Source organism: Solirubrobacter ginsenosidimutans (assembly GCF_027587205.1).
The window spans coordinates 115,344-173,014 of sequence record NZ_JAPDOD010000009.1 but is presented as its reverse complement, the minus strand read 5'-3'; the positions used below and the strand labels follow the sequence as shown (position 1 = coordinate 173,014).

Here is a 57,671-nt window from a genome sequence, read left to right as displayed (position 1 = left end):
CTCGGCCCAGCGCGTCCTGTTCCTGGCCGACGGCCGGCTGGTCGACGAGCTCGTCGCACCGACCGCCGAGCTGGTCGCCGAGACCCTCACCGACCTGGCGGAGCGGGTGCGCGCATGCCCCGTCTGAGACATCGCCGGGCGGCGCTCTTCGCGACGCTGATGGCCGTCGCGCTCGGCGCGCTGATGGCCTCGGCGTGCGCGGGCGTGTTCGAGACCGCGCTGCGCCTGGACGCACCGCCGGTGCGTCTGGCGGGTGCGGACGCGGTGGTCGCGCCCCCGGAGCACGCGACGCTCGCCGCCGGCGAAGGCCGCCCGGCGCAAGAGGTCGCGCTGGTGGAGCGCGGGCACCTGCCGACGGGGACCCTGGAGGCGGTCCGCGCTGTGCCGGGCGTGGCCCGCGCCGAGCTCATCCCCGACCTCGGCGTGATCGCGGTGACGACGAGCGACCCGGCGCCACTGAAGGCCGCCGTAGCGCGCGCCGGAGACGGCGCGGCGGGCGGCGGCGCGGCGGGCGGCGGCGCGGCGGGCGGCGACGGAGTGGCCGCCGCATCTCGGCCGGGCGCCTCTCTCGCCGGTGTCACCGTCCTCATCGGCGATGCTCGCGGCCGGGCCGAGGCGGTCGGGGTCGCCGGGAGCCGGATCAAGCTCGTGCTGTTGTCCAGCATCTTCGGTGGGCTCGCGCTGATCGTGATGGCGATCCTGCTGGCGTCGATCGTCGGGCTCGCGGTCGAGCAGCGGCAGCGCGAGCTGGCGTTGCTGCGCACGATCGGGGCGACGCCGAAGCAGGTGCGCACGGTCGTCGTCCGCGCGACCATGCGCCCGGCCTACCTCGCCGCACTCGCGGGTGCCGCCGTCGGGCCGCTGTTCGCCCGCGCCCTCTTCGCCCGCATCCAGGACGGCGGCGTGGTGCCGGAGGTTCTCGTGCTGCGCCAGGGGCCGCAGGAGATCGTCGTCGGCGCGCTCGCCGCGCTGCTGATCACCCGCGCCGCGGCGGCGCTCGCCGCCCGCAAGGCCGCCCGCGCCTCGCTGTCCGCGACGCTCGGCGAGGCCGAGACCCTGCCGGGGACGATCGCCCCCGTCCGGCTCGCGCTCGCCGCCCTCCTCACGGCCGGAGCCGTGTCGTGCGGCGCCGTCACGCTGTTCATGTCACCCGCGAACGCGGCCGCGACCGGCGGTGGCACCGCGCTCGCAGGCGCACTCGCGTGCGCGCTGGTCGCGCCGCGCCTGATCGAGCGGCTCGCCGGCCGCCTGCGCCCGAAGCGCTTCTCCGGCCAGCTGGCCGTCCTCAACGTCCGCGCCCGCGCCCACCGCAACGCGGCACTCGTCACGCCCGTGATCCTCGTCGCCTCGATCGCGCTCGCCAACGTCTACCAGCAAACGACGCAGGCGAACGCGCTCACCTCGGCCCGCGACCGCGATGTCACATCAGGCGCAGCGGTCACGACCAGCGCGGGCTGGATCGAGCAGCCCGTCGACCGCTCGCACCGGATCGACCCGTGGACGCTGCTCGGCGCCGACCCGCAGGCGCTCAAGGCCAGGGCCAAGCACGGGTCGCTGCAGGACCTGACCGGCAACACGGTCGCGCTGCCACAGGGCCTCGACAGCCGGGTCGGCGACACGATCGGAATGGTCCTCGGCGACGGCGCCCACGTGCGCCTGAAGGTCGTCGCGATCCTCGACGGCTCGAGCCGCAACCGCTCGATCATCCTGCCCGCCGCGCTGCTGCGCGCCCACACGGCCGGACCCGCCCGCCCCGACCCGCCCGAGGTCGACGTGTGGATCACGTTCGCCGTCGTCGGCGTGATCGTCGCCTATGCGGCGCTCTCGCTGATCAACTCGCTCGTCGCGGCACTCACCGGCCGGCGCCGCGAGCTCGCGCTGCTGCACCTGGCCGGTGCCACCACCCGCCAGATCCGGCGGATGCTGGAGGCCGAGGCGCTGATCGTCGGTGGCATCGGCGCTGTGGTCGGCACCGCGGTGGCGATCGCGGGGCTGATCCCGCTCGCCGTCGCCACCGCCGGCTCACCGCTCCCGTCCGGCCCGGTGTGGGTGTTCGTCGCGGTGCTCGCGACGATCGCCGCGCTGGTCCTGCTCCCGACCCTCGTCGTGACCCGCACGACGCTCCGAATCCAGAAGGTGACCGATGTCGAGATGGCATGACGTGCTCCGGATCGCGACCCTCGTGTGGGCCGCGGTGACCCTGATCCACTTCACGATCTGGGCGCTTGCCTGCATTATCAGCGGCGGCCTCCAAAGCCCGTGGTGGCTGTGGATCGGCCTCCCGCCCGGCATGGTGCTGGGCGCCGCGTGGTGGGCCGGCTACCGCGCTTCCTGAACGAGCAGCGCGACCTGGACGCGGTTGTCGACGCCGAGCTTGGCGAGCAGCTGAGAGGCGTGGGACTTCACGGTCCCGAGGCTGATGTGCAGCTCGCTCGCGATCTCGGCGTTGGAGGCGCCGCGGCCGATCGCGTTCGCCACATCGAGCTCGCGCGGCGAGAGCTCGGCCAACCGCGCCCGCGCCGCGACCCGCCGCTCGCCCGCCTCGCCGTCACCCGCGACGATCGCGATCAGCTGGCGGGCGACGCTGGGGGAGAGCATGCCCTCGCCCGCGTGGACGTGCAGGATCGCCTCGACGATCTCCGAGGGCGAGCTGTCCTTGAGCAGGAAGCCGACCGCGCCCGCCTCCAGGCCGCGCACGACGAGCTCGTCGGCGTCGAACGTCGTCAGCACGATCACCGCCGGCGGGTGTGGCTGCGCGCGGACGAGCCGCGTCGCCGCGATGCCGTCCAGGCGCGCCATGCGGATGTCCATGAGCACCACGTCGGGGCGGTGCAGATCCACGGCGGCGAGGACCTCGTCGCCGTCGCCGGCCTCGGCGACGACGTCGATCCGGGGCTCCGGCGCGAGCATCAGCTTCAGCCCGCTGCGCAGGAGCGGGTCGTCGTCGACGAGCAGGACGCGGACGGTCACCACGGCAGAGTGGCACGCAGGACGAACGCGCCATCGGCTCCGGGCCCGTAGTGCAGCGAGCCGCCGGCCAGCGAGACCCGCTCGGCGATGCCCACCAGCCCGGTCCCGGCCCCGGGCAGCACGCGCGCCCCCGCGGTGCCGTAGCTGACGAGCTCGACCACCAGCGGCGGCCCGCCGCCGATCGTCAGCGAGACGCGCTCCTCGCCCGCGTGCTTGCGCGCGTTGGTCAGCCCTTCCTGGACCGTCCGGTAGGCGGTGCGACCGACGGCCTCGGGCACCGAGCCGTCCACCGCGGAGCGGAACTCGACCGCGAGCCCGGCCGAGCGCGACTCCTCGACGAGCGCGGGGATCTCCGCCAGCGTCGGCTGCGGCGGCTCGACGCCGTCGAGCTCCTCGCGCCGCAGCAGCCCGATCACCTGTCGCAGCTCCTCCAAGGCGGCGTGCGCGCTGGTCCGGATCACGCCCGCAGCCTCCGCGTACTCGGGTGGCATGGCAGCGCCGGCGTTCTCCAGCGCGCCCGCGTGCACGCTGAGGATCGAGAGCCGGTGGGCGAGCACGTCGTGCATCTCGCGCGCGATCCGCCGCCGCTCGGCCTCGCGGGCCTCATCCTCCGCCCGCTCACGCAGCCCCCGTACCAGCTCGCGCTGCGCGCGCACGAACAACCCCCACCCGAGCGCGACCGCCGTCAACAACAGGCCGACCACGATCTGCCACCCGTACCCGCGGCCGTGCACGTCCGGGTAGAGCAGCGGGAACACCGGGCTCACGAGCACCGCGAGCGCGGTGAGGAGCGCCACGCGCCGCAGCGGCAGCCGGATCGCGCCGTTGAACAGCGCGGGGAGCGGCGTCATCGCGGCCAGCCCCGACACGGCCGACAGGGGAATCACGATCAGGGCGACCGCCCACGGTCGCGAGCGCCGCCACCACAGCGCGGCCAGTGACACGACGCCGAGCGCGATGTCGAGCACCGCGACCATGCGCGAGTGCTGGTCCCAGGTGGAGGAGAGCACGTACACGCCGGCGCCGACGGCGACGCCGAAGATCAGCAGGTCGACCGCCCAGTCCCGGACGGTACGGCGACCCTCACCCGGTTCGAGCAACCCGCCCGACAGCAGGACCCGCTGCCAGCGCGCGCCACCCATGGACACCAGTCTAAGCCGGGCTCAGCAGGAGTCGGCGACTGCCACGATCTGCGACCAGTCGCCTGCCGCCAGCGCGTCTTCGGCGATCCGGAACTGGATCACGCCGGCGTCGGCGAACTCGAACCCGAGGTCGTCGTCGTCCTCGATCGAGAACAGCAACAGCGTTCCCGTCTCGTCGACCACGCCCTGCGCCCCGGTCATGTGGCCGCCGACCCACTGACCGCCGTCGCCGCGAGGGAGTGCGGCGGTCAGCCTGTCGGACAGCTCCTCGTAGGTCTGGCCTTCGTAGACGTCGAGCCCAACGGCCTCGCGAGCGCCCGACCGCGCTCACGGTCGAGCGTCTCCCGCCGCCGCCACACCTCTTCGAGATCGCCGTCCAGACTCATAAGTGGGCATTCTCATATCAAACCCCGACATTGAGCCGGACGGAGAGCCCGCTCCGCACGGATCCGGAGACCGTGGCCAGTTGGCCCGCGTAGCCGTCGCTGAAGACCATGTCGGTGTCGAGCGAGGTCTGCGCGAGGTTCGCGACGCTCTGCTCGTAGCCGCTGGTCGCGTAGACCGCGTCGCACGTCTGCTTGGGCAGCGCGAGCTGTGAGGTGCGCAGCTTCGCGCCCGCCGACGTCGCCGCGTCGAGGCTCTCGTAGATCTCGAAGTGCATGTGCGGCCAGCGACCGTCGTAGGCGGCCGGGAAGATCGTCTTGAACGTCACCTTGCCGTTCGCGTCGCTCTCCTGGACCCCGCGCAGGTAGTTCTCGTCCGCGACGCTCTGCCCGTAGAGCGAGTACTCGCCGTCGATGGTGCAATGCCACAGGTACACGGCGGCGCCGGCCAGCGGCTTCCCGCCGCCGGCCACGTCGAGCAGGGTCAGCTCGACCGTGGTCGCCACGCCGGCTGCCACACCGGAGGCATCGCCGAAGCTCTTGGTGATGTCACTGCGCACGACGCCGCTCTCGCTCAGGACGTTCGGCCCGTTGGTGCCGTCGCCGGGGAAGGGACCGGCGGTCTCCTCGGGGATCTGGCCGCCGTCGTCGGAGGTGGTTGCGGCCGGCGACGACGAGTTCGAAGCGCCGCACGCCGCCAGCGCCGCAGCGGTCAGCGAGCCGCCGAGCACACCGAGCGCCCTGCGACGGGTGATCAGCTTCGGCAGGTCGAAGGCCAGGCCACGGTCGTGGTCCTCGATGTCGTCGTCGCTCATGCCGTCATCATCGGGCGGGACCCTGGGAGCAGCCTGGGAACTTGCCGGCTCATGCTCAGTTCCTCCACGCGCCGGTACGGTCGCCCGCGATGGGCTGGAAGTTCGCCACACCGCTGCTGGTCGCGTTCGTGGCGCTGGCGAGCAGTGCGCGCCCGGCCTCCGCCGCGTGGCTCGGCGCCTCCGACCTCGCCTCGGCGAACCCGGCCGACAAGCCCGTCGGCGAACCATCGATCGCGATGGCCCGCGACGGAACGGCCTACGCGGCGTTCCAGCACTTCGACGGCACCAACTACCGCGCGGGTGTCGCGGTGCGCGCTCCCGGCGGCGGGTTCGGCCCGGTCCAGGACCTCTCACCCGCCGGGCAGGACGCATTCAGCCCGGTCGTCGCCGTCGACCGCCAGGGCAACGCCACGCTCGCGTGGGAGCAGGGCCCGGCGTTCGTCGTCGAGGCACGCGTGCATCCCGCCGGTGGGGACTGGGGCGCGATGACCCCGCTGTCGGCCGGCCCGATCTTCAACGGCCCGAGCCTCGCCGCGGGCGAGAACGGCGGCGCGGTCGTCGCGTGGACGCGCAACACCGGCGGCTTCGTCCGCGTCGAGGCCGCGATCCGCCCACCGAATGGCACCGGCTTCGGACCCGCCCTGCTCGCCTCGCCCGCGGCGGGAACGGGGATGTGCCAGCCGCCGCACGTCGCGATCGACGCCGCCGGTGACGTCGCCGCGATCTGGACGCGCCGGACCAGCGGCGGCGGCGACTATCACGTGGAGTCGGCGGTGAAGGCCGCGGGGGCGGCGGCGTTCGATACGTTCGAGGCGCGCTCGCCCACGAGCGGCAACTCGGACTGCGACAGCGACGTCCAGATGACGCGCGACGGTCGCGTGACCGCGATGTGGGACTTCACGGCGCTCGGCGGCGCGTCGAACACGTTCTACGCCGACCGCGGCGCCCCCTTCGCCTCCGGCGCGTGGAGCCCGGCGGCGACGCTGGCGCCGGCCTCGACCCGCCCGCTCTTCGCCCTCGACGACGCGGGCAACGCTGCCGCCACATGGCTGTCGTCGGGGCAGATCGTCTCCGCGGTGCGCTCCGGCCTCGGCGGCTTCTCGCCCGGCAAGGCGCTCTCGGGCGCTACCGACCTCAAAGGCCAGGCGGTCGCCGCCGCCCCGAACGGCGACGCGCTCGCGGCCTACGTCGGCATGAGCAACGGCAACGACGCGGTGTTCGGCGCCCGGCGACGCGCGGGCGCGGACTTCGGCGACGTCAGCCCGGTGGCGACCACACCGCCGGGCGGCGCGACCGTCTTCCTCGACTCGCCCGCCGTCGCGCTCGACGATCAGGGCGACGGCTTCGCGGCGTGGGAGCGGGAGGTCTCCGGCCCCAACACGTTCACCGCCCAGGTCGCGGCCTTCGATCCGGTCCCACCGGCGATCACCGCCGCCGACGTCCCCGCCACCGCGACGGCGGGACAGGCGGTCGGCATGTCGGCGGCCGCGACCGACCGCATGTCGGCGCCCGCGCTGCACTTCGACTTCGGCGACGGCTCCGGCGCCGACGGCGGCGCCGTGCAGCACCTCTATGCGGCACCCGGGGCGTACACCGTCACGGTCACCGCGACCGACGCGGCCGGCAACGCCGCCACCGCCGCGCGAGCGATCCAGGTCGCGCCCGCTCCCGCGATCCCCCGCCCGGCTCCGCCGCCGCCCGCCACGCCCGCGGGTCCGCAACCGCTGACGGCCACGACGGCGGCGAGCTGGGACCGCCTGAAGAACGGCCGCACACGCCTGCGCGCGCTCAAGGTCGAAGGCCTGGCCGGTCCCGAGACCGTCCAGCTGGCCTGCGCCACCAAGCGGCTCGGCTGCCGCAAGGCGATGACGCGCAAGGTGACCAAGCACGGCAAGAGCGTGAGCTTCGCCAAGCAGGTCAAGGGCGTGACGCTGCGGCCCAAGGCCGTGCTGACGATCACCGTCACCCGCCCGGATCACGTCGCCCGCGTCTTCACCTACACGATGGTCGCCCATCGCGACCCCAAGAAGGCGACGCGCTGCGTCCCGCCGGGCGTCAAGCGGCCGGTGGCTTGTTAGCTTGATTGGTATGGAACATCGACAGCTCGGACGTTCAGGACTGCGGGTCTCCGCGTTGGGTCTCGGCACGATGGGTTTCGGGGGCGCGGGGAAGTTCGCCAACGTCGGTGAGCTCGACGTGCAGGCCGCGGGCCGCCAGATCGACCTCGCGCTCGACGCGGGCGTCACGTTCGTGGACACCGCCAACGTGTACTCCCAGGGCGCGTCGGAGGAGATCGTCGGCAAGGCGATCAAGGGGCGGCGCAACCGCATCACGCTCGCCACCAAGGTGCGCTTCTCGATGGGCGACGGGCCCAACGACGCGGGGCTCTCCCGCACCCACATCATCAAGGCGTGCGAGGACAGCCTGCGCCGCCTCGGCACGGAGTGGATCGACCTCTACCAGGTCCACGAGTGGGACGGCCAGACGCCGCTCGAGGAGACGCTCAGCGCGCTCGACACGCTCGTCCAGCAGGGCAAGATCCGCTACGCCGGCTGCTCCAACTACGCCGGCTGGCAGATGTCCAAGGGCCTGGGCATCTCCGCCCGCGACGGCTTCCAGCCCTTCGTCTCCAACCAGGTCTACTACTCGCTGCAGGCGCGCGAGGCCGAGTACGAGATCGTCCCCGCCGCGCTGGATCAGGGCGTCGGCCTGCTGATCTGGAGCCCGCTCGCCGGCGGGCTGCTCTCGGGCAAGTACCGCCGTGGCATCGAGGCGCCCGCGGGCTCGCGCCAGCTCACCGAGTGGGACGAACCGCCCGTGCGCGACCAGGAAGGCCTCTACGACATCGTCGAGGCGCTGGTCGAGATCGGCGAGGAGCACAACGTCTCCGCCGCCCAGGTCGCCCTGGCCTGGACGCTCGGACGGCCCGGCGTCAGCTCACTGATCGTCGGCGCCCGCACGGAGGAGCAGCTGGCCGACAACCTCGCCGCGGCGAACCTGGAGCTCGCCACCGGCGAACGCGAGCGCCTCGACGAGCTGAGCGCGCTGCCGCTGCTGTACCCGTTCTGGCACCAGGCCGCATCCGCGTCGGACCGTCTCAGCGAGGCGGACCTGACGCTGCTGGGCCGGCACGTCTAGGACAGGTCCAACACCGGAGTCGGCGAGGAGATCTGGCGCTCCTCGCCGTACGGGACGATCGCCGTCCCGATGGCGAAGAACTCGATCACGTGCGAGCCCCATCCGTGGTTGCGCTCGGTCAGCTGCACGCCGACGATGCCCTCGGCCTTCACCGCCTCGGCCTCGGTCTGCATCCGCTCCATCGCCAGCTCGCGGGCGTCGTAGAGCGCCTGGGTGAAGTTCGGCAGCTCGACGTTCTTGCCCATCTGCTTGAACGACTGGAGCATGCCGCGGTGCGCGACGTGGTAGACGCAGGAGCCCATGACCATGCCGACCGGGCGATGCCCGGTCCGCAGCAGCGTCCAGAAGTCCTGGCCCGAGAGGTCGCTGGTGAACGGGCGGCCGTTGGGCGCCCGGTGCAGCTCGCCCCCGCGGTGGCGGATCGCGGTGCCGATGGCGATGAACTCCGCCATGTCCTGACCCCAGTCGTAGCGGCCGACCTCCAGGCGGACGCCGACGATCCCGTCCGCGCCGAGCTGGTCGGCCTCTTCCTCCATGCGGGTCATGGCCAGCTCGCGCGCCGAGTACATCGCCTCCGAGAGCACCGTCATCTCCTCGCTGACCTTCCACGAGGACTGCTGGAAGCCGATGTGGTAGATCGACGAGCCGACCACCAGCCCGAGCGGGTCGAAGCCCGCCTCCTTGACGAGCAGGAACTCGGCCACGGAGAGGTCGGAGGTGAACAGGCCGCGCTTGTTCTGCTCCAGGCGGCTGCGCCCCGCCTGCGGCACACCCTCCAGAGACGTCGGGTCGTAGTCGCTCATCTGGCTCCTTGCCGCAGGACGAACTGTGGGTCGAGAGGTTGGTGCTCCCCGGAGGGTGCGATCGCCGTGCCGAGGATGTGGAAGGTCACGATCAGGTCCTCGCGCTTGCCGCCGTTGTCGACCTCGCGGATCTCGATGCCGTGGTCGATCGACACGCCGATCAGCCCGCCCGCGCCGAGGTCGTGGGCCTGCGCGCTGGCCCGGCCGAGCGCCTGCTCGCGCGCGGCATAGACGCCCTGAGTGAAGTCGGCGAGCTCCTGATTGGGCTGGTAGCGCTGCCAGCCAGTGGTCGCCTGGCGCGTCTGGCGCCCGGGCACGATGTAGAAGACCGACGTGCTGGCGACGACGCCCACCGGCCGGTAGCCGCCGCGCCGGAGCAGGATGAAGTCCGGGAGCGAGAGGTCGGTCAGCACCGGCGCCCCGGTGTCACCGCGCTCGGGAAGGTGCACCGCGGTGCCACTGACGATGATCTCGATCTCGTCGGAGAGGAACGCGTGGCGGTTGTTGCCGAAGGACACGTCGACGACGGCGTGGCAGCCCGCGAGGCGCGCCTCCTCCTGCAGCCGGCCGAGGGCGAGCGCGCGGGCGTGGTTCCACGCGTCGGTCAGCGGCCGCAGCTCGGTCAGCTGGCCGGCACCGCTCCAGCCCGAGCCCCACGGGTAGTTCTGCCAGCCGACCTTGTAGACCGAGCTGCCCATCACCTGGCAGACCGGACGCACGCCCTCGCGGTGGGTGAGGGCGAAGTCGGAGATCGAGAGCGCGGAGGTGAACGCGGTGTCGCCGCCGGCGAGCTCGCGGATCCGCTGCTCGGCGGCGAGCGGGATGCCGCCCGCCGCGACGCGCGCGATGTCGGCCTGGCGCGCCGGGTCGTCGTCGTCACCGCCGCCCAGGAGCCGGTCGAGGAAGCCCATCTAGTCCACCAGCCGCTCGAGCGCCGCGCGCGCCGCCGCGCTCCCCGCCGCCAGCTCGCGGAGCTGACCCGTCAGCGCGTCCACCCAGGCGTCGAGCTCGAGCGGCTGGCGCTTGATCACGACGCCGCGGACCTCCTGCGCCCGCGAGGCGCTCACGCCGCGCCGTTCGCGCAGCAGGACATAGCGATGGTCGCCGAGGGAGACTTCGATGGACTCGACGACCTTCTCCCGCGACAGCAGACCCTTCGAGCGCCGCCGCACCTCGGTCTCGGCGGGCAGCGCCGCCTCGAGCTTGCGCGCCAGGACCTCGACGAAGACCGAGAGATCCGCGCCGTCAGCGCGCAGTGCTGAGGCGTCGAGATCGAACGAGTCGTCGGCCATACCTCCGGCGAGACTAGCGACGCCCTAGCCCGTGAGGTTCCGATGAGTCAGCGGCGTCGGATCTTGAACCGCTTCACCGCCGGCGTGGCATCGCGGTTGCCGGCGCGATCGCGCGCCTGGACGCGGAACACGTGCGCGCCGGGCTTGAGCTTCTTGTAGGTCTTCGGCGACGTGCACGCCCGCCGTTTCCCCGCGTCGAGCGTGCAGGCGAACGTCGACCCCGGCTCCCCGGAGGCGAACCGGAACGTCGCCTTGCGCTGCGCCTGGCTGATCTGGGCGGCGCGAAGCTTGGTGGCGGGTGGCGTGGTGTCCGCCGCGGGGGGAGCGGGAGTGACCGTGGGCGTCGGCTGCGGGTTCGGGGCCTGGGTCACCGTGGGCGTCGGCTGCGGGCCGGGCCCTTGGGTCACGGTCGGCGTGGGGTAGGCGATGATCTGTGAGAGCCCGAATGAGGCGACCGAGTGCGCCTGGGCGTCGCCGCCGGCGCTGGTGAAGCTCCCGGCCGCGTACAGCTGGCGATCGACGAGCGCCAGGGCAAGGCCGGTGCCGCTCCACGGGCCGTTGCCGGCGCCGTCGGACCCGATCGGATGCCAGGCCGTGCCGTCGAAGAACGCGGCGTTGTCGGCGCGGGCGTCGCCGCCGGCGTTCAGGAACGTGCCCGTGGCGAAGAGGTGCGAGCCGTCGCTGGTCAGCGCGTAGATCGAGGTCGCCGCCGGGAACCACGCCTCGGCGCCGACGGCGCTCCACGCCGACCCGTCCCAGCGCGCGACGTGGTCGGCCTGGGAGATGCCCGCGACGTCGTTCGCGTCCGTCCCGATGTATGCGTCGGTCCCGATGGTGGTGAGGCCGCGGACGAACGTACTGACCGCGCAATCACACGCTCCGCCGCCCGTGCCCATGGCCTGCCAGGTGCCTCCGGCGGGGAGGGCCGCGACGTTGTCGGCCTCCGGGATGTCCTGCAGGTTGGTGAACCCGCCGCCCGCGTAGAGCGTGCCGGCGCTGTCGGCCGCCAGCGCGTACACGGGGCCGGAGAACGGGTGCGCGGGATCGGCGACCGCCGAGCTCGAGGCGCCGTCGGTCAGGTTGCACGCCAGGAGGGAGTCGGCGGACGCGATGCCCGCGGCGTTGAGGAACTCCCCGCCGACGTAGAGCACCTGGCCGACGATCTGCAGGCTGGTCACGTTGCCGGTGAACGCCGGCCCGGCCGCCGTGCAGAACGGCTGCCAGCTCGCGCCGTCCCAGACCGCGAGGAAGTCGGCGTTCGCGTTTCCCCCGGCGTTGACGAAGTTCCCGCCGGCATAGACCTTGCCGCCGTGCACGGCGATCGCGGACACCCGGCCATTGGAGATCTGCGAGCCGGCCGAGCTGACTGCGCTCCAACTGCCGCCGTTCCACTTGGCGATCCGGTCCGCCGCGGGGATGCCACCCGCGTCGGTGAACTCCCCACCGACGTAGAGCACGCCCGCGCTCACCGCCAGCGCGGCGGCGACGAGGTCGAGGGAGTCGCTCCCAGGTGTGCCGCGGTCGCCGAGATGGTCCCAGCCGCCCGGGCCGGAGGCCCACGCCAGGGTCACGGCGCCTCCGATGCCCACGGCCGATGCTGCGAGCAGGCAGGCGAGGCGGCGCGTTCCCATGAGCATGGCGCATTCCTACATCATCTGGAGCGGCCGAAGATCCGCAGGAAGAACAGGAAGATGTTGAGCACGTCGAGGAAGATCCCGGCGGCGAGCGGGATCGCCTCGGCGCTGCCGGCGCGGCGCAGGCGGTTGAAGTCGATCACGACGTAGAGGCCGAAGACCCCGAGGCCGAAGATCGAGTAGATCGTGTAGGCCGCCGGGATGCGGACGAAGATGAGGGCGATCCCCGCGACCAGCAGGCCGATCAACAGCCAGAACGCGATCCTGTAGAGGAAGCTGAGGTCGCGCCGGGTCGCGTACCCACCCGCCCCGAGGACGCCGACGAACAGCGCGGTGGCGCCGAACGCCTGGCGCACCGCCATCGGGTCGGTCTCGGCGTAGTAGTTGACCGTGGTCGACACGCTGGCGCCCGCGAGCAGGCCGAAGGCGAACAGGAGGACGAGCGCGAGGCTGGTGTTCCCGCGCGCGTTGGCGGCGTTGAGCCCGATCAGGCACCCGAACGACAGCAGCCAGGCGATGAACCAGCCCGCCCCGCCGAGATCCCGCGCGAGGTACACGCCGAGCGTCGCGAACAGGACCGTCAGCGCGACGAGGCCCATGACCCGGCCGAACAGCGTGTTGGTGGCGACCCTCGACGGTTGCCCGGCGTATCCGATTGCGCTCATGCGGGCGACGCTAGGGCGCCCGCGGGTGAGCGCGGATCACCCCACTGGTGGGAGCGTCCCGGCCGGCTCGTCGAAATCCTCGCGGACAGCCTCGAAGTAGGAGTTGCAGGCCGAGCACTTCCACTGGGCGGTGATGATCTGGCCGCCCCACTGGGCCACGCGCTCGACGGCGGGCGAGGAGCAGAACGGGCACCTCATGGTGTCCACCGGCGGCGTTCGGGGTCCCAGCCGTCCCAGTCGGACGGATCCGGGAGCGAGATCGAGACGCCCTCGCCGGCCAGGATCGCGGTCAGCCAGTCGCGGATCAGCGCGCGCTGGTGAGCGGCGGTCTGCTTGATCTCGCCCGCCTCCAGCGCCGCCGCGTAGGCGGGGTCGTCGTCGGGACCGAGCCAGCGTGACGCCTCTGCCCAGGTCGCTTCCAACCGCGCGACGAACGCATCCCGCTGATCGCCGCGGCAGAGCCGCTTCGCCCACGCCTCGCCGTGCACGCGATGCGAGCCCTCCTCCTGGAGGATCTTCTTCGCGCGCGCGGCCATCTGCTCGACGCTCGAGCCGACGCAGGCGGCGACGAACGTCGTCAGCACGCCGTCGACCAGCAGGTTGGCGGCGATGAACGCGTTCCAGTCCGGGAGATCGGAATCCAGCAATGCCATCCGGCGGTCGCCGCCGGAGACCTCGTCGGTCTCGGTGCCCAGCGCCTTCAGCACGGGGTAGGTCGAGCGGGCATGGCCGAGCTCGTCCTGCGCCATCGCGGCGGCCGCGACGGCCGACTCCAGAGTCGGTGCCGAGACGGCCCAGTCGGCGTAGCGCCGGCCGAGAGCGGCCTTGTTGTCGGCGAGCGAGCTGACCAGCGAGGCCATCGCGGTCGACGAACTGACGGTGCTCATGGCTTGATGGCCTCCCGGATGGCGGTGCGCGGGACGATGATCATGTGGATCCAGGGCTGCTCGTCATAGATCGAGCGAGCGGAGACGAGCGCGAGGTCCTCGTCTTCCTCGGTGACGGTGCCGACGTGATGCAGCGGCTCCTCGTAGGCCTTGCGCGCGAAGACCTCCCAGACGTTCCCGCGCCCGCTCACGCGACGATCCCCAGGCCGCGCATGGTCTCGCGCGCCTCCTCGCGGATCATCTTGCGCGTCCACACCGGGTCCCACACGATCTCGATGCGGACCTCGTCGACGTCGGGCTCCTGCAGCAGGCGCTCGCGGATGTCGTCCTGGATGAAGTCCATCGCGGGGCAGCCCATGGCGGTGAACGTGAGCTGCACGTCGACCACGCCGTCATCCCAGGCCAGGGCGACGATCAGGCCCATCCCGACGACCGAGATGGGGATCTCAGGGTCTTCCACTTCACGCAGCGCCAGCCAGAGCCGCGCTTCGACGGTCTGCGTCGCCGTCATGACCGGTGACCCTTCTGCAGCTTCGCGACGTAGGTCTCGTTCATCGGCCCGCGGCCCTTCCAGCGGACCATGACCTCTTCCCAGGTGATCTCCTCGCCCCAGGACTTCGCCTCTTCGTCGAAGGCGCGGGGGAACGGCGTGTCGATGACGTAGCGGTCGGTCGCCTCGTCGTAGTGGGCAGGCACCTCGAGCCCCACCTCGTCCATGAACGGCACGACGTGCCCCATCCAGTCCTGGCGCAGCTCGTCGTTGGAGCGGCCCTTGAAGCCGTACTCGAGCTGGATCCCGTGCTTCTTGCGCGCGTCCGGGAGCCCGAACCATTCGAGCGTGAGGATGAACATCCAGTCCAGCGAAGCCTGCAGCCGCTTCTTGTCCTCGGGGTCGGCGGCGAGCTTCTTGACCCACGTGCGCCCGTGGCGCAGATGGAAGGTCTCCTCCTTGTCGACCTTGGCCAGCGCGCGCTTCCACGGGCCGAAGGTCGAGTGCTGGTGCACGTCGCTCAAGAGCACGAACCCGGCCTGGTCGTACAGCGCGTTGGCCAGCACCATCTCGTACCAGGAGTCCAGCGGGACGTCGAAGGCGTAGGGGTACTTGAACGCCTTGGCCTCGCGCTCGTAGATCAGCGCCGTCATGTCGACGCCGAGATCACCCAGCAGGCGGTAGCCGATGTGGGCGTGGGCGAGCTCGTCCTGGATGATCGAGACGGCGGAGCCGAAGTTGTTCAACGCGGGCGCGTGGGCGGCCGCGCGCAGGTACGCGGGCGCGGAGACCAGCTCGGTGTCGGCGGACACGGTGAGGATGCGCCGGATCCCCTTCAGGTACTCCGGCGACATGTGCTGCAGCCCCTCGACCAGCTTGCCGGCGGCGAGATGCGCGCGGACCTCGTCCTCGCTGCGAGGCGCGAGTTCCTCGACGGTGGCGGTCATGCCTCTCCTCACGTGTGACAAAGTATTGACGAGCGCCAGCGTATCGTCTACTCTGGACACCGTCAAGCGCTTGGCGAGGAGAACCTGTGAGCATTGAGACGCTGATCGAGCACGGCCCCTTCATCGCCGGGACGGCGGAACCGCTGTCCGGCGAGCATCGTGAGATCCGCAATCCGGGCACGGGGGATTTGGTGGGCCGCGTCACCGACGCGACGGCGCAGGACGTCGACCGCGCCGTGCAGGCCGCGCGCGAGGCGTTCGAAGGCTGGGCCCGGCTCGGCTACGCCGACCGCGGCAAGGTCATCCACGCGTGCGCGGAGGCCTTCGAAGCGCACGTGGACGAGCTTACGCCGATCCTCGTCGCCGAACAGGGCAAGACGATCCGCGAGGCCAAGATCGAGCTGCACAAGGCGGCCGACACGCTCGAGCACTACGCCGGCCTCTCACGCCAGGTGCGCGGGATCAGCGTCCACAACGTCGACCCCGGGGTCGAGGCGCGCACGCTGCGCCGCCCGCTCGGCGTCGTCGCCGCGATCGTCCCGTGGAACTTCCCGACGACGCTGCTGTGCAACAAGCTCGGCCCCGCGTTCCTCGCGGGCAACACCGTCGTGGCCAAGCCCGCCGACACGACGCCGTTCACCACGTTGCGGCTCGCGGAGATCTTCCACGAGGCCGGCCTGCCCGCGGGGGTGCTCAACGTCGTCCCCGGCGCCGGGGCGGTCGTCGGCGAGGCACTGGTCAAGCACCCCGGTGTCCGCAAGGTCGCCTTCACGGGCTCCACGCCCGTCGGCGAGCGCGTCCACGCGCTCGCGGCGGCGGGCTCCAAGCGCGTGACGCTCGAGCTCGGCGGCAGCGATCCCATGATCATCTGCGACGACGCCGACCTCAAGAAGGCCGCCAGCGCCGCCGCCATGGGCCGCTTCTACAACTGCGGCCAGGCCTGCCTGGCGATCAAGCGCCTGTACGTTTTCGAGTCCGTGGCGGACGAGGTGATCGAGGCCGTCGCGGCCAAGGCCAAGCGCCTGCGGGTGGGCATCGGCTCCGACGCCGACTCCCAGCTCGGGCCGATGCACACGCAACGCCAGCGGGAGATCATGGAGCGCCAGATCGCCGAGTCCGGGGGAGAGATCCTCGCCGGCGGCGGGCGCCCGGAGGGCCTGGACGGCGGCTGGTTCCACGAGCCGACGGTGGTGCTCGAGCCCGGCCGCGACTCGCCGATGGCGCGCGAGGAGGTCTTCGGGCCCGCGCTGCCGATCTGGCGGGTGAAGGACCTCGACGAGGCGATCGAGCTGGCCAACGACTCGCCGTTCGGTCTCGGCTCCTCGCTGTGGACCTCCAGCCTGAACACCGCCGAGCGCGTCGCGGCGGAGCTCGACTGCGGCTACACGTGGATCAACTCGCCGACCAAGGTCTACGACGAGCTGCCGTTCGGCGGCCTGAAGGCCTCCGGCTACGGCAAGGAGCACGGCTCCGAGGCGCTGGACTACTACACGGACACCAAGTCGGTCGTCGTCAAGCGCGCGCTGTAGCGTTGGCCCGTGGAGGTTCTCTGGACGCCGCCTGAGGGAGAGCGCGCCGGGTTCGAGATGGGGCGCTTCGCCGATCGCTGCGGCTTCGGCACCTACGAGGAGCTGCAGCGCTGGTCGGTCGAGGACCTCGAAGGGTTCTGGCAGGCGCTCGTGGACTTCTACGGCGTCCGCTTCCACACGCCGCCGACCGCGGTGCTCGGCGCTCGCGAGATGCCGGGGGCGCAGTGGTTCCCGGGCGCGACGCTCAACTACGCGGAGCACATGCTCCGCGAGCGCGAGGGCGTTGCCGTCGTCGCACGCAGCGCCCAGCGCGGCGCGTCCGAGTTGACGTGGGGTGAGCTGCGCGAGCGCGTGGCGAGCACCCGCGCGGGCCTGCAACGCCTCGGCGTGACCAAGGGCGACCGCGTCGTCGCCTACCTGCCGAACATCCCCGAGACGCTGATCGCGTTCCTGGCGACCGCCGGCCTGGGCGCGATCTGGGCCAGCGTCTCACCGGAGTTCGGCCCCCGCAGCGTGGTCGACCGCTTCGCGCAGATCGAGCCGAAGGTGCTGCTGGCGGTCGACGGCTATCTCCACCGCGGGCGCTGGATCGACCGCAGCGCGGAGCTGCAAGCGATCCGCGACGGGCTGCCGACGCTCGAGCACGTCCTGACCGAACTGCCGTCCGCGCCGGGTGAGCTCGCGTTTGAGCTCGTGCCGTTCGACCACCCGCTCTACGTGCTCTTCTCGTCCGGCACGACCGGCCTGCCGAAGGCGATCGTCCACGGCCACGGCGGCATCCTGCTCGAGCACCTCAAGAACCTCGGGCTGGGCTGGGATCTCAAGCCCGGCGGGCGCATCCTGTGGTTCTCGACCACCGCCTGGATGATGTGGAACGCGCTCGTTTCCGGCCTGCTGCTGGGCAGCTCGATCGTGCTGATGGACGGCGACCTCGGGCGCCAATGGGAGATCGCCCAGGAGACCCAGCCGACGCTGATGGGCATCAGCCCCGCGTACCTGATGGCCTGCCGCAAGGCAGGCTTCAAAGTGCCGGACATCCCGAGCATCCGCGTGGTCGCCACCGCCGGCTCACCGCTCCCGCCCGAGGGCTATGACTGGATCTACGAGCAACTCGGCCCCGACGTGCTGCTGATCAACGGCAGCGGCGGGACCGACGTGTGCAGCGCGATCGTCTCCGGCGGCCCGCTGCTGCCGGTCTACCGCGGCGAGATCTCCGGCCGCTGCCTCGGCGTCGACACCGCCGCGTTCGACCTCGACGGAAACGAGGTCGTGGGCGAGCTGGGCGAGCTGGTGATCCGGCAGCCGATGCCGTCGATGCCGGTCGGGCTCTGGGGCGACGAGAGCGGCGAGCGCTACCGCGCCGCCTACTTCGACACCTACCCGGGCGTCTGGCGACAGGGCGACTGGGTGCGCTTCAGCCCAGAAGGCACCTGTGTCATCACCGGCCGCTCCGACGCGACGCTCAACCGCGGCGGTGTCCGCATGGGGACGAGCGAGCTCTACGCGGTCGTCGAGGAGTTCTCAGAGGTGTCCGACAGCCTGGTCGTGCACCTCGAGGACGACGCGGGCGGCCCCGGTGAGCTGCTGCTGTTCGTCGTCGCCGAGCTCGACGACGGCCTGCGGAACCGCATCGCACAGGCGTTGCGCACCGAACTGTCGTTCCGTCACGTGCCGGACACGATCGCCGCCGTCCCGGCGATCCCGCGCACGCTGACCGGCAAGAAGCTCGAAGCCCCCGTGAAGCGCATCCTGCGCGGCGCGGCGGCCGATTCGGTAGCCAGCCGCGGCGCGTTGCTGGACCCAGGCGCTATTGATGCCTTTGTGCAGTTCAGTGAGGGGAACAGGAGGAGAACATGACGGTCGTAAAGCCACGGTTGGCTGCACCGAGCATCGTCAGTGAGGACTTGCCCGACGGGAGCCGCATCCTGCGGTCGGGGACCCCGTTGGAGCCCTATGAGGCCAGTCTCGGCGTCCTGCTGCGGCGGTGGGCGGCCGAACGTCCCGACCAGGTCTTCCTGGCCGAGCGTGACGGCGACGGGGAGTGGGTCAAGCTCACCTGGGGCGAGGCGAACCGCAAGGCGACTTCGATCGCGCAGGCGCTGCTGGACCGCAACCTCGGGCCCGAGCGGCCGCTGATGATCCTGTCGGGCAACGCGATCGATCACGCGCTGATGACGCTCGGCGGCTTCCTCGCGGGTGTGACCGTCGTCCCGGTCTCACCCGCCTACTCGCTGATGAGCCAGGACTACGGCAAGGTCAAGCACATCGCCGCGCTGGTCAAGCCCGGGCTCGTCTACGCCGCGGACGCCGCGCCGTTCGGCGGCGTGCTGAGCACCGTCGACTTCGGCGGCGCCGAGATCGTCCTCTCCAAGGGCACCGGCGCGACGTCGTTCCTCGACCTCGCCGACACGCCCGCGACGGCCGAGGTGGACGCCGCGCTCGCCGCGATCGGCCCGGACAGCCTCGCCAAGGTCCTCTTCACCTCGGGTTCGACGGCGATGCCCAAGGGCGTCCTGAACACCCACGGGATGCTGGTCGCCAACCAGCAGAGCCTCGCCCAGATCTGGCCGTTCACCGAGGACACGCCGCCGGTGCTCGTCGACTGGCTGCCGTGGAACCACACCTTCGGCGGCAACCACAACTTCAACCTGATCCTCAAGCGCGGCGGCACGCTGTACATCAACGCCGGCCGGCCCGCGCCGCCGCTGATCCCGATCACGGTGCGCAACCTGACCGACATCGCGCCGACGATCTACTTCGACGTGCCCGCGGGCTACGGCGCGCTGCTGCCGTTCCTGGAGCGCGACGCCGACCTGCGCGCCCGCTTCTTCGAGCGGCTGGAGCTGATCTTCTACGCCGCCGCCGCGCTGCCGCAGGATCTGTGGACGCGGCTGGAGAACGTCGCGCGCTCCGAGCGCGGCGAGCCGGTGATGATGACCTCCTCCTGGGGGCTGACGGAGACGTCGCCGCTCGCCACGGCCGCGCACTTCCCGATCGACCGCGCGGGGGTGATCGGCGTGCCGGTGCCGGGCGTCGAGATCAAGCTCACGCCCGTCGAGGGCAAGCTCGAGATGCGGGTGAAGGGCCCGAACGTCACCCGTGGGTACCTCGGCCAGGCCGAGACGACCGCGAAGGCCTTCGACGAGGACGGCTGGTATCGCACGGGGGACGCGGGCAAGCTCGAGGACCCCGACGATCCCAACCAGGGCCTCGTGTTCGACGGCCGCGTGGTCGAGGACTTCAAGCTGATGACGGGGACGTTCGTGTCCGTCGGCAACCTGCGCATCGCGGCGCTGGCCGCGGCCTCGCCGTTGCTGATGGACGCCGTCGTCTGCGGCCACGATCGTGACTACGTGGCGCTGCTGGCCTGGCCGCAGCTCGCCGCGGCGCGCGAGCTCGCGGGTGCGCCGGACGCCACGCCCGAGGAGCTCGTGCGCTCGCCCAGGTTGGCGGAGTTCCTGCGCGAGCGCTTCATCGCCTACAACCGTTCCAACCCCGCTTCCTCGACGCGGGTGGAGCGCGTGATCCTGCTCGCCGAGCCGCCCTCGCTCGACGCCAACGAGATCACCGACAAGGGCTACGTCAACCAGCGGGCGGCGCTGGAGCGCCGTGCGGTTTCCGTGGCGGCGCTGTTCGCGATGGAGCCCGGGGAAGAGGTCGTGATTTGCCGGTAGCGCACTCATGGGCGACCTCGACGGATTCTGGCGGGCCCCGCCCGCCTCTGCCGGGCCCCGGCAGGCGCACACGTACAACCAGTATGCAAACGCCTGCCGGGTACCGGCAGAGACGACCGTTGCATTCGCCAGCGATCCGCCGATCTCGCCCATGAGCACGCCCGGGATGCCGCCCACCGGCGATGAGGTCGTCGCCGAGGACGCCTGCCTCGACGGCGTCCTCGGGTTCGAGGTGGTGTCGATCGGCGAGGAGGAGGCGGTGGCGCGCTTCCCGATCGCCGACCGCGTCCGGCAGCGGTTCGGGCTCGTTCACGGTGGCGCGTACGCGGCGCTGGCGGAGATGCTCGCCACCGAGGCGACGGTCGCGCAGGTGCACGCCGACGGCTTCGCGGCGATGGGCATGTCCAACGACACGAGCTTCCTCAAGGGCGCGCGGGGCGGGTGGATCACGGCGCGGGCGCGGGTTCGCCACCGCGGCCGCACGACGTGGGTGTGGGAGGTCGACCACACCGACGACGAGGATCGCTTGGTCGCGATCTCACGTGTGACGATTGCGGTACGGTCGCAACAGAAATGAAGTTCGAGAACGCATACATCCCACTGCGGGCCGCCTGGTCGTCGCCGTTCGTCCGCTGGCAGGGTCCCGCGGCCGACGTCTCAAGCCTCGACGTCGCCGCGCAGGTGACCGCGCGGGCGCTGGACGAGCGGGGCGGCTTCGAGATCGACGAGCTCGTCCTCGGGCTCACGGTGCCGCAGAAGGAGTCCTTCTACGGCGCGCCGACGCTCGCCGCCCGCCTCGGCCTCGGCGCCGTGTCCGGGCCGCTGATCATGCAGGCGTGCGCGACCTCGGTCGCCGCCGTCCACGCCGCCGCGGCGGGTGGGACGGGCACGAGGCTCGTCGTCCTCACCGACCGCACGAGCAACGGGCCGCACATGGTCTACCCGAGCAGCGGCGGCCCCGGCGGCACGCCGCAGAGCGAGAACTGGGTGCTGGACTCCTTCGGCTGTGATCCCAACACCGGCGAGGGGATGCTCGCCACCGCCGAGCGGGTCGCTTCCCGGGGCGGCTTCAGCAAGGCCGAGGTCGACGCCGTCACCGCGCGTCGCTGGGAGCAGTACGAGGCGTCGCTGCACGGCTTCCAGGAGCGCTGGATGGTGCCGATCACCGTCGGCTCCAAGCGCAAGCCGACCGAGATCGACGCCGACTGGGGCATCCGCCCCGCGCCGCTGGACGCGCTGGAGGGCCTGAAGGCCGTCACCGACGGCGGCGTCGTCTCCTTCGGCTCGCAGACCCACCCGGCCGACGGCTGCGCGGGCCTGATCGTGACCTCCGAGCCGGCCGAGGTGCGGATCCTCGCCAGCGGCTTCGCCCGCGTGGGCAAGGGCGAGATGCCCAAGGCGCCGGTCCCGGCGGCTTCGGCGGCGCTGCACGACGCCGGCCTGTCGCTCTCCGACATCGACATCATCAAGACCCACAACCCGTTCGCGGTCAACGACCTCTGGTTCGCGCGCGAGACCGGCGCCGACGTCGACGCGATGAACCCGTTCGGCTGCAGCCTGATCTACGGCCACCCGCAGGGCCCGACCGGCGCCCGCGGGATCGTCGAGCTGATCTGGGCACTGCACGACCGCGGCGGCGGACGCGGCCTCTTCACCGGCTGCGCCGCCGGCGACACCGGCGCCGCGCTGGTCATCCAAGTCGGCTGACGCCGGCTTCAAGCCGGCCGACGCCGTCTTGCATACCGCATGCATACCGGGGTCTGACCCCGGTATGCATGCGGTATGCATCGCGTATACCGGGGACTGTCCCCGGTATACGACTGGTATGCATGACGTCAGTCGCGGGCTTCGAGCAGGGCTTGTTGCAGGGCCGCGAAGAGGCGGCGGGTGCCGGCGATCTCCTCGCGCTCGGCGCCCGTGCGCACCAGCGTGCGCACGCACACCTGCCCGAAGCGCTCCAGGAACGCGTGGCGCTCGAGCAGGCTGGCGGCGTGGCCCTGGGCGCGCAGCATCAGCGAGGTGGTGCTCTGCAGCGCGAGCACGTAGACGCCGCCCTCGCAGCTGGCACCGAGGTCGGTCATCCAGTCGAGCAGGTGATCGACCGCGCCGTCTGAGGCGAACCAGCCGGGCGGGCCTTCGCGGTAGATCGCCGCCGCGGCCGCCGCGGCCAGTTGGCGGCCGTGGGCGCGGAGGTTCTCGGCCAGGATCGGGAGCGGCGAGGCGGGCGGCTCGACCGGGCGGACCGTCGGGCGCACGCCGTTCTCGGCCGCGAGGCGGCGGACGGCGGCGAGCGAGAAGCGGCGGTGCCCGCCGGTGGTGCGGACGCTCGGAATCCGGCCCTCGTCGGCCCAGCGGCGTAGCCGGCTGGGGGAGATCGCCAGCGTCGCGGCGGCGGCCTGGAGCGTGATCTGCTTGTCCTCCGGCAACGGCGCCGGCTGCTCCTCCGGCGGCGACGGGTACCGCGCGCGGATTGCGATGGCCTCGTCGAGCGCGGCCAGGAACGTGTCGACGACCCGTGGGTCCAAGTGATGGCCGCGCTCGGCCTTAAGGACCTCGACCGCGCCCTCGATCGTCCCGGCGCCGCGGTAGTTGCGGTCGGTGGTCAGGGCGTCGAAGGTGTCCGCCACCGCGGCGATCCGCCCCGTGATCGGGATCTCCTCGCCGGCGAGGCCACGCGGGTACCCGGCGCCGTCGAAGCGCTCGTGGTGGGTGAGCGCGATCTCGGCGGCGGTGTCCAGCAGCACGACGCCGGAGCCCGCGAGCATCGCGTGCCCGAGCGCCGGGTGGCCCTCGAGCTCCCGCCGCTCGCTCGGCGTGAGCGGGCCGGGCTTGCCGGTGACGGCGTGCGAGACGGCGGCCATCCCGACGTCGTGGAGCCGGCTGGCGATGCGAATCAGGTCCGCGTCGAGGCCTAGACGCTCAGCCATGAGCGCGCAGTAGCAGCTCATCCGCTGCAGGTGGGAGCCGATCTCCATACTCCGCGGAGCCTCAGCCACGAACCTACTCCACGCGATCGAGCGCTGTGCCGCCAACTAGTCCATACGCGCGGGCGACCTGCGCGAGTGCCGCGCGGCCGGTGACGTGGAGCTTGGATTGGATGCGCGCGCGGTGCCATTCGACGGTGCGCACGCTGAGGTGGACCTGCTCGGCGATCTCGCGGTTGGTGTGCCCGAGCGCGAGCAGCGCGAGCACCTCGCGCTCGCGGCGGCTGAGCCGGTCGGGCGCGGGAAGGTCCGCGTCGGCCGGGTCCGGCGGCGGGGCCATCGTCACCGACTCGTCCAGGCCGAGGGCGATCACATCCGCGACGGTCTGGATCAAGCGCAGCTCGGCGGGCGCGAACGGGCGCGAGTCGCCGCGCCGCAGCACCTCGACCTGCCCGAGGATCCGTCCGCGCGCCCGCATCGGAGCCATGAACTCGGCGCCCAGCCCAAACCTCTCAACGTACGCCGAAACTTCACGCCGCGTTCCGGCGGGGTGACGCTGTCCCAGCAGGGGTGAGAGCAGGGCGGCCGCTTCGGAGCAGGCATCCGAGATCGCGACCGGGGTGAGGTTGCGCCCACTCAGCAGCGACACGATGCAGGCGTCACCGACGATCGCGGAGATCCGCTCTGCGCCGACGTTTGCGAGCGTTCCGGCGGGGACGGCATCCGACGCGACCGCGTCGAGGAGGCCGGTGATGAGCGCGCCGTGATCGGGCTCCGGAGAGAAGCCCTTGGCGCTGACGAGTTCTTCGATCAAGTGCGGCAGTTACTGAGGCATGACAACGTGCTCACAGGATCAGTAGCGGATTCCGACTAACCCAACAAGCATCGGCAAAATTGCTAACCACTGTAAATTTGCCTTCAAATGTGCTCACCGGGTAGCGTGGGAGCCAGTGGAAACCACTGGACTTAGGGAGCGCAAGAAGGAGCGGACTCGAGCGACGATCGCGCGGGTGGCCCTCGAGCTCTTCGCCCGCGATGGCTTTGCGGCGACGACGCTGGCCGCGATCGCCGAGGGTGCCGAGGTCTCCCCGCGGACCGTTTCCACGTACTTCCCCAGCAAGGAAGGGATCGTATTCGCGGCCTATGAGGATGCGATCGCGCGCCTCGTCACCCGCCTCGCCGCCCGCGAACCTGGCGCGTGTGTGGTCGCCACCGTGGGCGACTGGGCGCGGGTCGAGGCGTCGCTGCAGGACCCGGTCTCCAGTGCAACGGTCCGGGCGCGGGTGACCGATGGGCCGGACTTCGCCCGGCTGCGGCAGGCCGCCATCGCCCGCGACCCGGATCTGTGGGCGCTGGAGCGCGGCCATGTGCGCCCGCTGACCGACGCCGTGGCCACGGCGTTCGCCGAGGAGTTCGCCATCCCGGCGGACTCGTTGGCCGTCCGGCTCGCCGCCGAGACGACCACCGTGGCGCTGCTGGAGGCCAACGCGCGCGCCGCGAGGGGTGATTCGCCGTTCAACGCGCTGTTGGACGACGTGCTGGCCTTCGTTCGCGGCGGAGTCGCCGCGCTCAGGAAATGATTTGACCATTGGGCTGGCGTAGGATGGGCGCCAGATGTCCGCCTCAGAGGTCCCGAGCCCGCGCTTCGCACCCGCCAGCGTCGATGCGAGTCACCAGATCGCGCTCGAGATCCGGCGCTATCTCGAACGCGAGGGGCTTCAGCCCGGCGACCGGATCGGCACCGAGCAGGAACTCGCGACGGAGTTCGGCGTCTCGCGGCCGACGCTTCGGGAAGGCCTGCGGCTCCTCGCCTCCTCGCACCTGATCCGCGTCGGCCGGGGGCGCGCCGGCGGCATCTTCGTCGCGCGCACGCCCAGCGAGGGGATGAGCCGCAACGTCACCGAGTCGATCTCGATGATGCTCGCGACCGAGACCGTGTCACTCAGCGAGCTGCTGGACGCGCGCATGTTCCTCGAGGTCCCGCTCGCCGGCCTCGCGGCGGCCAACGCGACCGAGGAGACGGCCGCGGCACTGCAGGGCGCGATCGACGAGGCGGCCGACCACATGCCGGGCACCCCGGCGTTCAACGAGGCGGACAAGCGCTTTCACCAGATCCTCGCCAAGGCCGCCGGCAACGAGCTGCTGCTCGCCTTCACCGGGTGGATCCTCGACGTCCTGCAGCCGCATCTGATCGAGAAGATCTCCCCGCGGGTCGACGGCGCCGAGATCCTGCGCCAGCACCGCGACATCCAGCGCGCCGTGCGCCGGCGCCAGTCGGCGGGGGCGGAGAAGGCGATGCGCGCCCACATCGCCTATCTCCAGCAGACGCTTTCAGACTAAGGGCGCTCGAAGGCGGCGTCGAACGCCACCGTGGAGGGCGAGAAGTCGGTCGAGCGCACGAACGCCAGCGCGTCCGGCGCGCCCCAGTCGCGGTCCATGCCGGAGTCCTCCCACTCGATCGAGAGCGGACCCTGGTACCCGATCCGGTTCAGGGCGCGGAAGAGCTCCTCGAAGTCGACATCGCCGTGCCCGGGGGACACGAAGTCCCAGCCGCGCGCCTCTTCGCCGAAGTTCAGGTGCGAGCCGAGGATCGACCGGCGCCCGTCCAGGCGCTTGATCGAGTCCTTGACGTGCACGTGGTAGATGCGGTCGGCGAACTCGGTGACGAACGCGGCGCTGTCGAGGAACTGGTGCTCGAAGTGCGACGGGTCGAAGTTGATGCCGAAACCTTCGCGGTGGTCCAGCGCGGCGAGCGTCTTGCGCGTCGTGACGAAGTCGTAGGCGATCTCGGTGGGGTGGACCTCGAGCGCGAACTTCACGCCCTCGGCGTCGAACACGTCGATGATCGGCGAGAAGCGCTCGGCGAACTCCTCGTAGCCGCGCTCGATCTCCTCGAAGTCGTTGGGCGGGAACGAGTAGAGCATGTGCCAGGTGGGCGAGCCGGTGAAGCCGGTGACCGTGGTCACGCCGAAGCGGGCCGCGGCGCGCGCGGTGTCCTTGAGCTTCTCGGCGGCGCGCTGCCGGACGCCCTCGGGATCGCCGTCACCCCAGACGTCGGGCGGGACGACGCCCTGGTGGCGCGAGTCGATGCGATCGCAGACCGCCTGGCCCACGAGGTGGTTGCCGATCGTCCAGACGTTCAGTCCGTGGCTCTCGAGCAGCTCGCGCCGCTCGCGGCAGTAGTTGGCGTCGGTCAGCGCGGCGTCGACGTCGAAGTGGTCGCCCCAGCAGGCGAGCTCGAGGCCGTCGAAGCCCCAGGCGCCGGCCTTCTCGGCGAGCTCGGTGAGCGGTAGGTCGGCCCACTGGCCGGTGAACAGAGTGACGGGTCGTGCCATAGAGGGGCGAAGCATATGATCCGGCCATGCGGATCGCGATCGCGGGTGGAGGCCCGGGTGGGCTGTACCTCTCGATCCTGCTCAAGCGCCTGGACCCGGCGCACGACGTGGTCGTCCACGAGCGCAACGCGCCGGACGACACGTTTGGCTTCGGCGTGGTGTTCAGCGACGAGACGCTTGCCGCCTTCGAGGCCGCCGATCCCGAGTCCTACGCGGAGATCACGCGGCGGTTCGTGCGCTGGAGCGAGATCGACGTCCACTACCGCGGCGAGGTCATCACCAGCGGCGGCCACGGCTTCTCGGCGCTGGGTCGCAAGCAGCTGCTGCACATCCTGCAGACGCGGGCGGCCGAGCTGGGGGTGGACCTGCGGTTCCGGTCGGAGGTGACCGCTTTGGACGGGGACCTGGTGGTCGCCGCCGACGGCGTCAACAGCACGCTGCGCTCAGGCGCCTTCGGCACCACGCTCGACCGGCGCCGCGCGACCTACGCGTGGTTCGGCTCGCCGCACGTGTTCGAGGCGTTCACGTTCCTGATCGCCGAGACCCCGCGCGGCGTCGTGCAGGTCCACGCCTATCCCTACAGCGACGCGATGAGCACCTTCATCGTCGAGTCGACCACCGCGACGGGGCTCGACAAGGCGGCGTGCGAGGCGCTCTTCGGCTACGAGCTGGTCGAGAACCGCACCCGCTGGATCAACTTCGTCACCGTCCGCAACGAGCGTTGGCGCGACGGGAACGTCGTGCTGCTCGGCGACGCGGCGCACACCGCGCACTTCTCGATCGGCTCCGGGACCAAGCTGGCCATGGAGGACGCGATCTCGCTCGCCTGGGCGGTCCGCAACGGCGACATCGACGCCTACGAGGCCGAGCGCCGCCCGATCGTCGAGAGCACGCAGCGCGCCGCGCAGGGGTCGCTGGAGTGGTTCGAAGGCATCGGGCGCTACACGAAGCAGGACCCGCGCACGTTCGCGTTCAACCTGCTCACGCGCTCGCGCCGCATCACCCACGGCGAGCTGCGGATGCGCGACCCGGACTTCGTGGCGTCCCTGGGCGACGCGGTGCCGATGTTCACGCCGTTCCGCCTGCGCGGATTGGAGCTGGCCAACCGCGTCGTCGTCTCGCCGATGGACATGTACAGCTCCGTCGACGGCACGCCGGGCGACTTCCACCTGGTGCACCTCGGCGCGCGGGCGATCGGCGGCGCCGGGCTGGTGATGACCGAGATGATCTGCACGAGCGCCGACGGGCGGATCACGCCCGGGTGCGGCGGGCTCTATGCGGATGAGCACGTGGGCGCGTGGCGCCGGATCGTCGAGTTCGTGCACGAGCACTCGCGCGCCGCGATCGGGTGCCAGCTCGGGCACGCGGGTCGCAAGGGGTCGACACAGGTGTTGTGGGAGGGCGAGGATCAGCCGCTGCCCGAGGGCAACTGGCCGCTGATCGCCCCGTCGCCGCTGCCGTACCTGCCCGGTGTGAGTCAGGTCCCGCGCGAGATGACCCGCGCGGACCTGGATGCGGTCCGCGAGGACTTCGTGCGCGCGACCCGGCGGGCGGACGCGGCCGGCTTCGACCTGCTCGAGATCCACATGGCGCACGGGTACCTGCTGAGCGAGTTCCTCTCTCCGCTCACCAATGTGCGCTCCGACGAGTACGGGACCGATCGCGCGAAGTTCCCGCTCGAGGTGTTCGCGGCGTGCCGTGCCGTCTGGCCGGCCGAGAAGCCGATGAGCGCGCGGATCAGCGCCACCGATTGGGTGGATGGCGGCTTCGACGGCGACGACGCGGTCGCGTTCGCGCGGCGGCTGGTGGAGGCGGGCTGTGACATCGTCGACGTCTCGACCGGCCAGGTCTCGCCCGACCAGCAGCCCGCGTACGGCCGCTCCTACCAGACGCCGTACGCCGACCGGATCCGCCACGAGGCGGGCATCCCGGTGATCGCCGTCGGCGCGATCTCCAGCTACGACGACGTGAACACGATCATCCTCGCGGGCCGCGCCGACCTCTGCGCACTCGCTCGCCCGCATCTGTGGGATCCGCACTGGACCCTGCACGCCGCCGCCGAACAGGGAGTCGACATGCACTGGATCCCGCAGTACCGGTCAGGGTCGCGCGCGCCGAACACCGGCAAGGACGTGCGCCGGATGCCGCTGCGCCGCTTCGACGAGGTACCCGCGTGAAGGTCGTGATCACCGGCGGCAAGCGCGGGATCGGCACGTCGATCACGGCGCACTTCGAGGCGCTCGGCCATGACGTCGTCCCGCTCGCCAGCGCGGATCTCGACGTGACCGACGAGGCCGCGGTCGCGCGCGTCTTCGGCGAGCTCGGCCCGGTCGACGTGCTGGTCAACAACGCCGGCGTCTCCTCCAGCGCGCCGCTGAAGCGCACGACGCTCGACGAGTGGCACCGCCAGCTGGACGTCAACGCCACCGGCGCGTTCCTGTGCACGCGCGCGGTGCTCGAGGGCATGCGCTCGCGGGACTTCGGCCGGATCGTCACGGTCGCGTCGCTCGCCAGCCACGTCGGCTCGCGCTACACGTCGGGCTACACCGCCTCCAAGCACGCGGTCATGGGGTTCATGCGCTCGGTCGCGGCGGAGGTCGCCGGCACGGGCGTGACCGCCAACTCGGTCTGTCCGGCGTACGTCCGCAGCGACATGACCGACGCCACGATCGCGAACATCGAGGCACGCACCGGGCGCGCAAACGGGGAGGAGGCGCTGGCGAAGATGGCCGCGCTGGGGCGGCTGATCGAGCCCGAGGAGGTGGCGTTCGCGGTCGCGTTCTTCGCCGCACCGGAGGCGGGTGCGATCAACGGCCAGTCGCTGATCATGGACGGCGGCGGGATCCAGCAATGATCACGGCCGAGCACTTCGCGTGGGAGCTGCGCGACGGCGTCGGGCACGTGACCCTGACCGGCGCGGAGCGCAAGAACCCGCTGACGTTCGAGTCCTACGCCGAGCTGCGCGACACGTTCCGAGCCTTGTCCTACGAGGACGATGTCAAGGTGATCGTCATCTCCGGGTCCGAGGGCAACTTCTGCTCCGGCGGCGACGTGCGCGACATCATCGGCCCGCTGACCGAGATGGACATGCGTGGCCTGCTGCGCTTCACCCGCATGACCGGTGACCTGGTGAAGGCGATCCGCTCGTGTCCCCAGCCCGTGATCTCGGCGATCGACGGCGTCTGCGTGGGGGCGGGGGCGATGATCGCCACGGCCTCCGACATGCGGCTCGGCACGCCGCGGGCGAAGATCGCGTTTCTGTTCACGCGCGTGGGCCTCGCGGGATGTGACATGGGCGCGTGCGCGATGCTGCCGCGGATCATCGGTCAGGGCCGCGCCGCCGAGCTGCTCTACATGGGGCGCTCGATGGGCGCCGAGGAGGCCGAGCGCTGGGGCTTCCTCAATCGCCTGGCCGACCCGGTGGAGGAGGCGGCGTTCGACCTGGCGGCGCAGCTCGCGTCCGGGCCGACCTTCGCGCACTCGATGACCAAGACGATGCTCGACCAGGAGTGGGACATGTCACTCCCGGCCGCGATCGAGGCCGAGGCGCAGGCACAGGCGATCTGCATGCAGACGCAGGACTTCGAGCGCGCCTACCACGCGTTCCTGGCGAAGGAGAGGCCGGTCTTCGAAGGTGATTGAGTGGCCGTTCTTCGAGGAGCGCCACCGCGAGTTCGCGGCGTTCGCCGCCGCGCACCTGCCGGACGCGGTCGAGGAGGACCTGGACGCGCGCTGCCGCGGGTTCGTGCGTTCGCTGGCACGGGACGGCTGGCTCTCGCACGCGGTGGGCCCGGCATTGGACGTGCGCACGTTGTGTCTCGCGCGCGAGACCCTCGCCCGCTACGACGGACTGGCGGACTTCGCGTTCGCGATGCAGGGGCTCGGTTCCGGCCCGATCTCGCTGTTCGGCACGGACGACCAGCGGGCGCGCTACCTGCCCGCGGTCGCGCGCGGGGAGAAGATCGCGGCGTTCGCCTTGTCGGAGCCGGACGCCGGCTCCGACGTGGCGGCGATGACGACGACGGCGTCGGGCGGCCGGCTCACCGGGACGAAGACGTGGATCTCCAACGGCGGGATCGCGGACTTCTACACCGTGTTCGCACGGGGTGAGGCCGGGATCAGCGCGTTCATCGTCGAGGCGTCGGAGGTGGAGATCGCCGAGCGCATCGATGTCATCGCGCCGCACCCGCTGGCGACGCTCGTCTTCGACGACACGCCGGCGGAGCCACTCGGCCCGCCCGGGGCGGGGATGAAGGTGGCGCTGTCGACGTTGGACGTCTTCCGCTCCACGGTCGGCGCGGCCGCTCTGGGCTTTGCGCGGCGGGCGCTGGACGAGTCGCTCGCGCGCGTGCGCTCGCGTGAGCTGTTCGGTGGTCCGATGGCCGAGTTGCCGCTCGTGCAGGCCAAGCTGGCCGAGATGGCGCTGGGGATCGATGCCAGCGCGCTGCTCGTCTATCGCGCGGCGTGGGCGAAGGACACCCACGGCGGGCGGGTCACGCGCGAGGCGGCGATGGCCAAGCTGCACGCGACCGAGTCCGCCCAGCGCACGATCGACGCGGCGGTCCAGCTGCACGGCGCCCTCGGCGTCACCGCCGGTCATCCCGTCGAGACGCTCTACCGCGAGATCCGCGCGCTGCGGATCTACGAGGGTGCGTCCGAGGTGCAGCAGCTGATCATCGCCCGGGAGCTCCTGCGATGACCGACACGTTCGCCCGCGACCACCTGCCGCCGGCTGATGCCTGGCCGGATCTGCTGGTGCTCGACGGGCCTTCGCGCGTCAACGCGGCGGTCGAACTGCTGCGCCACGAGGGTGTCGCGATCGCCGGTGGGTGGAGCTACGAGGAACTGGGCGAGCGGGCCTCGGCGGTCGCGGCGGAGTTGCGCGTCGAGCCGGGCGAGCGCGTGCTGCTGCACTCGCCGAACACGGCCGAGGCGATCGCGGCGTGGCTGGGGATCCTGCTCGCGGGCGGGATCGTGGTGGCGACGATGCCACTGCTGCGGGCGGGGGAGATCGCCAAGGTGATCGCGAAGGCACGTCCGTCGGTCGCGCTCGCGCCGCGCGAGTTGGCGGGTGAGGTGGTGCGGGCGGGCGAGCTGGTGGGCGTCGCGCCCGCGGGCGGCGATGTCGCCGCCCCGCTCCGCGTCCTCGCGCTCGAGGACCTCCCGGCGCGCGGGGCGTTCGAGCCCGCCGACACGGCCGCCGACGACGTCGCGATCATCGCCTTCACCTCCGGCACGACCGGGGCGCCCAAGGGGTGCGTGCACTTCCACCGCGACCTGCTGGCGTCGTGCGACACGTTCGCCAAGCGGGTACTGGACCCGCAGCCGAGCGACATCTTCAGCGGCACGCCGCCGCTGGCGTTCACCTTCGGCCTCGGCGGCCTCGTGCTCTTCCCGCTGCGCTTCGGCGCCTCGACCGCGCCCGTCGCCAAGCCCGGTGACATGCTGCACGCGATCGGCGAGCGCGGGATCACCACGCTCTTCACCGCGCCGACGGCGTACCGCTCGATGCTCGCGCAGGAGGTGCCGGACTGCCTGCGCACGTGCGTCAGCGCGGGTGAGCCGCTGCCGGCCGCGGTCGCCGAGGCGTGGTACGAGAAGACCGGCATCCGCATCGTCGACGGGATCGGCTCGACCGAGATGCTGCACATCTTCATCGGCTCCCCGGCCGCCGAGTCGCGGCCGGGCTCCTGCGGGCGGCCGGTGCCCGGCTACGAGGCGCGGATCGTCGACGAGGACATGCGCACGCTGCCGCCCGGCGCGGTCGGCAAGCTCGCGGTGCGCGGGCCGACCGGCTGCCGCTATCTCGACGACCCGCGGCAATCGGCCTACGTCCGCGACGGCTGGAACCTGACCGGCGACGCGTTCTCGATGGACGCGGACGGCTATTTCTGGTTCCAGGCGCGCACCGACGACATGATCATCTCCTCCGGGTACAACATCTCCGGCTTCGAGGTCGAGGCGGCCCTGCTCGAGCACCCGCTCGTCACCGAATGCGCGGTCGTCGCCACGCCCGACAGCGAGCGCGGGCACGTCGTCAAGGCATATGTCGTGGTCTCCGAAGCGGTCGAGGCGGGTGTGTTGCAGGATCACGTCAAGGCGCTGATCGCGCCCTACAAGTACCCGCGCCGGATCGAGTTCGTCGACGCGCTGCCGCGCACCCCCACGGGGAAGGTGCAGCGCAACGTGCTGCGGGAGCGTTCGTCGTGAGGCGCCTGCAGCCGCCCGGCTGGCCGGAGCCGCGCGGGTACGCCAACGGCATGCTCGCCGAGGGGCGCCTGGTGTTCGTGGGCGGGCAGATCGGCTGGGACTCGCGCGGCGTCTTCGCGCCGGATCTCGCCGGCCAGGTCCGCCAGGCGCTGCTGAACATCGTCGCCGTGCTCGCCGAGGCCGACGCCAAGCCCGAGCACGTCGCGCGGCTGACCTGGTTCATCACGGACCGCGAGGACTACCTCGCGCGCCAGAAGGAGATCGGCGCGGCGTATCGCGACGTCATGGGCCGCCACTTCCCCGCGATGGCCGTCGTGCAGGTCGTCGCGCTGGTCGAGGCCGAGGCGAAAGTCGAGATCGAGGCGACGGCGGTCGTGTAAACGCGTCTCCGCGTGGCCGGGGCGGGCTACGGTGACTGCCGGATGTTCAGGGTCCTTCGTCGCGTGGCCGCGGTTGCGGGTGTGATCGGTGCGGTCGCGCTCCCGTCAGTCGCGCCCGCGCGCGAGGTGACCGTCTGCGACTCGTCGACGACCGCCGTCGGGCGCTGCGACGCGCGGCGGCCCTCGCCGTCGATCGCCACGGCGCCGGCGGCACCGCATGCCGGCTCGCCCGTCGTGCTCTCGGCGGCGAGCCCGGGCCGCGGAGTCACGTACGCGTGGGACCTGGACGGCGACGGCGAGTACGACGATGGCAACGGCGCCCACATCACCACGACGTTCGCCACGGGCACCGCCACCGTTGCGGTGCGCGCGACCGACGCGGACGGGCGCCATGGAGTCGAGACGCACACGCTCGCGGTGCACGCCGCCAACGTGCGTCCGGGAGGGCGGTTCGAGGTCCTGACGCCTTCGCCGGGGCCGGCGCGGGTGACCGACGTGGTCGTCGACGGGACCGACGCGGACGGGCAGGTCGTGCGCATCGACCTCGACCTCGACGGCGACGGCGTCTACGAGCAGCAATTCTCGTTCGCGACCGGCGACGTGGCGCACGTCGAGCATGGACTGCGAGACCCGATCGTCGGTACCCACACGTTGCACGCGCGCATCGTCGACGACGCAGGGGCGACGGCGACGCTGACGACCACACTGCAGGTGCATCGGGACAACCTCCCACCGCGCGTCGAGGTCGCGGTCACGCCGGCCGTGCCGCGGCCGGGCGAGCCGGTCGTCGTATCCGCCACCGCGATCGACCCTGACGGGCCGGACGTGGGCCTGGCGTTCGACCTCGACGGCGACGGGACGTACGAGACCGAGGCCGGCCAGGCCACGAGCGTGATGACGACCTTCGCCGCCGCCGGCCTGCACCAGGTGGGTGTGCAGGCGCGCGACGACGAAGGGCTGCGGGCGGTGAGTCGCGAAAGCGTGCAGGTCGACACGCTCGCGGGCCCGCCGTTTGAGATCGCACCGCCGACCGGGCCCGTGCGGCCGGGCGTGGCCACGGCGTTCAGCGCGCCCGGTGCGGTGGCGTGGGACATGGATGCCGACGGCGCCTTCGACGATGCGGTGGGGGAGACACCCGCGTACGCGTTCGGCACGGCCGGGACGTTCGCGGTGCGGGCACGGACCGCGGCGGGTCGTGTGGCGATGCGAACCGTCACGGTCGTCGCGGATGCCGGCATCGCTCCCGCGGTGACCGCGCTGGACCTGCCGCCGGTGATCCGCGCCGGCCTGCCGACCCGGTTCGCGGCCGCGGGGCTCGATCCGGAAGACGATCCGGTCTCGCTCACGTTCGACCTCGACGGCGACGGCGCGTTCGACGAGGTGCCCGCGGTGGTGGGCGGCGAGTACGAGTGGACGTTTCCCGATCCGGGCCCGATCACGATCGCGGTGCGGGCGACCGATCCGACCGGGCGTTCGGGCGTCCGGACCGCTGAGATCGAGCCGACGACCGCAGCCCTCGCGCCGGATGTGCGGCTTGAGATCGGTCCGCTGGTCGCGGGGCAGCCGACGCCGCTGGGCGCGGACGTTCCGGATGGCGCCACGGTCGCGTGGGACACCGATGGCGACGGCGCCTTCGACGACCCGGCGACGTTCACGCCGCCGGCCCCGGGCGAGTACACGCTCCGGGTGCGGGTCGAGGGCGGCGGCGGCGTGACCACGGTCGCTCGCACCGTGACGGCGGGGACGCGCCCGCCGGTCGCGGCGTTCTCGACGTCCGACGACACGCCGGAGGCGGATCAGCCGGTGACGCTGACCGCCGCGGCGACGGACCCCGACGGAGGCGCGGAGCCGACGCTCGCCTGGGACCTCGACGACGACGGGGTATTTGACGACGGAACCGGCAAAACCGTGTCGGCCGCATTCGCGGCCGGGGATCACGACATCGGGCTCGAGGCGCGCGATCCGGGTGGAGATGTCGGTATCCGCTACACGACGCTGAGCGTGCTCGCCGCGGCCACCCCGACGCCGACCGCTACGGCGACGGCAACGGTGACGGCGACCGCCACGCCGACGGTCACCGCGACGGCCACGGCGACGACGACTGCGACCGCCACGCCGACTTTCACGGCGACCGCGACGGCCACGCCGACCGCGACCGCGACGCCCGCGGCCACCGCGACTGCTACACCGGGCGCGACAGCGCTTCCGACCGCCGAACCCACGCCCAGCGCCGCCCCGCTCCCGACCGCGACGCCTGGGCCGCGGACGGTGGACCGGTCGCCGCCGGGGCTCGCCGCCACGCCGCGGTCGGCGACCCGGACGGCGCTGCTCGCCCACGGCGTGCGGGTCGAGGCCCGTTGCTCGGAGGCCTGCACCTTCACCGTCGTGGCGTCCGTTGACCGCACCACCGCACGGCGGCTCGGGCTCGGTGGGACGCGTGAGCTCGGCCACGTGCGCAAGAAGCTCGGCGCGCGGGCGCGGACCGCGGTCGGGCTGCGACTCTCCACGCGCGCGAGGCGAGCGGTCGAGCGCGCGCGCTCGCTGCGGATCTCGCTCGCGTTCACCGCGGTCGACGCGGCGGGAAACCGGACCGTCGCGTCCGCAGTTTTGGCCGTGCGTCGTCACTGAGTTTCATCTCGCTCTAACTTTTGCGGGTTAGGTGCGCAAAAGTCGTTGACTTGTGCTGGGTGCGTCCGTAGGCTTCCGCGCGGTTCGCAGTCCATCGGAGGGGGAAGTTGTCGGTATGAGGAAGACGTTCTTGCCGTGGTTGGTATGCGCGGCGGTCGCCGTCGTGGGCGTACCGGCCTTGGCTTGGGGGCAACCAACAGACGCGGTTCAGTCCGCTGCGCCGCCTACGGCCGCCTTCCACACGGGGGACAACTTCTTCCAGGACGACGCGGGCACCACGGGCGATAGTCAGGTCGAGATCGCGGTCGGCGGCACCGTGACCTTCCGGTCGCCGTCGGGCAGCGACTCCAACTTCGCGCCGCATAACGTCGTCTTCTTCGACGAAAGCCCGACGCCGAGCGTCTGCAACCAGACGGTGCAGTCGCCTGACGCCGTCGGCACGCCGCTGGACGCCGACGGCGTCGCGCCGATGCCGGCCTTCCCGATCCCGCCCGGCTGGCAGGGCTACTGCACGTTCAACAAGGCGGGCACCTACACGTTCTTCTGCTCGGCGCACGGCGCCGAGATGACGGGCACGATCGTCGTGTCGGACTCGGCGACGCCGACGCCGACGCCGACGGCCACGCCGACCTCGACGCCCACGCCTACGCCGACGCCGACCGCGACGCCTACGCCGACGCCGACCGCGACGCCCACGCCGACGCCGACCGCGACGCCGACGCCCACGCCGACCGCGACGCCGACGCCCACGCCGACCGCGACGCCCACGCCGACCGCGACGCCGACCGGCCCGCGCATCGACGCGCACGACGGCACGCACAACTGGTTCCAGGACGCCTCGCAGTCCAGCGAGACGGACAACAGCGTCACGATCACGGCCGGTGAGCGGGTGACGTTCGCGTACCCGTCCGGCACGAGCGCGCACAACGTGACCTTCCCGAGCGGACCGGCGCCCGCGCTGTGCCCGCAGACGAAGGCCGCCACGGTGGTCGGCAGCGTCGACCCCAACGATGCGCCCCCGATGCCGGCGTTCGCGCAGCCGTCGGGCTGGGAGGGCTACTGCACCTTCACCACGCCGGGCACGTACACGTTCGTCTGCGGGACGCACCCGGAGATGACCGGCACGGTCATCGTCCAGGCGGTGTCGACGCCGACTCCTACGCCGACGCCGACTCCTACGCCGACGCCGACTCCTACGCCGACGCCGACTCCCACGCCGACGCCGACTCCCACGCCGACGCCGACGCCGACGCCGACGCCGACTCCGACGCCGACTCCCACGCCGACGCCGACACCCACGCCGACGCCGACACCCACGCCGACGCCGACTCCCACGCCGACGCCGACTCCCACGCCGACGCCGACTCCCACGCCGACGCCGACACCCACGCCGACGCCGACTCCCACGCCGACGCCGACACCCACGCCGACGCCGACGGCCACACCGACCGTCACACCCACGCCGTCGCCCACCCCGACCCCGACGCCCACGCAGACGGTCACGACGGGCAACGTCACCGGCAACGTCTCCCCGACGCTGTCGCTCATCCTGGGCAACTCGCCGGTCTTCGGCGGGCTGGTGCCGGGCATCGCGGGTGACTACACGGCGACGCTGTCGGCCGACATCACGAGCACTGCCGGCGACGCGACGCTCACCGTCTACGACGCGAGCGCCGACGCGGTCGGGCACCTCATCAACGGGGATCGCTCGCTGCAGCAGCCGATCCAGGCGCAGGCGACCAACGCCGCGCACCCGACGTCGGTCTTCGCGCCGGTGACCGGGCTCGCGACGCCGCTGACGATCCTGACCTACGCGAAGGAGATCGCCCACGACGCCGTGACGATCTCGTTCAAGCAGTCGGTCAGCGCCAACGAGCCGCTGCGGAGCGGGACGTACAGCAAGTCGCTGACGTTCACGCTCTCGACGACGACGCCGTAAGGCAGTCACGTCAGGCGCCGCGGCGGTCACTCGACCGTCGCGGCGCCGGCGTCTACTTCAGCTGCTCGGAGCGGGGCCCGAAGATGCTCATCCCGCGAATCCCGCGCTGGCCGAACGAGCGGTCGGTGACGAGGTAGTACACCGCGCGGGAGCCCGGGGCCACCGAGTCCGCCTTGTTGGGCTGAATCGCGCAGACCTTCTTCATAAGCTCGTCGTACGTCTGCGTCGTGGTGCGCGGCTCCACCGGCGGCCACTCATATTGCAACGCGTCGCACGCAAAACGTGCCTCGGTGCCCTGCCCCGTCGCGATCGCGTTGGCATCCTTGGCGAAGGTGACATCGCGGATGCGGTCGGGGATGGCGCCCTTCGTGTTGTCCGCCGTCACCCGGTGGTAGTCGACCGCCGGATAGCCGCTCTTGGCTCGGAACGCTTCGAGGCTCTTCAGCGTCGGGTCAGACGCCGCCGGGACGAACGTCTCGACCTTGAGCTTCATGCCGTTTTCCGTGTCCCCGCTGACGATTTTGCCCGCGGTGACCTTGGGCGGATCTTTGTCTCCGCCGCAGCCGGCGAGCATCACCGCGACCAACGGGACACTGGCTGCTGCCCTCAATTGCGCTCTGCGCATGGCTCTCCTCAAACCTCGATGACCGAGCGCCAGCCTAGCCGGGCAGATGAGTGGAACGGACACATGAAAAGTCCTCATGAGAGGTATTTGCCTTTTGCGAGCTTTAGACGCAAAAGTCCGTTGACACCCGGTACGAAGGCGATTAGCATCGGCCGCGCCAGATCGGAAAGTCTGGGGCGTCCCTGCCGCAGTGCGGGGGGACGGGGGTTATGTCTCCGGAGGAGGGAGTGGGGATGGGAATGTCCAGGGCGGCAGTGCCGCCTGTCTCACGGAGGGTGCGTCGGTCGCTCGCGCTAGCAGGCGCGATGCTCGCGACCGCCGCAGCAGGGGCTGCGCCCGCACTTGCGGACGCAGGAAAGGTGCTGGTCTTCACCGGCACGGCAGGAACAGCGAATCCAGTTAGCGCTGACGCGGCCAACGCGATCAAGGCGCTCGGAACGACGAACAACTTCACGGTCGACACGACCGCGGCAGCGACGGACATCAATGCGACGAAGCTCGCGGGCTACCGCGCCGTCGTGTTCGTGAACTCCTCGGGCGACGTGCTCGACACCGCCGGGGAGTCCGCGCTTCAGTCTTACGTGCAGAACGGCGGCGGCTTCGTCGGTATCGGCGAGACGGCGCTGCTCGAGCAGGGCAACGCGTTCTTCGACCAGCTCATCGGCCTCACGGGCGCCGCGCGCACCGCGGGCGCGGCCACCACGTCGTCGCAGGACGTCGAGTTCCTCGACCGGGTCCACCCGGCGACCAAGGCGCTCCCGCTGCTCAAGAAGGACTACACCGACTCGTGGTACTCGTGGACCAACAACCCGACGGGCAATGTCCACACCGTCGCCCGCGTGCGCTTCAACCGCGTCCCGGACGGCTCGACGGTCACCAATGACGCGGTCACCCGCTTCACGGGCACGACCAACACCAACCAGCCGCAGCTCGAGCGCCCGGTCTCCTGGTGTCGTGACATCCAGTCCGGCCGCTCGTTCTACACCGGCCTCGGCGGCACGACCGCCGCGTGGTCCGACAGCGACATCACCGGCCACATCCTCGGCGCCATCCAGTGGGCCTCGGGCATGACCCGCGGCAACTGCAAGGCGACCATCACGTCCAACTACCGCACCACGCGGCTGACCCCGCCGAACCCGACGACGACGTCGAACGCGTACGTCGGCGAGATCGACGGCATGTCGATCGCCAAGGACGGCCGCGTGTTCTACGCCGGCCGCGCGGTCTGCTCGCAGGGTCAGAGCCAGATCAACAACTGGGCGACGACGAACGTCGCGCTCGGCTGCGGCACGCTGCACGTGTGGGATCCGAGCACCCCCGGCGCGGGCACTGAGAACCAGGATCCGGCCAAGGTCACCAAGATCGGCGAGCTGCAGGTCTTCGGCGCCAAGGGCGGCGGCCAGGAAACCGGCGCGACGTCCAAGACGGAGCAGGGCATCCTCGGCATCTCCCTGGATCCGGACTTCACCAACGGCCGTCCGTACATCTACATCCAGTACCACCCGTACTTCGGCGGCGAGCAGGGCTACCCCGTCGGCTCGATGCAGGGTGGCGCCAAGTCCTTCGGCCCGGGCTTCGTCCGGCCCGACTACATGGGCGAGCGTCGCCTGTCGCGCTTCACGTACGACAACGCGACCAAGTCGCTCGTGCCCGGCTCCGAGAAGGTCATCCTGCACTGGATGACGCAGGTCTTCTCCTGCTGCCACCTCGGCGGCTCGATGGACTTCGACTCCAAGGGCAACCTGTACTTCGCCACCGGCGACAACACGGGCAACACGCCGAACGCCACCAACGGCGGCTACCAGAACTCCGACCCGACGTTCACGGTCCCGTGCCCCGGCACGCCCACCAACGTCTACACCGCGACCGGCTGCGGCATCACTCAGCCATGTGCGGACAAGACCGTAGGCGGTGAGGCGCGATGCGGTCACATCAGCTATGGCGATGCCCGGCAGACGTCGGGCAACACCAATGCCTACGAAGGCAAGCTGCTCCGGATCCATCCGATGGCGGATCCGGGTGACACGCCAGGCATCGGGACGACGTACACGATCCCTGACGCAAGTGCGCCAAACGGCCCGCAGCTCTTCCCGCCCGACAGCCAGGCGGTCAAGGACGGCAAGGCCAAGCCCGAGGTGTTCGCCATGGGTACGCGCAACCTGTACTCGATCGACGTCGACTCCAAGACCGACAAGGTCGCGACCGCGTGGGTCGGCCCGGACCAGGGCACCGACAGCACCACGTACGGCACGTCCAAGACCGAGAACGCGGCGCTCCTGGGCGCGGCCGGCAACTACGGCTGGCCCTACTGCCAGGGCGGCAACCGCCTCAACTACCGCGCGAAGCTCCCGAACCCCTCGGCCAGCAACGGCGGCGCCGGAGCCAACCTCTCCGACAACATCCGCGGCACGGTCGGCGGCGGCGCCGACGGTCAGACGGGCGCGTACTGGGACTGCAGCAAGTCCCTGCCCAACGACTCGCCGTACAACACGGGCCTGACGGACATCCCGGCCCCGAAGCCGACGAACATCTGGTACGGCCAGAACGGCGGCTGCACGAACTACCAGCGCAACGCCAACGGCGTGATCGTCGTCCCGGCCAACAGCAACACCACCGCGGCCCCGGCCGTGTACCGCGAGTGCCCGTTCGCCTTCGGTGGCAGCCAGGCCCCGATGACGGCCGGCATCTACCGCAAGCCGGCCGGTAGCGCGCCCAACGCGTGGCCCGCCTACTGGGATGGCCGCTGGTTCCTGTCGGACTTCGCGGGCGCGAACAACATCCGTCACGCGCTCCTGATGGACCCGGCGAACGACACCAAGGGCGGCCTGCCGATCTCGGCCGACTCGCTCTACGGCATCATCCCGACGAGCCTCTTCGGGGCGAACCGGACCATCGACCTGGACTTCGGTCCCGACGGCGACCTCTACGTCGCCAGCTACTCGGGCTCGAACTTCACGATCTCCAACAACAACACCGGCCTGTGGAAGTTCTCCTACGTCGGTGGCGACGACACGCCGGGCCCGGATCCCCAGGCCGCGACGACGACGTCGACGATGGTGAACTTCAACATCGGCAAGTCCGGCGGCATCTCGTACGCCTGGACGTTCGACGACGGCGGCACCGCGACCGGTGCCACCGCCAGCCACATCTACAAGACCGGCGGGACCCACAAGGCCACGCTGACGGTGACCTACGCCGACAACACGACGTCCAGCAAGGACGTCACGGTCGAGGTTCCGCCGACGGTCTCCACCACGATCGGCGCCACGGTCACCCCGACCCTGTCGCTGGTCCTCGGCGCGACGGCGCCCGGCTTCGGCCAGTTCGTCGCCGGCGTCGCCAAGACCTACGACGCGCAAACGACGGCCGACATCGTCTCGACGGCCGGCAACGCGACGCTGACGGTGTCCGACATCGGCACCATCGCCCCGGGCCACCTGGTCAACGGCAACGGCACCTCGGTGCTGGCGCAGGCGATCAAGGCGCGGGCGACCAACGTGGCGAACCCGAGTACCACGTTCGCCGACGTGTCCGCCAACCCGCTGACGCTCCTGACCTACCCGATGGAGATCAGCCATGACGCGGTGACGCTGCAGTTCCAGCAGCCGATCGCCGCCAACGACGCCCTGCGCTCGGGCTCGTACTCCAAGACCCTGACGTTCACGCTGTCGACGACAGCACCGTGAGGATGCCGTGGTCCGCGGCGGCCGCTGAGGCCGCCGCGGGCCGCGGACCGCGTCACTCGTCCCCGGCTCGCACTGGTCAGCGAGCCGGGGACGATGTCGTTTGCAGCGCTCATCTCAACCCTCGATACTGCCGCGCCCAATGATCGGACGGATCTCTAACGCTGCCCTTGGTAGGCGCTCACGCTGGGTCGTGATCGGCGTCTGGGTGGTGCTCGCCCTCGGACTGGGCTGGCTGCAGCCCAAGCTGCAGGCGAAGGCGGCTGACGAGAGCGAGACGTTCCGTGCCCGCGGTGCCGAGTCCACGCTCGCGCACGAGCAGCTCAAGCACAACTTCCGCGAAGGGCGCTGGTCGACCTCGGTCCTGGCGTTCGTCGCCGACCACGGGGACGTCGGCGCGCAGCAGGGCAAGGTCGCGACGGCGCTCGACACGCTGTGCGGGACCGCGACGCTGCCGGACCTGCAAGGCATCGGGGCGCCCAACAGCATCGCCTGCGGCGATATCGGGCACACGCTCGGCCCGCAGATCCCGCTCTCCGCATTCTCGTCCGACGACCCGCCGTCGATGGTGCTCACGTCCGTGTTCAACGGCAAGGACGACACCGACTCGATCGTCCGCGACGTCACCGCGATCCGCAAGATCGTGCCACCCGCGGACGGCAAGCCGCTGGCCGCGTACGTCACCGGTCAGGCGGGCTTCGACGCCGACCGCGCGCTCGCCGTCGAGGGCATCGACGGCACGCTGCTGGCGATCACCGGCGTACTCGTGCTCGTCCTGATGCTGATCACGTACCGCTCGCCGATCATCGCCGGGCTGATGCTCGCCGTCGTGGTCGTCGCGTATCTGGTTGCGACCGGGCTGCTGTACGGGCTCGTGGAGATCGGTGCCACCACCGTGAGCGGCCAATCGACCGCGATCCTGATCGTGCTCATGTTCGGTGCCGGCACCGACTACGCGCTCCTGCTCGTCTCGCGCTACCGCGACGAGCTGCGCCGGAGCGGCGACATCGACGCGGCGATCGCTCGCGCGTGTGAGCGCACCGCGCCGGCGATCCTCGCCTCCGGCGGCATCGTCGTCGCGGCGATGCTGGTGCTCGGCCTCGCCGACTTCAACGCGACCCGCGAGATGGGCCCGATCCTGGCCCTGGGCATCTTCGTGATGCTCGCCGCCGCGCTGACGCTGCTGCCGGCGGTGCTCTCGGTGCTCGGCCGGCGCGCGTTCTGGCCGGTGCACCCGCCGGTGGAGCCCGATCCCCAGCCGAACGTGTCGCCACGCTGGAAGCGCATCGGCGAGCTCGTGCGCCGGCGCCCGGCGCTGCTCGCCGGCGTGTGCATCGGGATCCTCGTCATCGGCGCGCTCGGCAACCTCAGCGGTCGCGGCTATCTGACGATCAATCAGCAGTACCACGACCCGCCGGAGTCCGTGCAGGCGCAGGAGCTGATCGCCAAGCGCTTCCCGCCCGGCCGCGTGGCGCCCGTCGACGTGGTCACGCCCACCGACACGGTCGACGACCTGTCCAAGCTGCTCGGCCGGCAGAAGGTCATCTCCAGCGCCAACACCGACTCCCAAGCCCTCGACGGCAAGCACATCTCGATGCAGGTCGTGCTCAACCTGGACCCGTTCTCACGGCGAGCGATGGACGAGATCCCGAAGCTGCGCGCCAAGATCAAGCGCCTCCCCGGAGGCGACAAGGTGGTCGTGGGCGGCATCACCGCCGAGCAGCACGACAACCTCGCCGCGCTGCGCCGCGACGCGAAGCTGATCGTGCCGCTGGTGCTCGTCCTGATCCTGCTGATCCTGATGGCGCTGCTGCGCGCGGTGGTCGCCCCGCTCTACGTGATGGGGACGGTGATCCTGTCCTTCGGCTTCGCGCTCGGGGCCTCGTCGCTGATCTTCACGCACGTCTTCGGGCAGCCCAACTCGGACCCGAACCTGTCGATCTTCGCGTTCATCTTCCTGGTCGCGCTCGGCGTCGACGACAACATCTTCCTGATGACCGGCATCCGCGAGGAGCACGCGCGCGGGCTGGCCACGCGCGACGCGGTCATCTCCGGACTGCTGCGCACCGGCGGCGTGATCACCTCGGCAGGGTTGATCCTCGCCGGGACGTTCGCCGCGCTGATGGCGCTGGACCTCGTCGCGCTGTTCCAGGTGGGCTTCACCGTGACGCTCGGGCTGCTCGTGGACGCGTTCCTCGTCCGCACCTTCCTCGTTCCGTCGCTGGCGTACCTGCTCGGCGAACGAAATTGGTGGCCTTCTCGCAGCGTGACCGATGACTTCTGACGCTCATCGGCCGGTCATACGGTGCTTTGGCGCACAACTGGTCAAAAGAGACGTTGCGGAAATCTTGTCTGACAATGTAGGCTTCGGCTCGAAGATAATTCAGGAGGGGGAACGTGGGTCTTAGGAGGAGGTACCTGCCATGGCTGGCATGCGCCGCCGTGGCAATAACGGCGCTCCCCGCGCTCGCATGGGGTCATAGCGACGCGCCGGTCTCGGCGAGTTTCGTCGTGACCGACACGGCCTTCCGCGACGCGGCGGGCGACGACTCGGCGGTCGAGATTCCGGTCGGCGGCACGGTCGGATTCAGCTACCCCGTCGGCGAAAGCCGCCACAACGTCGTCTTCGAGACGCTGCAGCCGTCCAGCTGCAAGCAGACCGCGGGCGAGAACTGGGGCGCGACGCCGCCGCTGCCGTGGTACCAGCAGGGTCCCGGCTGGGCCGGCACCTGCACCTTCGACAAGGCCGGCACGTACGTGTTCCACTCGGGCCTGAACTTCCTGATGAAGGGCACGATCGTCGTCAGTGACGCGACGCCCACGGCCACGCCGACCGTGACGGCCACGGCCACGGCCACGGCCACGGCTACCGCGACGCCCACCCCGGCGCGGATCGAGGCCCATGACGGCACCCACAACTGGTGGCAGGACGCGTCGCAGTCCAGCGAGGCGGACAACAGCGTCACCGTCAAGGCCGGCGCCCGCGTGACCTTCGCCTTCCCCTCAGGCGCGAGCGGGCACAACGTGACGTTCCCGAGCGGGCCTGCCCCGGCGCTGTGTCCGCAGACCAAGGTCTCGTCGCAGTTCCCGATCCTGGACACCAACGACGCGCCGCCGATGCCGGCGTTCGCGCAGGGTCCCGGCTGGGAGGGCTACTGCACCTTCGACACGCCGGGCACGTACACGTTCGTCTGCGGGACGCACCCGGAGATGACCGGCACGGTCGTCGTCGAGTCCGGCGGCGAACCGACGCCGACGCCCACCGCGACGGCCACGCCGACGCCGACGGCCACCGCGACGCCGACGCCGACGGCCACGCCGCCGACGCGCCCCGGGATCGTCGCCCACGACACAGCGACACCGGCGAAGAACTGGTTCCAGGACGCGTCGAGCAGCGACGCTGCGGACAACACCGTCACGGTCGACAAGGGCGCGACGGTCGACTTCAGCTACCCGTCGGGCACGAGCGCGCACAACGTCAAGTTCGACACCAACCCGACCTCGTGCGTGCAGAAGACCGGCATCGCGATCACGACCGGCCCGCCGCTGCCGGCCTACGGGCAGCCCGCATCCTGGACCGGCGAGTGCACGTTCGACACGCCGGGCACGTACACGTTCGTCTGCACCGTGCACCCGACGGAGATGACGGGCACGGTGGTGGTCAAGAACGTCGACGGCACGGAGCCGACCCCGACGCCCACCGCCACGCCGACCGCGACGCCCACCGCCACGCCGGAGCCGCCGCGTGACACCACGCCCGCGAAGATCGCCTCGATCTGGGCCGCGATCGACAAGCCGACCGTGAAGGCGATGACGGTGTCGTCGTTCCTGAAGGGCAAGCTGACGATCGTCGCCCGCTGCGTCTCGGCCGGGTCCGGCACGCTGACGCTCTCGGTGAGCAAGGCGGTGGCGAAGCAGATCGGCCTCAACGGCACCAAGCTCGGCTCCGCGACCACGACCTGCGACGGCCACGGCCGCTTCACGGTCAAGCTGAAACCCAATGCCGCGGCCAAGAAGGCCTTGGACGACTATCGAGGATCGGTGAAGACCACGGCGACGCTCGCCCTGGCCGGCCCGATCGGCCAGACGAGCGTGACACGGACGATCAACCTCAAGGGCAAGGGACGCGCGCGATGAATTGGGAAAGTGACCCGATCACCCGCCGCGCCGCTCTGACGCGCGGGTTCAGCGGCGTCGGCACGCTCGCGCTGGTCTGCTCGTTCGACTTCGACAAGAAGGCGCGGATCAGCGGCAAGAAGACCTCGGCGTACGTGCGCTCCGCCGCCTCGACGCCGTTCGACCCGTTCCAGCGCGATGTGCCGATCCTGCCGGTGGCGACGCCGGGCTCGGCGACCAAGCAGCTCGAGCAGTACGTCATCACCATGAAGCCCGGGACGGCGGACATCCTGCCGGGCCTGCACACACCGGTGCTCGGCTACAACGGGCTCTACCCGGGGCCGACGATCAAGGCCACGCGCGGGCGCGAGGTGCAGATCCGCCAGATCAACCAGAGCGGGCGCGACCTCAACGTCCACCTGCACGGCGGCGTCACCGAGCCGCAGTTCGACGGGCACCCGCACGACTTCATCCCGACCGGGACGGAGCGGCTGTACAAGTACCCGAACATCGCCCGCTCGGCGACGCTGTGGTACCACGACCACGCGCACGGCGAGACGCACCTCACGCTGTTCGCCGGGCTCGCCGGGTTCTACCTGCTCGACGATCCCAACGACAAGCAGTTCGATCTTCCGCAGGGCGAATACGACGTCCCGCTGATGATCCAGGACCGCTCGTTCAACGCCGACGGCTCGTTCCGCTACCGGTTCGACCTCGACCGCGGCTTCCGCGGCGACACGATCCTCGTCAACGGCGCGGTCGCGCCGCGGATGAAGGTCGAGCGGCGGATCTACCGGCTGCGGTTCCTCAACGCGTCCAACGCGCGGCCCTACAAGCTCGAGCTCGGCAACGGGCGCAAGATGATCCAGATCGCCTCCGACGGCGGGATGCTGCCGGGCAAGCCGGTGGCGCGCACCTCGATTCCGCTGGAGCCGGCCGAGCGCGTCGACGTGCTCGTCGACTTCCGCGACTTCGGCGTCGGCTCGAAGGTCATCCTCCACAACACCGTCGGCGAGGCGTCGACGAGCGCCGTGATGCGCTTCGACGTCGTCAAGGGCGGCGCCGAGGAGGCGCGGATCCCGAAGCAGCTCGCCGAGGACGAGGAGCTGCCCGAGGTCAACATGGAGCGCTCGTGGCCGCTGACCTTCGAGGGTCTCGCGGGCGGCAGCTCGGTGTGGCACATCGCGGGCGGCGGGTTCTCCGAGGAACGGATCGACGCGAAGCCGCGCCAGGGCACGACCGAGCAGTGGACGTGGGTCAATCAGTCCGACCGCACGCACCCGATGCATCTGCACGGGTACCACTTCAGAGTGGTGTCCGTCGACGGCCAACCGCCCAGTCCGGGGGACCGGGGCTGGAAGGACACGGTGGCGGTCTATCCGCGCTCGACCGTGGTCATCCGCCCGTACTTCGACTACTTCAGCGGCCGCTACGTCTTCCACTGCCATGCCGCCGAGCACGGCGACATGTCGATGATGGGCCAGATGGAGGTGCAGGCGTGATCCGCCGGGTCCTTGTGGGCGGGCTCGCCGCCGCCGCGCTGCTGGTGCCGGCCGCGGGCGCCCAGGCGTCCGTCACGCGCGCCGTCCAGGCCTTCGACACGCCGTCGTTCACGCATCTCTGGACGCCGCGCAACGTCCCCGCGCAGGTGGGTGACACGATCGAGTGGCGCTTCACGCAGCCCGGCAACCCGCTCGGGGAGAACTCCACCCACGACGTCTGGGTCGTCGCACCCGGTGGGCAGCCACAGCAGCTCGGCGCGTCCTACCTCGGGCCGAAGGCGAGCACGGTCGTCAGCCAGGCCGGCACGTATCAGTTCTATTGCTCGATCCACGGCGGCCTCGCCGCCGGGGGCATGAACGGCCAGGTCGTCGTCGGCACCGCGGACCCGGGCGCGCCCGTCGACCCCGGGACGCCGTGGACCGATCCCGACTGGGTGGACCCGGACGATCCGAGCCTCCCGCCGGCGCTCCCCAACACGACCACCGCGCCGACGGTCTTCGAGGAGGGCGACACCACCGCCCCGACCGTCGACCTGATCTCGATCAAGGCGCCCGAGAACACCGTCAAGGTCAAGGTCAACGTCTCAGAGGCCGGGACGCTCACGTTGCGCCTGAAGCTCGGCAAGAAGGTCGTCGCCACCGAGACCGTCGACGCCAACGCCGGACCCGTCAGCGCGCAGATCAAGCCGCCCAAGAACCTGCGCGACAAGGAGCGCAAGTACAAGCTCCAGGTCTTCGCCACCGACATGGCCGAGATCGACTCGAAGATCCACTCCGTCTGGGTCTACCTCGGCGGCTAGCGGCCGATCTCGGTCCGCACGTCCAGCAGTTCCGGAAAGAAGGTCAGATCGAGCGCGGCACGGAGGAATCCGACTCCTGAGGAGCCTCCCGTGCCGCGCTTGTGACCGATGATCCGCTCGACGGTCTTCATGTGGCGGAAGCGCCACAGCTGAAAGGACTCCTCGACGTCGACGAGCTCCTCGCACATCTCGTAGGCCTCCCAGTCGCGTTTGGGGGCGTCGTAGATGGCCTTGAAGACGGGGAGGAGGTCCTCGCGGCGCCGGTGGGGCTCGGTGAAGTCGCGCTCGACGCAGTCGGCGGGGATCGCGTAGTCGCGGCGGGCGAGGTGGCGCAGGAACTCGTCGTAGAGGCTGGGGGCCTCGAGGACCTCGCGCAGGCGCGCGTGCGCGGTCTCGTCATGCCGGAAGACCGTCAGCATCTCGCGGTTCTTGTTGCCGAGCTGGAACTCGATGATCCGGTACTGCAGCGACTGGAAGCCGGAGGCGGGGCCGAGGACGTCGCGGAACTTCACGTACTCCGACGGGGTCAGCGTCGCCAGCACAGCCCACTGCTCAAAGAGCTGGCGCTGGATCTGCTTCACGCGCGAGAGACCCTTCTGGGCCGGGCCGAGGTCGTCGGCGGCGAGCCGCGCGAGCACCTCGTCGAGCTCGTGGATGATCAGCCGCATCCACAGCTCGGAGGTCTGGTGCTGGATGATGAACAGCAGCTCGTCGTGGTGCTCGGGGTCGCTCAGCGGGTGCTGGGCGCTCAGGAGCCGCTCGAGGTCGAGGTAGGACGCGTAGGTGCGCCGCCCGCGCAGGTCGCGGGTGACGCCCTCCTCGACGTGGCGACGGTTCTCCCCGGCGTCGGTCACTGTTCGAGCGCTTCGAGTTCCTCGCGCAGGTAGCCCATCAGCACCTCGACGTCGGGCATCTGATCGCGGTCGGCGACGATCCCGAAGTCCATGTGGCCCATGTAGCTCATGACGGTGATGTTGAGGCCCATGCCGTCGGTGATCACCGAGACCGGGTAGTTGGCCTCCAGCCGCGCACCCGCCATGTAGAGCGGGAACTGCGGGCCGGGGACGTTGGAGATCACGAGGTTCCACGTCGGCCGGCCGGGACGCGAGGTCGAGAAGCCGAACGTGAGCCGCGCGGCGCGCGCGAAGACCGCGGGCGGGATGAAGTTGTTGGCGTCCTGCAGCAGCTCGGCGGGCAACGCGCGGTGGCGGTCCTTCATCTCGGCGAGCGCCTCGTGGGTCTTGCGCAGGCGCTCGACCGGGTCCGGCTCGTCGGTGAACAGCGGCGCCGCCATCAGCAGGATGCGGTTGCCGAAGGTGCCGAACTGCTCGCCCGTGCGCACTGACACCGGCACCTGCGCCACCAGCGGCGTCTCAGGCAGGTCGTCGTGCTCGATCAGCCAGCGCCGCACCGCGCCCGCGCACACCGCCACGACGACGTCGTTGACCGTCGCGCCGTGGTTGTTCTTGGCGGCCTTGAACTCGCTCAGCGGGAGCTGGCCGAAGACGAAGCGCCGGTGCGGCGAGACGCGGCCGTTGAAGACCGTCTTGGGCGCGGTCAGATCGGGCCGCTCGACCCCGTCGCGGCTCAGCTTCCCCGCGATCTTCGACAGCGTGCCGGCCCCCGGGAAGATCCCGAACGGCGTGTCCTCGAGGTTCGGGATCGCCTTCGGCAGCGCCCGCAGCATCCGCACCGGGTAGCGGGGGAGACCGAGCATCCCGAGCGTGAACATCTGCAGCCCGGTGGGTGGGGGGTCGGCGAGATCCTCGTCCTCGGAGACCGGCGGGATCTCGCGGCCCTCGGGGGTCAGGTCCAGCAGCAGCGCCATGATCTCGGCGCCGCTGAGGCCGTCGATGACCGCGTGGTGGATCTTCGTCAGGACGCACACCAGGCCGGACTCGTGGCCCTCGATCACGTAGAGCTCCCACAGCGGCCGCGCGCGGTCCAGGGGGCGCGACATGATCCGCGCGACCTGGTCGGCGAGCTGCTCGTCGTTGCCCGGCGACGCGAGCGCCATCTCGCGGATGTGGTAGCCGAGGTCGATCTCGGCTTCCTCGACCCAGTAGGGGTGGTCGAGCCCGAGCGGCACCTCGGCGAGGCGCCAGCGCAGCGGCGGAAGCTGCGGCGCGCGTTCCTCGATCAGCCGCGTCACTTCGCGGTAGCCGAATTCCCCGTCCGGCGCCGTCGCTGCGTCGAGCATCGCGAGGCTGCCGACATGACCGGTCTGGCGCGAGTTCTCGAGGGCGAGAAACTGCGCGTCGAGGCTGGTGAGCTGCCGCATCCCCGCACCCTATGCGTTGCGGCACGCCTCGGCCAAGTCAGAAGTGGGAAGGTTCGCGAGTGTGAGCCCTACCGCCGGCACCCGTCCAGACGCCGCGATGCTCGTCGACCTCGACGAGCTGTACGCCGCGTACCGCCGCGAGCCCCTGGGTCCCGTCACCTTCGGGACCTCAGGCCACCGCGGCAGTTCCCTCAAGGGCACGTTCACCGAAGCCCACGTCCTGGCCATCAGCGAGGCGATCGCGCGCTACCGAAAAGCGGAGGGGATAGCGGGACCGCTGTTCGTCGCGCGCGACACGCACGCGCTGTCGGAGCCGGCGTTCCACACGGCGCTGAGCGTCTTCAGCGCCCACGGGCTCGACATCCGCGTCGACGCCGCGGACGGTTACACGCCGACTCCCGCGCTCAGTCACGCGATCCTGACCCACCCCGGCAGCGACGGGATCGTCCTCACGCCGAGCCACAACCCGCCCGAGGACGGCGGCTACAAGTACAACCCGCCCAGCGGCGGGCCGGCGGGGACGGACATCACGAAGCGCATCGAGGATGAGGCCAACCGCATCCTGGGCACACCCGTTCAAACGACCGATGAACGTACGGTGCCACACGACTACGTGGATGCGTACGTCAAGGATCTCCCGAACGTGATCGACGTCGCCGCGATTCGCGCGGCGGGCGTGCGGATCGGCGCCGACCCGCTCGGGGGCGCGAGCGTCGCCTACTTCGCCGCGATCAGAGACATCCACGGGCTCGACATCGAGGTCGTCAACGACGAGGTCGACCCGACGTTCCGCTTCGTCCCGCTCGACCACGACGGCAAGATCCGGATGGACTGCTCCTCGCCGTACGTGATGAGCGGCCTGATCGAGCTGCGTGAGCGCTTCGACGTCGCCGTCGCCTGCGACCCGGACGCCGACCGCCACGGGATCGTCGCCCCCAGCACCGGGCTCCTGAATCCCAACCACTACCTGGCCGTGGCGATCAACTACCTGTTCGGCGGCGCCCGCCCGGCCTGGGGCGACGCGGGGATCGGCAAGACGCTGGTCTCCTCGACGCTGATCGACTTCGTTGCGGCCGACCTCGGCCGCCGCCTGGTCGAGGTGCCGGTCGGCTTCAAGTGGTTCGTCGACGGCCTGGTCGACGGCAGCCTGGGCTTCGGTGGCGAGGAGAGCGCCGGCGCGTCGTTCCTGCGCATGGACGGCACGCCGTGGTCGACCGACAAGGACGGCATCCTGCTCGCGCTGCTGGCGGCGGAGATCACCGCCACGACCGGCAAGGACCCGGGGCAGCACTACACCGAGCTCACGCAGCGCTTCGGCGCGCCCGCCTACAGGCGCACCGACTCGCCGATCACCCCCGAGCGCAAGGCGAAGCTGCTCCAGTTGGAGCCGTCGGACATCACCGCGACCGAGCTCGCGGGCGAGCCGATCGAGCGGGTGCTCACGAAGGCGCCCGGCAACGACGCGGCGATCGGCGGCGTGAAGGTCGTCGCCGAGCACGGCTGGTTCGCCGCCCGCCCGAGCGGCACCGAGGACATCTACAAGCTCTACGCCGAGTCCCTGAAGGGCGAAGCGCACCTGGAGCAGATCATCGAGGAAGCGCGGGAGATCCTGGCATGAGCAAGGTCCTGACCATGGTGCTGGCCGGGGGCGAGGGCAAGCGCCTCGCACCCTTGACGGCCGACCGCGCCAAGCCCGCCGTGCCGTTCGGCGGCAACTACCGCCTGATCGACTTCGCGCTCTCGAACCTGGTCAACGCGAACTACCACCAGATCGTGGTCCTGACGCAGTACAAGAGCCACAGCCTCGACAAGCACGTCACCACGACCTGGCGCCTGTCGCCGCTGCTGGGCAACTACGTCACGCCGGTCCCGGCCCAGATGCGGCTCGGGCCGCGCTGGTTCGTGGGCTCAGCCGATGCGATCTACCAGAACTACAACCTGATCGCCGACGAGCGTCCGGAGCACATCATCGTCTTCGGCGCCGACCACATCTACCGCATGGACCCGCGCCAGATGGTCGAGCAGCACGTCGCCTCCGGCAAGGGCGTGACGGTCGCCGCGCTGCGCACACCGATCGAGCAGGCCGACCAGTTCGGCGTGATCGAGACCGCGGCCAACGGGCGCGACATCGCCGCGTTCCGCGAGAAGCCGAAGGACCCGGTCGGCCTGCCGGACTCGCCGAACGAGGTCTTCGCCTCGATGGGCAACTACGTCTTCTCGACCGAGGCACTGATCAGCACCGTCTCGGCCGACGCTGCCGACGAGACGTCCAAGCACGACATCGGCGGCAACATCATCCCCGCGCTGGTCGCCCAGGGCGACGCGCAGGTCTACGACTTCTCCGCCAACGAGGTCCCGGGCGCCACCGAGCGCGACAAGGGCTACTGGCGCGACGTCGGCACGCTCGACGCCTACTTCGACGCGCACATGGACCTGATCTCGGTCCACCCGATCTTCAACATGTACAACCACGACTGGCCGATCCACACGTGGCCCGGGATCACTCAGCCGGCGAAGTTCATCTTCGACGAGGACGGCCGCCGCGGCCATGCGGTCGACTCGATGGTCTGCGCCGGCGTCGTGATCTCCGGCGGGACCGTGCGCCGCAGCATCGTCTCGCCGCTCGCGCACATGCATTCGTACTCGCTGGTCGAGGACTCGATCGTGATGCACGAGGTCGAGGTCGCGCGCAACGCCGTCGTGCGGCGCGCGATCCTGGACAAGAACGTCTACATCGGCGAGGGCGTGGAGATCGGCGTGGACCCGGTGAAGGATCGCGAGCGCTTCCACGTCTCCGACGGCGGGATCGTGGTGATCCCGAAGGGCATGAGGGTCACAGAATGAAGATCGCTTTGATGACCCGCGAGTACCCGCCCGAGGTCTACGGCGGGGCGGGCGTGCACGTCGAGTACCTCGCGCGCGAGCTGCGCGCGTTCGAGGAGGTCACGGTGCACGCGTGGGGGACGGGGGACGTCCCGCACACCGCCTGGGACGCTTTGCGGGGCGACGCGCCCGAGCTCGCCGCGCTGCGGGCGGTCAGCATCGACCTGACGATGTCCGCGGGCGCGCAGGGCTCAGACCTCGCCCACAGCCACACCTGGTACGCGAACTTCGGCGGTCACCTGGCCAAGCTGCTGTGGGGCATCCCGCACGTGGCGACCGTCCACTCGCTCGAGCCCCTACGGCCGTGGAAGGAGGAACAGCTCGGCGGCGGGTACCGCCTGTCGAGCTTCTGCGAGCGCACCGCGCTGGAGAACGCGGACGCGGTGATCGCGGTCTCCAACGGCACGCGCGGCGACATCCTGCGCGTCTACCCGAACATCGACCCCGACCGCGTCCACGTCATCTACAACGGCATCGACACCGCCGAGTACACGCCCGACCCGACCACCGACGTCCTCGAGCGCCACGGCATCGACCCGGCCAAGCCGAGCGTCGTGTTCGTCGGCCGGATCACCCGCCAGAAGGGCGTGCAATACCTGCTCGAGGCGGCGAAGGCCTTCGACCCGAGCGCGCAGCTCGTCCTCTGCGCGGGCAGCGCCGACACGCCGGAGCTCGGCGCCGAGGTCGAGCGCCGCGTCGAGGAGCTCAAGGCGACCCGCGAAGGCGTCTTCTGGATCGAGCAGATGCTCCCCAAGCCCGACGTGATCCAGATCCTCAGCCACGCGACCGTCTTCGCCTGCCCGTCGATCTATGAGCCGCTCGGCATCGTCAACCTCGAGGCGATGGCGTGCGAGGCGGCGGTCGTTGCCACCGCGACCGGCGGCATCGTCGAGGTCGTCGTCGACGACGAGACCGGGTACCTGGTGCCGATCGAGCCCGGCGACGACGGGACCGGCGCGCCCCGCGATCCGGCGAAGTTCGCCGCTGATTTCGCTCAACGCGTCAACGCCCTGATCGCCGATCCGGCGAAGGCGGCGGCGTTCGGCAAAGCGGGCCGCAAGCGCGCTGTGGAGGCGTTTGCGTGGCCCGCGATCGCCGCGCAGACCTCGCAGCTGTACCGGGACCTCGTGGCCTGACCCGCTCGACCGGCGGTCCTGGTCAGAACTACATCGCGTAGTTACGATCGCGCCAGGGTGCGGCGCGAGGGGCGCCGCGTGGGTCAAAAGAGAGGGCAAAGACATGAAGGTCAAGCACGTCGCCGGGATGGCGGCGGTGCTGGCGCTGGTGGCGCCGGCCGTGGCGATCGCGGGGCCACCCGCGCCCGTCGATCCCCAGAACTGGACATTCCAGGACAACTTCACCTGGAACGACTACCACCCGATCCCGGGCAAGGACTACTCCGACCCGTCGATCGTCCCGAGCGTCAAGAAGTGGAAGGTCGCGCTCGTCCTGACCGACTTCCCGGACAAGACGTTCTTCGTCTCGCAGCCCGCGGGCAGCACGATCTACGGCACGCCGACGATCGAGGCGCACGACATCCCGCGCGCCGACGTCCCCGCGTTCTACCGCGACTTCCTCAACAAGCCGCAGGCGCTGAACCACTTCCAGACGATGAACCGCTACTGGATGGAGGACAGCTACGGCAAGTACGGCGTGCAGCTGGACTCGTTCGGCCCGTACAAGCTGCCGGGCAATTCGTACCAGTACTTCCTGACCGACCAGTCGGGGAGCCAGAACAACCCGGCGCACTGCCCGCAGCTGACGCCGGCCAAGCCCTGCAACCTGAACTTCCGCACCGACGCCCGCGCCGCGTGGCTGGCTGATGTCGGCGCGGCCAAGATCGCCGAGTACGACAACATCTTCTACGTCTCCGCCGGTGAGGACGAGTCCTCGACCTGGCAGGAGTTCGGCGAGATGAAGTTCCTCAACCAGGACGCGGTCACCGACGCGTTCGGCCCGAAGGCCTACGGCGACCTGACCCAGACCAACTGGGCGGTGTCGCGCTACGTGCCGTGGAGCTCGTGGGTCACCGTGGCCAACATCTGGCCCAACGCGAGCGGCAACACGTCGGTCGAGGGCGAGAGCTCCGGCATGGGCACCTACGCCCACGAGCTGACCCACAACCTCGGCCTGCCCGACAACTACAACAACCCGTTCACGTCGCCCTACCAGCGGACCGGCAGCGGCATGTGGGACATGATGAGCCGCGGCCAGTTCAACGGCGCCGGCGGCCAGCACACCCGCTTCCTGATCCCGCCGACGACCGGCTCCGCGCTCGGCTCGCAGCACAACCTGCGCAACAAGCGCGTCCTGAACTTCCTCACCGACGGCGACCTGCTGCGCCTGAACCGCGACGGGCTGAAGTCCTCGGGCCTGGCGGTCGCGGACGTGACCGCGCGTGAGGTCGCCCCGACGGGCGGCGAGATCTCCGGCGTGACCGTCGTCCTCGACGGCACCGGCGACAACGAGGCGCCCTGCAACTACGTCACCGACCCGACCTGCGACGGCGTGCGCACGCAGGGCACCGGGATCACCGGCAAGTACAACAACTACCACATGGAAGTGGTCCAGCAGATCGGCTCGGACTCCTTCGATCCGGGCCACGGCGTCCTGATCTCGAAGTCCAAGAACACGGCCTCCTCCTGCGGCAACTTCACGTGCTTCGTGTGGTTCATCGACGCCCACCCGGAGGACATCAACAAGGTCGACTTCATCGGCCCCGACGGGCAGCCGAAGATGGCGACGCCGGGCGACGAGCGCCAGAAGAACGACGCGACGTTCAACGTCGGCCTGAACTCGGGCACCCTGTCCGAGTACGAGGACACGGCCAACCGCCTGCACTTCTACATCCTCGACAAGAAGACCGACGACACCGGCGTCCTGCACTACAAGGTGGGCGTCCGCTCGCTCGACGGCGCCGGCCCGCAGACGCGCGGCGTCAGCCTCGCCTCGCCGCAGCTGGGCAACGCCGAGGGCTATACGACCTGCACGTTCAACCTCAAGAACACGGGCGCGATGGCGGCCGTCCCGAACGTGCACCCACAGGACGCTTCGGCGTTCCTGGACTCCGACATCTACCGCCTCTCGACGACGGCCACGGGCACCGGCTGGGCGGCGTACGTGAAGAACGCGTTCGCCTCGGCGGAGTTCGGCCAGTCGGTCTCGGTCCCGGTCTACATCGAGAAGGGCACGGGCGCCGGCACGGTCACGCTCAAGGCGGTCTCCGAGAGCGACCCGACCAAGACCGCGTCCGCGGTCTGCACGCTGTCCGACTCGACCGTCGGCGGGTCCGTCCCGGCGACGCTCGCGCTGACGATGGGCACGGCGGCCAGCTTCGGCGCGTTCACGCCGGGCCTGGGCAAGGACTACTTCGCCTCCACGACGGCGACGGTGATCTCCACCGCAGGCGACGCGACCCTGACGGTCGCCGACCCGAGCCCGACCGCCACCGGCCACCTGGTCAACGGCGCGTTCTCGATGCCACAGGCGCTGCAGGCCTCCGGATCGACCGCCGGCACGTACGCGGCGCTGCCGACGACCCTGAAGACGTACACCGGCCCGGTCTCCAACGACCCGGTCGCCGTCAGCTTCAAGCAGACGATCGCTGCCACCGACGCGCTGCGCACCGGCAGCTACGCCAAGACGCTGACGTTCACGCTGTCGACGACGACGCCATAAACGCTCTCATCGACGCTGCGGGAACTACGCGGCGTCGGATGTGACAAATGCCGGAAAGCCCCGCAAATGCGGGGCTTTCCGCGTTTCCATGAGCGTTTGACCCAGGCCCGCGCCGCCAGCTAAAGATGCGGGATCGGCGGGCATGACGGCCGCCAAGGGTCTAAAGAAGGGGAACAACTCGATGAGAGGTCTTCACGCCGCCGGGCTGACGGTGGCGTTGGTGGCGCTGAGCGCGCCCGCCGCCGCGAACGCGGCCGGGGCGCCTTCGCCGCTCGATCCGCAGAACTGGTCCACCCAGGAGAACCAGACCTGGTCGGA

General features: G+C 70.8%; 50 protein-coding genes (2 of these 50 cut by a window edge). 30 read left to right on the top strand and 20 right to left on the bottom strand.

The window, feature by feature from the left end:
* The 3 genes in view from OM076_RS13125 to OM076_RS13115 are tightly spaced (each overlapping or abutting the next) and all read left to right on the top strand, a layout consistent with a single transcriptional unit that may run on beyond the window.
* Positions 1-127: the 3' end of an ABC transporter ATP-binding protein gene (locus tag OM076_RS13125; RefSeq protein ID WP_270040416.1), read on the top strand. 632 nt of this gene lie to the left of the window's left edge; only the last 127 of its 759 coding nucleotides appear in the window; its start codon lies off the left edge, out of view; its stop codon occupies positions 125-127.
* Positions 115-2,160, top strand: coding sequence for an ABC transporter permease (locus tag OM076_RS13120; RefSeq protein WP_270040415.1), 2,046 nt, complete (start codon positions 115-117; stop codon positions 2,158-2,160). The genes OM076_RS13125 and OM076_RS13120 overlap by 13 nt, the downstream gene beginning before the upstream one ends.
* Positions 2,144-2,335, top strand: coding sequence for a hypothetical protein (locus tag OM076_RS13115; protein ID WP_270040414.1), 192 nt, complete (start codon positions 2,144-2,146; stop codon positions 2,333-2,335). Before OM076_RS13120 ends, OM076_RS13115 begins: the two co-directional genes overlap by 17 nt.
* Here the strand turns inward: OM076_RS13115 and OM076_RS13110 are convergent.
* The 4 genes from OM076_RS13110 to OM076_RS13095 form a co-directional block, all read right to left on the bottom strand.
* Positions 2,320-2,973: a response regulator transcription factor gene (locus tag OM076_RS13110; RefSeq protein ID WP_372518031.1), complete on the bottom strand. Its 654-nt coding sequence runs from the start codon at positions 2,971-2,973 to the stop codon at positions 2,320-2,322. The two genes, OM076_RS13115 and OM076_RS13110, sit on opposite strands and share 16 nt — an antisense overlap.
* The gene (locus OM076_RS13105; RefSeq protein WP_270040411.1) at positions 2,967-4,112 is read right to left on the bottom strand and encodes a sensor histidine kinase; all 1,146 of its coding nucleotides are present in this window, start codon (positions 4,110-4,112) and stop codon (positions 2,967-2,969) included. Before OM076_RS13105 ends, OM076_RS13110 begins: the two co-directional genes overlap by 7 nt.
* A 21-nt stretch (positions 4,113-4,133) precedes the next feature.
* The gene (locus tag OM076_RS13100; protein ID WP_270040433.1) at positions 4,134-4,364 is read right to left on the bottom strand and encodes a DUF1963 domain-containing protein; all 231 of its coding nucleotides are present in this window, start codon (positions 4,362-4,364) and stop codon (positions 4,134-4,136) included.
* 151 nt (positions 4,365-4,515) lie between these two features.
* Positions 4,516-5,310 carry a dioxygenase family protein gene (locus OM076_RS13095; RefSeq protein ID WP_270040410.1) on the bottom strand — a complete coding sequence of 265 codons (795 nt, stop codon included), beginning with the start codon at positions 5,308-5,310 and terminating at the stop codon, positions 4,516-4,518.
* A gap of 89 nt (positions 5,311-5,399) precedes the next feature.
* On the opposite strand from OM076_RS13095, the gene OM076_RS13090 reads away from it, so the two are divergent.
* Complete coding sequence (locus OM076_RS13090; protein WP_270040409.1) at positions 5,400-7,388, top strand: PKD domain-containing protein; 1,989 nt, start codon at positions 5,400-5,402, stop codon at positions 7,386-7,388.
* A gap of 10 nt (positions 7,389-7,398) precedes the next feature.
* Complete coding sequence (locus tag OM076_RS13085) at positions 7,399-8,448, top strand: aldo/keto reductase (RefSeq protein WP_270040408.1); 1,050 nt, start codon at positions 7,399-7,401, stop codon at positions 8,446-8,448.
* On the opposite strand, the gene OM076_RS13080 is transcribed toward OM076_RS13085, so the two are convergent.
* From OM076_RS13080 to OM076_RS13035, 10 genes are read right to left on the bottom strand one after another with little or no spacing between them, the layout of a single operon-like run.
* Positions 8,445-9,251, bottom strand: a complete 807-nt coding sequence (locus tag OM076_RS13080; RefSeq protein ID WP_270040407.1) for a heavy metal-binding domain-containing protein — start codon at positions 9,249-9,251, stop codon at positions 8,445-8,447. The two genes, OM076_RS13085 and OM076_RS13080, sit on opposite strands and share 4 nt — an antisense overlap.
* Entirely contained in the window at positions 9,248-10,162 is a 915-nt protein-coding gene (locus OM076_RS13075; protein WP_270040405.1) for a heavy metal-binding domain-containing protein, read from the bottom strand. Before OM076_RS13075 ends, OM076_RS13080 begins: the two co-directional genes overlap by 4 nt.
* Complete coding sequence (locus OM076_RS13070) at positions 10,163-10,543, bottom strand: hypothetical protein (RefSeq protein WP_270040404.1); 381 nt, start codon at positions 10,541-10,543, stop codon at positions 10,163-10,165.
* A gap of 47 nt (positions 10,544-10,590) precedes the next feature.
* Positions 10,591-12,180 (bottom strand): hypothetical protein, encoded by a 1,590-nt coding sequence (locus tag OM076_RS13065; RefSeq protein ID WP_270040403.1) that lies wholly within the window; start codon positions 12,178-12,180, stop codon positions 10,591-10,593.
* 14 nt (positions 12,181-12,194) lie between these two features.
* Positions 12,195-12,842, bottom strand: a complete 648-nt coding sequence (locus OM076_RS13060) for a Bax inhibitor-1/YccA family protein (protein ID WP_270040402.1) — start codon at positions 12,840-12,842, stop codon at positions 12,195-12,197.
* Between the two features lie 36 nt (positions 12,843-12,878).
* Positions 12,879-13,040, bottom strand: a complete 162-nt coding sequence (locus tag OM076_RS13055; RefSeq protein ID WP_270040401.1) for a PaaD-like zinc ribbon domain-containing protein — start codon at positions 13,038-13,040, stop codon at positions 12,879-12,881.
* Positions 13,037-13,729, bottom strand: a complete 693-nt coding sequence (locus tag OM076_RS13050) for a Phenylacetic acid catabolic protein (RefSeq protein WP_270040400.1) — start codon at positions 13,727-13,729, stop codon at positions 13,037-13,039. The genes OM076_RS13055 and OM076_RS13050 overlap by 4 nt, the downstream gene beginning before the upstream one ends.
* Positions 13,726-13,920, bottom strand: coding sequence for a hypothetical protein (locus OM076_RS13045; RefSeq protein ID WP_270040399.1), 195 nt, complete (start codon positions 13,918-13,920; stop codon positions 13,726-13,728). Before OM076_RS13045 ends, OM076_RS13050 begins: the two co-directional genes overlap by 4 nt.
* Positions 13,917-14,240 carry a metal-sulfur cluster assembly factor gene (locus tag OM076_RS13040; protein ID WP_270040398.1) on the bottom strand — a complete coding sequence of 108 codons (324 nt, stop codon included), beginning with the start codon at positions 14,238-14,240 and terminating at the stop codon, positions 13,917-13,919. The genes OM076_RS13045 and OM076_RS13040 overlap by 4 nt, the downstream gene beginning before the upstream one ends.
* Positions 14,237-15,166 (bottom strand): Phenylacetic acid catabolic protein, encoded by a 930-nt coding sequence (locus OM076_RS13035; protein WP_270040397.1) that lies wholly within the window; start codon positions 15,164-15,166, stop codon positions 14,237-14,239. The genes OM076_RS13040 and OM076_RS13035 overlap by 4 nt, the downstream gene beginning before the upstream one ends.
* 86 nt (positions 15,167-15,252) lie before the next feature.
* Here OM076_RS13035 and OM076_RS13030 point away from each other — a divergent pair, with 86 nt between their 5' ends.
* The 5 genes from OM076_RS13030 to OM076_RS13010 all read left to right on the top strand — a co-directional run bounded on the left by OM076_RS13030 (position 15,253) and on the right by OM076_RS13010 (position 22,076).
* Entirely contained in the window at positions 15,253-16,695 is a 1,443-nt protein-coding gene (locus tag OM076_RS13030; RefSeq protein WP_270040396.1) for an aldehyde dehydrogenase family protein, read from the top strand.
* Positions 16,696-16,752: 57 nt separating this feature from the next.
* Positions 16,753-18,552: an acetoacetate--CoA ligase gene (locus tag OM076_RS13025; RefSeq protein ID WP_272597960.1), complete on the top strand. Its 1,800-nt coding sequence runs from the start codon at positions 16,753-16,755 to the stop codon at positions 18,550-18,552.
* On the top strand, positions 18,549-20,369 hold the full coding sequence (locus OM076_RS13020; protein WP_270040393.1) for a feruloyl-CoA synthase: 1,821 nt from the start codon (positions 18,549-18,551) through the stop codon (positions 20,367-20,369). Before OM076_RS13025 ends, OM076_RS13020 begins: the two co-directional genes overlap by 4 nt.
* Positions 20,370-20,520: 151 nt before the next feature.
* Positions 20,521-20,946, top strand: coding sequence for a PaaI family thioesterase (locus OM076_RS13015; protein ID WP_270040392.1), 426 nt, complete (start codon positions 20,521-20,523; stop codon positions 20,944-20,946).
* On the top strand, positions 20,943-22,076 hold the full coding sequence (locus OM076_RS13010) for a thiolase family protein (RefSeq protein WP_270040391.1): 1,134 nt from the start codon (positions 20,943-20,945) through the stop codon (positions 22,074-22,076). The genes OM076_RS13015 and OM076_RS13010 overlap by 4 nt, the downstream gene beginning before the upstream one ends.
* A 128-nt stretch (positions 22,077-22,204) precedes the next feature.
* Here OM076_RS13010 and OM076_RS13005 read toward each other — a convergent pair whose 3' ends face one another.
* Together OM076_RS13005 and OM076_RS13000 are read right to left on the bottom strand one after the other, a co-directional pair.
* Positions 22,205-23,344 carry an HD domain-containing phosphohydrolase gene (locus OM076_RS13005; protein WP_270040390.1) on the bottom strand — a complete coding sequence of 380 codons (1,140 nt, stop codon included), beginning with the start codon at positions 23,342-23,344 and terminating at the stop codon, positions 22,205-22,207.
* A 25-nt stretch (positions 23,345-23,369) separates the two neighbouring features.
* The gene (locus OM076_RS13000; RefSeq protein WP_270040389.1) at positions 23,370-24,107 is read right to left on the bottom strand and encodes a helix-turn-helix transcriptional regulator; all 738 of its coding nucleotides are present in this window, start codon (positions 24,105-24,107) and stop codon (positions 23,370-23,372) included.
* Positions 24,108-24,303: 196 nt separating this feature from the next.
* Between OM076_RS13000 and OM076_RS12995 the strand changes: the two genes are divergently transcribed.
* Together OM076_RS12995 and OM076_RS12990 are read left to right on the top strand one after the other, a co-directional pair.
* The gene (locus tag OM076_RS12995; RefSeq protein WP_270040388.1) at positions 24,304-24,873 is read left to right on the top strand and encodes a TetR/AcrR family transcriptional regulator; all 570 of its coding nucleotides are present in this window, start codon (positions 24,304-24,306) and stop codon (positions 24,871-24,873) included.
* A gap of 34 nt (positions 24,874-24,907) precedes the next feature.
* A complete protein-coding gene (locus OM076_RS12990) occupies positions 24,908-25,633 on the top strand; it encodes a FadR/GntR family transcriptional regulator (protein ID WP_270040387.1) in 726 nt (241 codons plus the stop codon).
* Here the strand turns inward: OM076_RS12990 and OM076_RS12985 are convergent.
* Positions 25,630-26,628 (bottom strand): sugar phosphate isomerase/epimerase family protein, encoded by a 999-nt coding sequence (locus OM076_RS12985; protein ID WP_270040386.1) that lies wholly within the window; start codon positions 26,626-26,628, stop codon positions 25,630-25,632. The genes OM076_RS12990 and OM076_RS12985 overlap by 4 nt on opposite strands.
* A gap of 26 nt (positions 26,629-26,654) precedes the next feature.
* On the opposite strand from OM076_RS12985, the gene OM076_RS12980 reads away from it, so the two are divergent.
* The 8 genes from OM076_RS12980 (at position 26,655) to OM076_RS12945 (ending at position 37,785) form a co-directional block, all read left to right on the top strand.
* Positions 26,655-28,805 (top strand): oxidoreductase, encoded by a 2,151-nt coding sequence (locus OM076_RS12980; RefSeq protein ID WP_270040385.1) that lies wholly within the window; start codon positions 26,655-26,657, stop codon positions 28,803-28,805.
* A complete protein-coding gene (locus OM076_RS12975) occupies positions 28,802-29,482 on the top strand; it encodes an SDR family NAD(P)-dependent oxidoreductase (RefSeq protein WP_270040384.1) in 681 nt (226 codons plus the stop codon). Before OM076_RS12980 ends, OM076_RS12975 begins: the two co-directional genes overlap by 4 nt.
* Positions 29,479-30,270, top strand: coding sequence for an enoyl-CoA hydratase family protein (locus OM076_RS12970; protein WP_270040383.1), 792 nt, complete (start codon positions 29,479-29,481; stop codon positions 30,268-30,270). The genes OM076_RS12975 and OM076_RS12970 overlap by 4 nt, the downstream gene beginning before the upstream one ends.
* Positions 30,263-31,327, top strand: a complete 1,065-nt coding sequence (locus OM076_RS46030; RefSeq protein ID WP_270040382.1) for an acyl-CoA dehydrogenase family protein — start codon at positions 30,263-30,265, stop codon at positions 31,325-31,327. The genes OM076_RS12970 and OM076_RS46030 overlap by 8 nt, the downstream gene beginning before the upstream one ends.
* Positions 31,324-32,838: an AMP-binding protein gene (locus tag OM076_RS12960; RefSeq protein WP_270040381.1), complete on the top strand. Its 1,515-nt coding sequence runs from the start codon at positions 31,324-31,326 to the stop codon at positions 32,836-32,838. The genes OM076_RS46030 and OM076_RS12960 overlap by 4 nt, the downstream gene beginning before the upstream one ends.
* Entirely contained in the window at positions 32,835-33,218 is a 384-nt protein-coding gene (locus OM076_RS12955; protein ID WP_270040380.1) for a RidA family protein, read from the top strand. Before OM076_RS12960 ends, OM076_RS12955 begins: the two co-directional genes overlap by 4 nt.
* Positions 33,219-33,260: 42 nt before the next feature.
* Entirely contained in the window at positions 33,261-35,846 is a 2,586-nt protein-coding gene (locus tag OM076_RS12950) for a PKD domain-containing protein (RefSeq protein ID WP_270040379.1), read from the top strand.
* 115 nt (positions 35,847-35,961) lie between these two features.
* Entirely contained in the window at positions 35,962-37,785 is a 1,824-nt protein-coding gene (locus OM076_RS12945) for a plastocyanin/azurin family copper-binding protein (RefSeq protein ID WP_270040378.1), read from the top strand.
* Between the two features lie 52 nt (positions 37,786-37,837).
* Here the strand turns inward: OM076_RS12945 and OM076_RS12940 are convergent, their stop codons facing one another.
* A complete protein-coding gene (locus OM076_RS12940) occupies positions 37,838-38,362 on the bottom strand; it encodes a hypothetical protein (RefSeq protein WP_270040377.1) in 525 nt (174 codons plus the stop codon).
* 353 nt (positions 38,363-38,715) lie between these two features.
* On the opposite strand from OM076_RS12940, the gene OM076_RS12935 reads away from it, so the two are divergent.
* From OM076_RS12935 to OM076_RS12915, 5 genes are all read left to right on the top strand, one after another.
* Positions 38,716-42,096 carry a ThuA domain-containing protein gene (locus tag OM076_RS12935; protein ID WP_270040376.1) on the top strand — a complete coding sequence of 1,127 codons (3,381 nt, stop codon included), beginning with the start codon at positions 38,716-38,718 and terminating at the stop codon, positions 42,094-42,096.
* A gap of 190 nt (positions 42,097-42,286) precedes the next feature.
* Positions 42,287-44,377 carry an MMPL family transporter gene (locus tag OM076_RS12930; protein ID WP_270040375.1) on the top strand — a complete coding sequence of 697 codons (2,091 nt, stop codon included), beginning with the start codon at positions 42,287-42,289 and terminating at the stop codon, positions 44,375-44,377.
* Between the two features lie 227 nt (positions 44,378-44,604).
* Positions 44,605-46,230, top strand: a complete 1,626-nt coding sequence (locus OM076_RS12925) for a cupredoxin domain-containing protein (protein WP_270040374.1) — start codon at positions 44,605-44,607, stop codon at positions 46,228-46,230.
* Entirely contained in the window at positions 46,227-47,711 is a 1,485-nt protein-coding gene (locus OM076_RS12920) for a multicopper oxidase family protein (RefSeq protein WP_270040373.1), read from the top strand. The genes OM076_RS12925 and OM076_RS12920 overlap by 4 nt, the downstream gene beginning before the upstream one ends.
* Positions 47,708-48,511 (top strand): cupredoxin domain-containing protein, encoded by an 804-nt coding sequence (locus OM076_RS12915; RefSeq protein WP_270040372.1) that lies wholly within the window; start codon positions 47,708-47,710, stop codon positions 48,509-48,511. Before OM076_RS12920 ends, OM076_RS12915 begins: the two co-directional genes overlap by 4 nt.
* Here the strand turns inward: OM076_RS12915 and OM076_RS12910 are convergent.
* Positions 48,508-49,365 carry a tryptophan 2,3-dioxygenase gene (locus OM076_RS12910; protein WP_270040371.1) on the bottom strand — a complete coding sequence of 286 codons (858 nt, stop codon included), beginning with the start codon at positions 49,363-49,365 and terminating at the stop codon, positions 48,508-48,510. The two genes, OM076_RS12915 and OM076_RS12910, sit on opposite strands and share 4 nt — an antisense overlap.
* Positions 49,362-50,792, bottom strand: coding sequence for a WS/DGAT/MGAT family O-acyltransferase (locus OM076_RS12905; protein ID WP_270040370.1), 1,431 nt, complete (start codon positions 50,790-50,792; stop codon positions 49,362-49,364). Before OM076_RS12905 ends, OM076_RS12910 begins: the two co-directional genes overlap by 4 nt.
* Positions 50,793-50,889: 97 nt before the next feature.
* Here OM076_RS12905 and OM076_RS12900 point away from each other — a divergent pair, with 97 nt between their 5' ends.
* The 5 genes from OM076_RS12900 to OM076_RS12880 all read left to right on the top strand — a co-directional run.
* Positions 50,890-52,410 carry a phosphohexomutase domain-containing protein gene (locus OM076_RS12900; protein ID WP_272597955.1) on the top strand — a complete coding sequence of 507 codons (1,521 nt, stop codon included), beginning with the start codon at positions 50,890-50,892 and terminating at the stop codon, positions 52,408-52,410.
* Positions 52,407-53,636 (top strand): glucose-1-phosphate adenylyltransferase, encoded by a 1,230-nt coding sequence (glgC, locus tag OM076_RS12895; protein WP_270040368.1) that lies wholly within the window; start codon positions 52,407-52,409, stop codon positions 53,634-53,636. The genes OM076_RS12900 and glgC overlap by 4 nt, the downstream gene beginning before the upstream one ends.
* Entirely contained in the window at positions 53,633-54,811 is a 1,179-nt protein-coding gene (gene glgA / locus OM076_RS12890; RefSeq protein ID WP_270040367.1) for a glycogen synthase, read from the top strand. The genes glgC and glgA overlap by 4 nt, the downstream gene beginning before the upstream one ends.
* Positions 54,812-54,914: 103 nt before the next feature.
* A complete protein-coding gene (locus OM076_RS12885) occupies positions 54,915-57,353 on the top strand; it encodes an immune inhibitor A domain-containing protein (RefSeq protein ID WP_270040366.1) in 2,439 nt (812 codons plus the stop codon).
* Positions 57,354-57,534: 181 nt separating this feature from the next.
* Positions 57,535-57,671: the 5' end (the start) of a M6 family metalloprotease domain-containing protein gene (locus tag OM076_RS12880; protein WP_270040365.1), read on the top strand. The gene runs 2,329 nt beyond the window's last position; only the first 137 of its 2,466 coding nucleotides appear in the window; its start codon is at positions 57,535-57,537; its stop codon lies beyond the right edge, outside the window.

Bases quoted from the DNA above. Each gene is read 5' to 3' on its own strand.
- OM076_RS13010 (WP_270040391.1), top strand. From the start codon at position 20,943: ATGAAGTTCGAGAACGCATACATCCCACTGCGGGCCGCCTGGTCGTCG.
- OM076_RS12945 (WP_270040378.1), top strand. From the start codon at position 35,962: ATGAGGAAGACGTTCTTGCCGTGGTTGGTATGCGCGGCGGTCGCCGTC.
- OM076_RS12900 (WP_272597955.1), top strand. From the start codon at position 50,890: ATGCTCGTCGACCTCGACGAGCTGTACGCCGCGTACCGCCGCGAGCCC.
- OM076_RS13060 (WP_270040402.1), bottom strand. From the start codon at position 12,842: ATGAGCGCAATCGGATACGCCGGGCAACCGTCGAGGGTCGCCACCAAC.
- OM076_RS13055 (WP_270040401.1), bottom strand. From the start codon at position 13,040: ATGAGGTGCCCGTTCTGCTCCTCGCCCGCCGTCGAGCGCGTGGCCCAG.
- OM076_RS13095 (WP_270040410.1), bottom strand. From the start codon at position 5,310: ATGAGCGACGACGACATCGAGGACCACGACCGTGGCCTGGCCTTCGAC.
- OM076_RS12885 (WP_270040366.1), top strand. From the start codon at position 54,915: ATGAAGGTCAAGCACGTCGCCGGGATGGCGGCGGTGCTGGCGCTGGTG.
- OM076_RS12990 (WP_270040387.1), top strand. From the start codon at position 24,908: ATGTCCGCCTCAGAGGTCCCGAGCCCGCGCTTCGCACCCGCCAGCGTC.
- OM076_RS12905 (WP_270040370.1), bottom strand. From the start codon at position 50,792: ATGCGGCAGCTCACCAGCCTCGACGCGCAGTTTCTCGCCCTCGAGAAC.
- OM076_RS13020 (WP_270040393.1), top strand. From the start codon at position 18,549: ATGACGGTCGTAAAGCCACGGTTGGCTGCACCGAGCATCGTCAGTGAG.
- OM076_RS13115 (WP_270040414.1), top strand. From the start codon at position 2,144: ATGTCGAGATGGCATGACGTGCTCCGGATCGCGACCCTCGTGTGGGCC.
- OM076_RS13070 (WP_270040404.1), bottom strand. From the start codon at position 10,543: ATGGCCGACGACTCGTTCGATCTCGACGCCTCAGCACTGCGCGCTGAC.
- OM076_RS13080 (WP_270040407.1), bottom strand. From the start codon at position 9,251: ATGAGCGACTACGACCCGACGTCTCTGGAGGGTGTGCCGCAGGCGGGG.
- OM076_RS13035 (WP_270040397.1), bottom strand. From the start codon at position 15,166: ATGACCGCCACCGTCGAGGAACTCGCGCCTCGCAGCGAGGACGAGGTC.
- OM076_RS13090 (WP_270040409.1), top strand. From the start codon at position 5,400: ATGGGCTGGAAGTTCGCCACACCGCTGCTGGTCGCGTTCGTGGCGCTG.
- OM076_RS12935 (WP_270040376.1), top strand. From the start codon at position 38,716: ATGCTCGCGACCGCCGCAGCAGGGGCTGCGCCCGCACTTGCGGACGCA.
- OM076_RS12985 (WP_270040386.1), bottom strand. From the start codon at position 26,628: ATGGCACGACCCGTCACTCTGTTCACCGGCCAGTGGGCCGACCTACCG.
- OM076_RS12920 (WP_270040373.1), top strand. From the start codon at position 46,227: ATGAATTGGGAAAGTGACCCGATCACCCGCCGCGCCGCTCTGACGCGC.
- OM076_RS13120 (WP_270040415.1), top strand. From the start codon at position 115: ATGCCCCGTCTGAGACATCGCCGGGCGGCGCTCTTCGCGACGCTGATG.
- OM076_RS13015 (WP_270040392.1), top strand. From the start codon at position 20,521: ATGAGCACGCCCGGGATGCCGCCCACCGGCGATGAGGTCGTCGCCGAG.
- OM076_RS13075 (WP_270040405.1), bottom strand. From the start codon at position 10,162: ATGGGCTTCCTCGACCGGCTCCTGGGCGGCGGTGACGACGACGACCCG.
- OM076_RS13065 (WP_270040403.1), bottom strand. From the start codon at position 12,180: ATGCTCATGGGAACGCGCCGCCTCGCCTGCCTGCTCGCAGCATCGGCC.
- OM076_RS13040 (WP_270040398.1), bottom strand. From the start codon at position 14,240: ATGACGGCGACGCAGACCGTCGAAGCGCGGCTCTGGCTGGCGCTGCGT.
- OM076_RS13005 (WP_270040390.1), bottom strand. From the start codon at position 23,344: ATGGAGATCGGCTCCCACCTGCAGCGGATGAGCTGCTACTGCGCGCTC.
- OM076_RS12970 (WP_270040383.1), top strand. From the start codon at position 29,479: ATGATCACGGCCGAGCACTTCGCGTGGGAGCTGCGCGACGGCGTCGGG.
- OM076_RS12980 (WP_270040385.1), top strand. From the start codon at position 26,655: ATGCGGATCGCGATCGCGGGTGGAGGCCCGGGTGGGCTGTACCTCTCG.
- OM076_RS13025 (WP_272597960.1), top strand. From the start codon at position 16,753: ATGGGGCGCTTCGCCGATCGCTGCGGCTTCGGCACCTACGAGGAGCTG.
- OM076_RS13085 (WP_270040408.1), top strand. From the start codon at position 7,399: ATGGAACATCGACAGCTCGGACGTTCAGGACTGCGGGTCTCCGCGTTG.
- glgC (WP_270040368.1), top strand. From the start codon at position 52,407: ATGAGCAAGGTCCTGACCATGGTGCTGGCCGGGGGCGAGGGCAAGCGC.
- OM076_RS13105 (WP_270040411.1), bottom strand. From the start codon at position 4,112: ATGGGTGGCGCGCGCTGGCAGCGGGTCCTGCTGTCGGGCGGGTTGCTC.
- OM076_RS13050 (WP_270040400.1), bottom strand. From the start codon at position 13,729: ATGAGCACCGTCAGTTCGTCGACCGCGATGGCCTCGCTGGTCAGCTCG.
- OM076_RS12960 (WP_270040381.1), top strand. From the start codon at position 31,324: ATGACCGACACGTTCGCCCGCGACCACCTGCCGCCGGCTGATGCCTGG.
- OM076_RS12950 (WP_270040379.1), top strand. From the start codon at position 33,261: ATGTTCAGGGTCCTTCGTCGCGTGGCCGCGGTTGCGGGTGTGATCGGT.
- glgA (WP_270040367.1), top strand. From the start codon at position 53,633: ATGAAGATCGCTTTGATGACCCGCGAGTACCCGCCCGAGGTCTACGGC.